Here is a 55341-nt window from a genome sequence, read left to right on the forward strand (position 1 = left end):
TGCCGCCGTAGCTGTTGCCGCCGCCGTAGCCGCCGTCGTTGCCCCAGCTGTCACGCTCGCGCGGGGCGCGCGACGGACGGCTCGGAGCGGCGGTCGAGGTGTCGACCGCGTGGATGGTGGCGACCTGCGGGCCCTTCGGGCCGCGCGACAGGTCGCAGGTGATGGTGGCGCCTTCGGGCAGGCTGTCGTGTCCGCAGAACTGCAGAACCGTGGAGTGCAGGAAAGCGTCGGGCGACCCATCGTCGGGGGTGACGAAGCCGAAGCCCTTGGTTGCGTTGAACCACTTGACGGTGGCGCGGATGTCGCGCTGGGTGATCTCAGGAGCGCGGAAGGAGGAGCGCTGCGGACGGTCGAACATCAGTTATCGTCTCATCTGTCGTGTTAAACCCCATCCCGGCAAGAACCAAAGAAGGGAGACCCGGAACAGGGCCAGCGAAGGATGATCGGTTCCGACCCATAATTCAATCGTCATTGCGCGATTCGACCCTGCGCGCACAACAAAAACACCGCCACCGCCCATTGGGTGGGCGGGGCGGGGCGATTTCGCCGAAAATGTGCAGGTGCAGCGTGACGATTCAGCCGCGACTCAGGGCTTAACCGTCAGGGGCCCAACCGTCAGGCGTGCAGGCTCAGGCGCCGTGGCACTTCTTGTACTTCTTGCCGCTGCCGCAGGGGCAGGGGTCGTTGCGGCCGACCTTGGGGCCGCTGCGCGGGCGGGCGCCCAGCTGGCCGTCCACATAGTACCAGCGGCCGTCCTGGTGGGTGAAACGGCTGGTCTCGTGGTGGGTCATCGGCTTGCCGTTCATGCTGAACCGGGCGACGAACTCCACGATCCCGTCGCTGTCGCCGGGCTGGCCGGCCTCGGTCGAGCGGATCTCCACGCCGGTCCACACGCTGTTGTTGGCCCAGGTCTCGATCTCTTCACGGTTGAAGTCGTCGCGGGTGCTGGGCAGCAGCGTGTCGTGCAGATAGTCGATGTTGCCGGTGGCGAAGGCCGAATAGCGCGAGCGCATCAGCGCCTCGGCCGTCGGAGCGGGCATGCCGGCCAGATAAGGTCCGCAGCAGGCGTCCAGCGGCTTGCCGGAACGGCAGGGGCATTCGGCGGCGGTCTGGGTGGTGTCGGTCATGGCCTGCTTCTCGGGTGATGGCGTGGCGGGTGATCGCGTGGTCCGGCTGATCGGGGCGCATCCATAGCGCAGCCGCGCTCCGCTTCTCAAGAGCTTGCTTGAGGCAAATCGGCGCGGCCTTGCGCCCGGACTCCGCCGCCGCTATCAAGCGGCCCCATCCCGTCCCCCATCCGGAAGGCCGTTCGCCGATGCCTGCCAAAGCGCCCCGCAAAGCAGCCGCCCCCCGGCAGCGGCCCGACCTGTCGCTGGAGGCGGGCTTCGGGCCCGGCCGCCGCGTCTGCGGCATCGACGAGGTCGGACGCGGCCCGCTCTGCGGCCCGGTGGTCGCCGCCGCCGTGGTCTTGGCCCCCGAAGGGCTGCCGCCGGAGATCGCCGCCCAGATCGACGACAGCAAGGCGGTCAACCGCCGCCTGCGCGAGGAGATCGAGCCGGCGATCCGGGCGCACGCACTCGCCTTCGCCATCGCCGAGGCGTCGGCCGCCGAGATCGACGAGCTGAACATCCACAAGGCGACGCTGCTGGCGATGAAACGGGCCTATCTGGCGCTGCCCGGCGCTCCGCCCGACGCGGCGCTGGTCGACGGAAAATTCACCCCCGACATCCCGTGCGAACGGGTGGCGGTGGTCAAGGGCGACAGCCGCAGCCAGTCCATCGCCGCCGCCTCTATTCTCGCCAAAGTGGCGCGCGACAGCGAGATGTTGCGGTTGTCGGTACTGTATCCACACTATGGATGGGACCGAAACGCCGGCTATCCGACGCCCGAGCATCTGGATGCGCTGACCCGCCATGGTGTCACGCCGCATCACCGAGTCAGTTTTGCACCAGTGAAACGCCAAAAGGCACTAAGCGGCTGACCCGCCGTCACTTGGCAAAGAAAGCTGTTGACGGCGACTCGGCCGCGACTCATTGTCCGGCCGAGTCCCAGTTCTTTGCCGGTCGTAAAATGCTCCCTGAAAACCGTATCCTGGTCGGCGATTGCATCGCTCTCATGAACGATCTGCCGCCCGCTTCGGTCGATCTCGTCTTCGCCGATCCGCCCTACAACTTGCAGTTGGGTGGCGAATTGCTGCGGCCGAACCACACCCGCGTCGCCGGGGTGGATGACGAATGGGACAAGTTCGACGATTTCGAAGCCTATGACCGCTTCACCCAGGACTGGATGACGGCCGCCCGCCGCATCCTGAAGCCGGAAGGCTCGCTGTGGGTGATCGGCAGCTATCACAACATCTTCCGCGTCGGCGCCACGCTGCAGAATCTGGGCTTCTGGATTCTGAACGACATCGTCTGGCGCAAGACCAACCCGATGCCGAACTTCCGCGGCACCCGCTTCGCCAACGCCCACGAGACGATGATCTGGGCGGCCCGCGACAAGGACGCGCGCTATCGCTTCAATTACGAGGCGATGAAGAACCTCAACGAGGATCTTCAGATGCGCAGCGACTGGCTGCTGCCGATCTGCAGCGGCGGCGAAAGGCTGCGCGACGAGGAGGGCAAGAAGACCCACCCGACGCAGAAGCCGGAATCGCTGCTGTACCGGGTGATCCTGTCCTCCTCCCGTCCGGGCGACGTGGTGCTGGATCCCTTCTTCGGCACCGGCACCACCGGCGCGGTCGCCAAGCGGCTCGGCCGCAAATGGATCGGGCTGGAGCGCGACGACACCTATGTCAAGGCGGCCCAGGCCCGCATCGACGCGGTGGAGGAGGCGCCGGAGGCTGCCATCCTCGACACCCCGCCCAAGCGCAGCGCGCCGCGCATCCCCTTCGGCTGGGTGGTGGAACGCGGGCTGCTGCGCCCCGGCTCGACCCTGTTCGACCATCGCCGCCGCGTCGCCGCCCGCGTGCGCGCCGACGGCACGCTGATCGGCACCGGCCCGCGCGGCGACCATCGCGGTTCCATCCATCAGGTCGGCGCGGCGATGGCCGGTCTGCCCGCCTGCAACGGCTGGACCTTCTGGCACTATGAGGAGGGCGAGGATCTGCGCCCGATCGACGTGCTGCGCGAGCGCATCCGCTCGGAGATGCACTGAGTCCGCCCCTGACCTGTCCGTCCGGCATAGGGATTGGCGGGGACGGCGGCTTGGCAGCAGTGGCGCCGCCGTGTTAGGGCTGTCGCCCATGAACAAGCTCTTCGCCACCGTCACCGCCCCGGTGCCGCGTTCGGCCCCGGCGGCGCTGTCCACCCGTTGCTTCGTCCGCGATCTGGTGATGGACGCGCTGATCGGCGTCTATGCCCATGAACGGGCAAAGCCCCAGCGCATCCGCCTGAACCTCGACCTCGAGGTGATCGCCCCCGGCGTCACCGGCGAGGATATGGCGACCATCGTCAAGGGTGTGGTCACCCAGGGCCATGTCACGCTGGTGGAGACGCTGGCCGAACGCATCGCCGAGCGCTGCCTCGCCGACGCGCGGGTGACGATGGCCAAGGTGCGGGTGGAGAAGCTGGACGTCTTCCCCGACGCCGCCAGCGTCGGCGTGGAGATCGAGCGCGCCCGCGCCTGACCCATTTCCCACTCGACAGAAGAGGAAGCCGCTCCCCGTGTCCTTGCTCGCCGTTCTCACCGCCGAACAGACCGCCGCCCGTCTTCCTTTCCCCGCTCTGTGCGACGCGGTGGCCGCCGCCGCCCGCGACTATACCGCCGGCCGCATCACCAGCCCGGAACGGCAGGTGCTGCCGCTGCCCGACGGCGGCGTGCTGCTGTCGATGCCGGCCACGGCGGCGGACATCGCCATCCACAAGCTGGTCAACGTCAATCCCGGCAACGGCGCCAAGGGCTTGCCGACCATCCATGGCGTGGTCAGCGCCTTCGACGCCCTGACCGGCGCGCCGCAGGTGATCCTGGATGGTCCCACCGTCACCGCGCGCCGCACCGCCGCCGTGTCGATGCTGGCGATCCGGACGCTGGCACCGGCGCCACGCCATGTCGCGCTGCTCGGCGCCGGTACCCAGTCGTCCGGCCATGTGGCGGCGCTGGCAGCGCTCTATCCCGGCATCCGCATCGACATCCACAGCCGCAGCCTGGACAGCGCCAAGGCGTTCTGCGCCAGGCAGGACGGGCAGGGGGTGGAGTTGCGGCCGATGAGCGGCGCGGTCGATCCGGCGGCCGAGGTGGTGATCGCGCTGACCACCAGCCTGTCGCCGATCTATGACGAGACTCCGCGCCCCGACCGCCTGCTGGTCGGTGTCGGCGCCTTCAAGCCGGAAATGGCGGAGTTCGGCCCGACCGTCGTCCATGGCAGCGAGCTGTTCGTCGACGATCCCGCCGGTGCCCGCCACGAGGCCGGCGACTTCATCCAGGCCGGAGTGGAGTGGGGCACCGTCAAGTCGCTGGTCGATGCGCTGGACGGCGGCGCCACGCCGGGCCGCCCGCGCCTGTTCAAGAGCGTCGGCTGCGCCGCGTGGGATTTGGCGGCGGCGCGCTGCGCGCTGGGGCAGGGCGCCTGACCGCGCCCCTCACCGCCCCCATCATCACCGACGCAGCGGCACCGCCCGCTTGACCAGCCGGCGGTCCATGTCGGCACTCGCCACCGTCGGTTCGCCCAGGCTGCGCATGACGAAGGCGAAGGTGTCCATCACCCGGTCCAGCACGATCTCGTTGTCGTCCGGGCGGCGGCTGACCGACACCACGGCATAGCCGGCGGCGCGGGCCACCGCCGGTTCGCCGCGCAGGCCGCGCACGCCCCAGCCGGCCAGCGCCTCCTTGCAGCGGAACAGCTCGGCGGCGAAGCCGCCGGCCGACTGGGTGCGGCCGACCACATAGGCGGCGGCGACCGCCAGCGGCGCCAGCAGCCCGTCCCAGTCCAGGCAATCCTCCCGACCGACCCACACCCCGCCGACCGAGCAGGCGGCGGCGCCGATGGCCTCGCCCAGCCCGGCGCGGAAGGCACGCAGCGACTCCACCGCCTCGGCCGCCGGCATCGGCTCCACCCGGCGTCCCTCCGGCATCAGCATCAGCCGGCCCGCCCATTCCGACGAGGGCGGCAGCTGTTCGGTCAGGCGCGCGAGCAGCGCCTCGCGGGCGGCGGCGAAGGGAACGACCTCGGACATCGGGGCCTGCGGCAATGGTGTGGAGGGGAGGGCGAGAAGAAGCCCGAGAAACCCGGAATTGTCAAGAGCAAGCCTGTGGGGCGGCAACCCAGGGCTGCGTCCGGCCGGCAATGTCACAGACCGGCAGCGCATAACCGGTCCTTCCCGGAAAAAATGCGCCGCTTTGCGTTTTTCCGCTTGCCAGGATTCGTCATCGGCCATATAAGGCGGGCCTCCGTTCCCGGTTAGCTCAGTTGGTAGAGCAGCGGACTGTTAATCCGCTTGTCGCTGGTTCGAGTCCAGCACCGGGAGCCATCGCGCGGGTGTAGCTCAGTTGGTTAGAGCGCCGGCCTGTCACGCCGGAGGCCGCGGGTTCAAGTCCCGTCACTCGCGCCATTCTCTCCTATATCTCCTCAATTCGATGTAGCGGATGATGGCGACTGCCCCACCGGGCGGCTTCGCGCTATCATGCGTTCTTCGCCGCGTTCACGATGCGGCCGATGGCGCCGGTTCCCTGTTGTACGGAGTCCGCGCGCCGAACGGCCGCGCAACAGCCGGGGAGGAACCGCTCATGCGTTTGTCTGACAAGGTCGCCGTCGTCACCGGTGGGGGATCGGGCTTCGGCGAGGGCATCGCCCGCCGCTTCGCCGCCGAAGGGGCCCGCGTCATCGTCGCCGACCTGGACGAGGCGGCCGCCGGCCGCGTCGCCGACAGCCTGGGCGAGACGGCGCTTGCCGTCCGCGCCGACGTCGCGGTGGGAGAGGATTACGAGGCCATCGTCTCGGCCGCGCTCGGCGAATTCGGCCGGCTCGACATCCTGGTCAACAATGCCGGCTACACCCACCGCTACGGCTCGATGCTGGACGTGGACGAGGCCACCTTCGACCGCATCTATGCCGTCAACGTGAAGTCGATCTATCACAGCGCCATCCACGCCGTGCCGGTGTTCCGCGCCCAGGGCGGCGGCGTGATCCTGAACATCGCCTCGACCGCCGGGCTGCGGCCCCGGCCGAACCTGACCTGGTACAACGGCTCCAAGGGCGCGGTCATCACCCTGACCAAGTCGATGGCGGCGGAGCTGGCCGCCGACAATGTCCGCGTCTGCGCCATCGCGCCCGTGGCGGGCGAGACCGGCATGCTCCACCGCTTCATGGGCCAGGACACGCCGGAACGCCGCGAACAGTTCCGCAGCAGCATCCCGCTCGGCCGCCTGTCGACACCGGGCGACATCGCCAACGCGGCGCTCTATCTGTGCTCCGACGAGGGGAACTTCCTGACCGGCGTGTGCCTGGAGGTGGATGGCGGGCGGTGTATTTGAGCGCTCCTTGGGGAAGTTAGACCCCCACCTAACCTCCCCCGCTGGGCGGGGGAGGGACTGCCGCCACTTCTTCGGACAAGCACTTGTCTCCTCCCCCGCCCAGCGGGGGAGGGTCGGGGTGGGGGCAAGTGGCTCCGTCAGCCTGCATTTCTGCCACCACCACCACCTCCTCAACCACCTCCTCCTCCCGCTTCTCATCCGGCAGCACGGCGTCCAGCAGGCGGGCGATGTCGTCGGTCGGCAGCAAGGCGCCATAGCCCGGCGCGTTGTAATCCCAATCATACTCGGCGAAGCCGCGGAATCCGGCGATGACCGGATCGCTCGCCCAGGCCTTGCGCAGGGCCTGACGGCGCAGCTCCGCCGGCACGTCGGGGCGGAGGAAGCCGGTGTAGTCGCTGGCGGAATCCAGACTGTCCAGCGAGGGCAGCTCCGGCGCCTCGTCCTCGACACCCCCGGCCCCGACCCCGGCCGCTTCCGCCGGCAGCATGGCGGGCTCCTCCGGCACCACCGGCTCGACTGCCGGCGCCTCGCGCCGCGCCTCGCGTTTCAGCCGCGACCAGCGGCCGAGGAAGCCGCTCTCCTCCTCCCGCTCAGTCATGCCGCGCCTCCCCGGTGCGGCGGCGAAGCGCCAGGGCCTCCGGGTCGGCGCGGTCGCGCTTGCGCTTGTGGAAGGGGCGTTCGACGAAGTGTCGGGCGACGAAGCCGTCCATCCACAGCACCAGCGGGATCGGCAGCGGCAGCGCCTCGATCACGTCGTCGCCGGCTTCGGCATGGGTGTCGATCTCGCCGGGGTCGGCGGTGACGGCCAGCAGCCGGATCCCGGGCGCCGGGCCGCCCGGCCGCAGGATGACGTAGGCGCTGGGGCTGCCGCCGTCGAGGTTGTGCTTGTAGTTCTCGGCCTCGGTCGGGAACAGGGCGATCTCGGCGGTGCCGGCGTAATGGCGGGTCCAGTCCGGCCCTTCGGCCAGCACGCTCCAGTCCGGCAGGGTTGGGTCGGCCGGGACCAGCATCACCGGCTGCCAGCGCGCTTCGATCCAGGGATTGTCGACGCGTCGCCGCTCCACCACCACGCCGACGCTGCGCCGCTCGGCGCGGTCGGGCGGCGAGGCCGGGGCTGCGGCGATGGAGGTGGGGGAAGACGGGAACTCGCTGGGCATTGTCGGTGTTCCTGATGGGCCGGGACCGGAGAGCCGAAGCTGCACTCCGTCCCCTGTACAACGCGCCAAAGGTTGATTGGTGCCGCCGCACGCCATGCTCCGACGGATGCGCCCGACGATCTCCCAAAGGCCAAAGGAAGGATGCGCCATGCGCAAGATTGCCGCCGCCCTGCTTCTGTCGGGGTTCTTGTCCGGCCTGCCCCTGCTCTGTGCCACCGCACAGCAGGCGGATCAGCAACAGCCGCCGCCGCAATCCCAATCGGGGCAGGCCCAAACCGGAAAGAACACAGCGGCCCCGTTGGACTCGGGATCGAAGGAATCCGCCGGCGATGCGCTCGCACGCGATCCAGAGGTTCAGAAGAGTCAGCCCCCGCAACCGACACCGCAGGGCACCCGGCCGCCCAGCGCGGCCAATTCCCCCGCCACCGAGGGCAGCGACCTTCAGCAGGCGCTCGCCGCCGTGCGCAAGGCGCCGCCCGACCTGAACGGCAACCCGGTGCCGCGCCCCAACCAGTGGGCGAGCGAACCCGATCAGCCCAACGAGCCGACGCGGTCGCAGAACCCGTCGGACCTGACCAGCCAGGAAGTGAAGTAGACGGAGGTCAGCCGGACACCCGGCGGCTGCGGACGCGGATCAGGCCGCTGCCCTCCGGGTCCGCACGATCCGGCTTCAACATGGCGTCCAGCAGGCGGGCGTCGCTGGTCCAATAGGGCACGTACCATGTCCGGTCGGGGTCCATCACCAGCGCGCGCTTCGTCGCGGCGTCATAGGCGCCCAGCGGCGCGACGTGGCCGACGCCGACATCGCCGGTCAGCGTACCCTGGTCGAAGGCCAGCAGGATGATGTCGTCGGCGCTGCGCTCGTTCCCGGCCAGGATGCGGCGCAACTCGGCCAGCGTGGCGGGAGAGGCATCGCGCGGGCGCCAGACCTCCACCTCTGCGTCGATGTTGTAGGCGGCGAGGCTGCGGCGGACATAGTCGATCAGCTCGCCGAACGAGACGCCTTCGCCGTCGTCGGCAGTGGCGGCGCGCCAGTGGTCGTCGTCGAGCCGGTCGAGCAGTTGCCTGCCCGTCACCAGCCGTTCCGAGGCCAAGGCGGGCAGCCCGCGCAGCGCGTTCAGCATCATGGTCACGCTGGCCAGCGAGCAGGAGGCGCCGGTCGTCTGCGGCACGTAATAGGGGCTGAGCGCCCAATAGTCCGGCGCTGCGGCGGTGCGGACATACTCGCTGGACCGGGTGATCGGCACCGCGTCAGGGCCGAACTTCGGCTTCAGCTCCTCCAGCGCCCAGGCGGGCGTTGCTATGGGCGTTGCCGTGCAGGCGGTCCACAGCAGAAGGCCGCTTCCCAGGATTCTCGCCAAAGCCCCTGCGGTCCACGTCGCTTGCGTCATCGGATAACGGTCTCGGCCCGTCTGGTCGGAAAAAGGTATGCGCCCCGGTCCGCCGCCTGGGCGCGGCCTGCATATGGTGCGCTGCGGTGCGGGAGCCAAGCAGCGGAAAGTCCGAAGCGGGTTCCTCCAAAATGCAGAGGGGCGGAGCCCGCGCCGTCCGATCATCGAACGAAACAGGCTCCGCCCATGGAAAAGGTCGGCACATCGGAGGCGTACCCCCGATGCGCTTATCCGGAGTGTGCGGTCAGACGCCGTCCCAGAAATGCTCCAGACCGACATGGGCGACGCCGTCGGCGCCCATCTTCGCCCAGGCGAGGTCATGGATGCCCATGGCGAAGGCCGGCGAGGACGCCTGCAGCGAATAGTCGCCCCAATAGGCGTTGGTGAACATCGGCTTGCCGATCACGTCGTGGTCGCCGTATTTCGGCACGTTGTAGACGAGGTTGTTGTCGATGACGAAGTCGTTGGCGCTCAGCAGCTCGGTATAGTCGTCGAGCGGCAGGGTGCCCATGACCACGTTCTTGGTGATCGTGTTGTTGTGCGGATCGCCGGCGGTGCCGTGCACCGGCTGCCATTCGATGCGGATGAAATCTTCCTTGTTGTTGGCGATGACCGCGAAGTTGTTGGTCACCACGTTGTTGTCGCCGCCATGGATCTGCACCGAGGCCCAGTCGGCGTCCTTGATGAAGTTGTCCTTGACGGTGATGCCGCCGGCCATGTCGTCCAGATAGATGCCGAAACCCTTCTGGCCGTACATCCAGGCGTCCTGCGCGCTGGTGGCAAGACCGTTGGCGTGCTCGATCCAGTTGCCCTGGATGACCATGCCGGTGTTGGCGCTGGACCGTCCCAGGATCTCGATGGCGCCGTCGTCGGCGGTCTCCAGCCCGGTGTAGGAGATGTGGTTGTACTGGATGATGTTGTTGTGGTTCACCGTGTTGGTGGTGCCGCCGTAATCCTTGAACGAGATGCCGTAGCGCGCGCTGTGGTCGATGTCGTTGTTGGAGATCAGGTTGTTGTCCACCCCGGTGCCGATGATGCCGGCCACCGCCTTGCGCACTTCGCCGATGTTGCTGATCGTGTTGGCATAGATGCTGTTGCCGTTGCTGCGGCCATCCATCTCGATGCCGTTCTCGGCCATGTGGTTCAGCGTGTTGTGGGCGATCTGGTTGTTGGACGAGCCGGCGGTCAGCTTGATCGCCGTGCCGACGTTCAGGAAGCTGTTGTCGCTGATGTGGTTGCCGTCGGCATTGTTCAGCAGCAGGGCATCGCCGCCGGTGGTGGTGTTCTTGAAGGTCAGCCCGTCGATGGTCACGTCGCTGGCGCCGTTCAGCTTGACCAGCGTGCCCAGGCGCGGCACCTCGACCCCGGTGGAGACGAAGCCGGAGCTGGCCGCCTTGTAGAGAAGCTTGCCGTCCGTGTTGCGCCACGCGAACTCGCCGGCCTGATCGACGTAGGACGCGTTGTTCAGCAGCTTGTAGGTGGTGCCTTCGGCAAACGGCAGGGAGGCGCCGTTCTTCAGCTTGATGGTGTGGGTGGAGGCGTTGTAGCTGGAAATGCCGGTCAGCGTGTCGCCCAGCCGCTCGGCGTCCATCACCTGGATCAGCGTGTTCGGCTGGAGGTCGGCGCTGGTCACGTCGGAGCCGTGGGAGCGGATGTACCAGCCGCTCGGGCCGCCTGAGGCCGCATCGGCGAACTTCCAGCCGCTGGTGACGTCGGCGGCGTCATAGGCGAACTTCTCGGCCAGATGCTGGCGGACGTCGCCGACGATCAGGTCGAGGTTGCTGGCGCTGGCCAGCTTGGCCGAATAGAGGCCGTTGCCCTCGCTGGTGAAGCTCTTCACCACCTCGCCGCCGCTCAGGACCGGCTTCTCGCCTGGATAGTTCTGGAAGCTGTGGCCGTTGTCGAGCGAGGTCAGCTCCAGCGTCTTGGTCAGGTGATAGGTGCCCTCGCGGACATAGGTGGTGTCGATGGTCGAGCTGGCCCGCATGGCGGCCTGGGCCTTCTCCAGGCTGGCGAAGGGGCCGTCGGTGCCGTCGGCGTTCGGGGCCGCCAGCTTGCCGGACCACGTATCCTTGCCGTTGGCGGCGACGTAGAAGGCCGGCTTGGTCGGGGCGGTCGGAACCGGGGTCTGGTTGATCGGCGCGTCGCCGAACAGGTCGGCGCCGGCCTTGACGTTCAGGGCGCCGCCCCAATACAGGCCTTCCTGGCCCTTGACCACGTCCTTGCCGTCGACGGCACCCTTGTCATAGGTGACGATGCTGTCGGTGGCGGCGACGGTGTGGCCGTTGATGGCGACCGACTTGACGAACAGGTTGCGGTCGACCCCGTTCACGGTGGAATCGTTGTCGTACCAGACCTGGACGGTGTGCGCCTTGGTCGGGTCGATGTTGGCGGTGAACTTGTAGGCGGAGGTGGTGGCGGCGGCCTTGGCGTCGCCGATCACCTGACCGTCGACCAGCAGCTTGAAATGCGCCGCCTGTCCGCCGGCCGAGGTGCCGTAGGCGTTGACGACGATGTCGACCGCCTTGGTCGGGGTCGGCGGCGGCGGCGGAACATAGGCGCCGCCGAAATATTGCTCCGGCACGCCGAAGCTCAGCGCACCGCCCCAATAGAGGGCCTCCTGGCCGGCGACGACATATTTGCCGTCCACCGGGCCCTTGTCGTAGGAAGCCATGTCGGAGGTCGAGGAAATGGTCTGGCCGTCGATGTTGATCGACTTGACGAACAGGTTGCGGTCGACGCCGTTCACGGTGGCATCGTTGTCGTACCAGACCTGGATCTTGTGGGCCTCGTTCGGGTCGACCTTGGCGGTGAAGGTGTAGTCGGTGGCCGAGGTGGCGTTGACCCAGGCGTCACCCACCACCTGATCGTCGACCAGCAGCTTGAAGTGCGGGGCCTGCCCGCCGGCGCTGATGCCATAGGCCTTGACCTTGATGGTCGTGGTCATGCTGGCCGCGGTCTCCGCGTCCGGGGAGGTGGCGGCGGACGAGAACATCGTGGCGGGCAGCGGCACGTTCAGCGCGCCCGGCCAGTACATCTCCGTCTGTCCGCCGATGACGTTCAGGCCGTCGATCTTGCCGGTGTCGTATTTGACCGACGGGTCGATCGACAGGATGGTCTGGTCGTTCACCTCGAACGACTTGACGAACAGGTTGCGGTCCACGCCGTTAACCGTGTCGTCGTTGTCATAGACCAGCTGCAGCGCGTGCGCCTTGTCGGCCGGCACGTTGGCGGTGAAGACGTAACGCGACTGGGTGGCGGAGGAGACGGTGGCCTCGCCGATGCGGGTACCGTCCAGAAGCAGTTGAAAATGCGGCCATTTTCCGCCGGCCGCCGTGCCCCAGGCATTGACCGCGAAGGTGACCTGGATCGTGCCGTCGGTGTTGGTGGTAGCCATTTTGGAACTCCGCTTTATGGGTATCGCCTCGTTCCGCAGGCTCGTCCGTTAGCCTTAATCGCGTACTAACACTTATGGTTAGGAAATTATGAATGAGGGGGTTTCCCGTGGCAGAACTGAGACAAAAATGGGATATCGCCGATCGGGCATGATTTAGCCAAAAATGAAACTTTGACGATGCGATGAAGGATTGGGCATGCATCCGGCAGTTTTTTCCCACTCGACTTGAGCTTGGCCGTTCCGGCTAACGGGAGATGCTGCGAAACAAGCTCAAATGTCGAAATTTTGCGATGCTTCGACTTGGCATTTTCACTGCTGATCGGCGAAAGCGCTTGCCGGGCGAATGACGGGGCGAATGGAACCGAACGGCCCCGCGCCGCGTCTAGAACGTGCATCCCGACGATGCGGAGCGAAGCGGCGGAGGCGGCGGGCGTGGACGGCGGAACCGATGGCGGGCGGTGGGATGATGGCCGGGAACCGGGACGAGGAAGGGGTGGGGCACGCGTCGACCGCGTCAACCTCGCCCTCTGGCTGCTGGGCGTGCTGGCCGCGGCGGCCTCTCTGTGGGTGCTGCAGGCGGCGGCGTCCATCCTGATCCCGCTGGTGTCCGCCTTCTTCGTCGCGATCGCGGTGGCCCCGGTCGGCCGGTGGGTGCGCGGGCGGGTGCCGCGGCGCCTGTCCTGGCTCGGGCTGACCGCGTCGATGCTGCTGATCCTGGTCATCCTCGCCGCCTTCTTCGGGTCCATGGCCCTGGTGGCGCAGCGGGTGGCGGAGGATTTCCCGCAATATGCCGAAGCGCTGGGCAAGCTGTGGGCGAAAGCGAACCACTGGATCCAGGGCGCCAAGGCCGACCTGACGGCGGCGCAAGGCGGCCAGGGAGCCGGACCTGGGGCTGGACAAGGGGCAGGGCAGGGTGGCGCGGTACCGGTCGACCCGATCACCGGCTTCGCCAAGACCGCCCTGTCGTCTGCCGGACAGACGGTCTCGACCCTGGTGCTGACCGTCTTCCTGTCGCTGCTGATGCAGTTGGAGGCGCCGGTCTGGCGCGAGAAGATCGTCATGACCCTGGGCCGCGAGCGCTGCCGCATGGCGGTGGAGGCGGTGACCGCCATCGCCCAACAGTTCCGCCGCTATCTGGTGGTCAGCAGCGTGCTGGGGCTGATCACCGGCGCGCTCTATATCGGCTGGCTGTCGCTGTTCGGCGTGGATCTGGTTCTGCTGTGGGGCTTCCTGGCCTTCCTGCTGAACTATGTGCCGGTGGTGGGGTCGGTGGTGGCCGGCGCGCTGCCCGTGCTGCTGGTCGTGGCGACGCAGGATGCCGGCACCGCGATGGCCGTCGCCGCCGGCCTGCTGGTGATCGAGCAGGTGATGGGCAACTTCGTGGCCCCGCACATGCAGGGCAAGCAGCTGGCCATCTCGCCGCTGGTGGTGATGATCGCGCTTCTGCTGTGGAGCTGGCTGTGGGGAGCGGCCGGCGCGCTGCTGGCGGCGCCGATGGCGGTGCTGATCGCCATCACCCTGAACCACGCCGACGCCCTGCGGCCCTTTGCCATCTTCATGAGCGACAAGAGCGACCGCGAACGCTTCGACGCCCATACGCATCCGGAGTGACGGCGTCGGAGTGAAAGGCGAACCGCCATGTTGCGGCGCACAAAAGACACATAACTATAATTATGAAAAATACGTGCGGCTCGGAACCGGTGGCCCAGCCAAACGCCTCACCATTCGTCTTTGACTTTGCGTGCGCAGAATACCAGTTCGTCTCCGTCGAGTGGGCCGATCTGCGTCATGATCGGTTCTGCGGGAAGTGTCATTTCCGAGATCGGCGAAGAAGCGATACTCCGCGGAGAAGCAGAGAAGCTTCGATCAAGGAAAAGCGGATCGATGAAATTCGGATGAACTTCTCCCCAAAGAGAACTCCACGTGTCGCTTGCCGCTCTGTGTTCAAAGCTCCCGTTGGGGGTGAAGCTTAAAAACAATCCTCCCGCTTTCAGCAACTTGTTGGCGTAATGAAATACCTTCGATGGAGATGGCACATGCTCCAGAACATGAGATGAAAAAAAGCAGTCGTATTGGCCAACATTCCCGGCCTGCGTCACAAACTCATCCATGTCGTCAACAGTTGTAATTCTCAGATTTTCCCTGGCAAAGGCGCTTCTGTTGCGATCGATTTCAAATGATGTTACAGAGTAACCGCTTTCCTTGATCTGCCAGCTTCCATAACCCCACGAACATCCATAATCGAAGATCATGCTCTCTTTGGACGGCAATATCTTTAGAATGATATCTACGATATGCGCATAGCTTTTTTCCGTTCCAGCGAATTTTAAATCCACCAACTCTCTTAAACGGTCGGGATCCGGCAGCTCCGTGGTGAATCCTTGACTGTATGAGGTCTCGTAGAATGACTGGTTGTTTGCAGGGTCATCGGTCGGCGTCCGAAACAGCATTGCGCACGACCCGCACCGGCGAAGTTGGGTCACAAAATACTTTCTTTCTATCAGCGAATTTTCCGCGCATCCGCAATTTGGGCAAAGATAACGCTCAGGTCTGGTCTGTGCGCCAAGGCAGCGAAACAGATAGGAAAGGCGCCCCATAACTCTCCCTTCCGTTGCTGAAAATAAATTTTTGCATCCAATCGGAATGCCTCCCGTATACTGCCAAAGCACAGGGCGGGAAAGACTTAACGACTTTGGTGGCGAGTTGCTGGCAAGCAACCCTTTTGGACCCGGTCGGAAAATACGAACGCCGCCCGGCCTTGCGACCGGACGGCGTTGAGTATCTGTCTGCAAAAGCGCCTGAAGGATCAGGCGGCGTTCTCGCTCAGCACACCGCGGCGGATCTGGTCGAGTTCGATGGATTCGAACAGAGCCTTGAAGTTGCCCTCGCCAAAGCCCTCGTTGCCGATGCGCTGGATGATCTCGAAGAAGATCGGGCCGATGACGTTCTGGGTGAAGATCTGCAGGAGCAGGCCCTGGCCCTCCGTCGGGGCGCCGTCGAGCAGGATGCGGTTGGCCTGCAGGCGCTTCAGGTCCTGGCCATGGCCGGGGACGCGGGCATCGACGCGCTCGTAATAGGTGTCGGGCGTGTCCTGGAACGGCGTGCCCATGCCGCGCATCGTCTCCACCGTGTGGACGATGTCGTTGGTGCCGAGCGCCACGTGCTGGATGCCCTCGCCCTTGTAGTCGCGCAGATACTCGACGATCTGCGACTTGTTGTCGGCGGACTCGTTGATCGGGATGCGGATCTTGCCGCAGGGGCTGGTCATCGCCTTCGAGCGCAGGCCGGTCAGCTTGCCCTCGATGTCGAAATAGCGGATCTCGCGGAAGCCGAACAGGCGGGTGTAGAAATCGGCCCACTCCTCCATGCGCCCGGTGTGGACATTGTGGGTCAGGTGGTCGATGTAGGTCAGGCCGGCGCCCTCGGGATGCTGGTCCACCCCCGGCAGCGGCACGAAATCGACCTCGTAGATGCTGCCGCGCTCGCCATAGCGGTCGACGAGGTAGATCAGCGAATCGCCGATGCCCTTGATGGCGGGGATGTTCAGCTCCATCGCGCCCACGCGGTTCTCGACACCCCAGGCGCCGAGATCGACGGCCCGGCGGTAGGCGAAGGCGGCGTCGGCGACGCGGAAGGCGATGGCGCAGATCGACGGCCCGTGCTGGGCGGCGAAGTTGCGCGGGAAGCCCGACGGCTCGGCATTGACGATGAAGTTCACGTCGCCCTGGCGGTAGAGCGTGACGTCCTTCGACCGGTGGCGGGCGATGGCGGTGAAGCCCAGCTGCTCGAACAGGCGGCCCAGCGCCACCGTGTCCGGCGCGGTGAATTCGATGAACTCGAATCCATCGGTCTTCATCGGGTTTTCCCACATGTCGGCCATGATCGCCTCTCCCTTGGTTCGTTCTGCGATCAGTATGCCGGACAGTCCGTGGAAATAGCTTTCAAAGTGAGGCGGGTACACCTATGATTTTGGCAGGATTTCCCGTCCTGCCCTTCCTTACCGGGGAATTTTGCCGTTGCCCGCCGCTCTATCGGAAATCGACATCAAAATTCTGGTCGCCCTGCAGGAGGATTCCCGCCTGACCGTGCAGGAGTTGGCCGACCGCGTCGGCACCTCGCCGTCGTCCTGCTGGCGCCGTCTGAAGTCGCTGGAGGAGACCGGGGTGATCCGCCGCTACACCGCGCTGGTCGATCCCAAGGCGGCGTCGGTCGGCGAGTGTGTTTTCGCCCATGTAACGCTGGACCGCCATTCGGCCGAGACCGCCGCCGTCTTCATCGACGCGGTGCGCAAGCGGCCGGAAGTGCTGGAATGCTATGCGGTATCGGGGGATGCGGACTATCTGCTGCGGGTCGCCGTGCGGGCCATCGCCGATTACAACCGCTTCCTGGAGGAGTTCGTCTTCCAGCTGCCTTTCCAGGTGCGCATCCGCTCCAACTTCGCCCTGAAGGAAATCAAGTTCGAGACGGCACTGCCGCTGGGGAATGGGGCGTAGCGCCCCGTCCTGCCTTCCTCCCCTACCCTGCCACGCGGCGCTTGGCCTGCACGGCCGCCGCGGCGGCAGCCGGATGCGGGCCGGCGATGCGGTCGAGCAGCAGGTCCAGGCCGGTGCGGCTGGTCTCGTAGGCCACCCGGGCACGGGTCAGCGTCTGAGCCGAGGCGGCGGCGAGCGCCTCACGGTCGTCGGCCCAGGCCGCCAGGATCGGCAGGGCCGCCTTCACGAAGTCGGCGTTCTGCGGCACCAGCCCGTCGGCCGGAATGTCGGAGCCGATGCAGCCGCGCTCATAGGCCAGCACCGGCACGCCGGCGGCCATCGCCTCGAACAGCACCAGCGGCTGCGCCTCGTTGCGGTACTGGGTGGGGAAGACGAAGACGTCGATGTCGCGATAGAAGGCCTCCTTGGCCTCGCCATGCACCGGGCCATGATACTCCACCGCCCCGTCGAAGGCCATCAGCCCGGCGGCGATCATCGCGTTGTCCCTCGGCTTCAGCCCCGGCCCGGCCAGCACCAGCTTGGCGTCCACCCCCTCCAGCTGCAGGGCGCGCAGCAGGGCGAACAGCGTGTCCAGCCCCTTCTCGCCGCACAGGTTCGACAGGTGGCCGATGCGCAGGGGGCCGTCGCGCCGGGGGCGCGGGGTCGCGCCGGGCGTGGAGAAGATGGCGTTCGACATGGTCATGCAGGTGCGCGCCGCCGGATAGATCGACTGGAAGCGCATCTGCATCGCCGGGCACAGCAGCACATGGGTGCAGTCGGCGCCCGCCACCCGGGTCAGCAGCCGCATCCGCCAGGTAGGCTTGGCTATGGTGGCGAAGGAGTGATGGTGCAGCACCTGCTCGTAGCCGAACAGCCGCGCGGTCCCGGCGAGCGCGGCGGTATAGAGCGTGCCCCAGCCCGAGTCCACCGGCATGTAGAAACGGCGGTCGGGCTTGCGCAACCCGGCGGCGAGCCGGCCCATGGTGCCGAACACCCGCGTCATCTTGCGCAGATGGTAGGCGACGCCGCCGCCGTTCCAGCCGGGCGACAGGTCGGCGACCTCCACGCGGCCGCGCCCCCGCATGCGGTCCTGCAGACGCTCCAGCACCAGGGCCGTCACCCGGCTCATCCCATCCACCGGAGGCGGCAGGCGCCCGGAGACGACCACGTGGGTGCGCGCGTTCCGTTCCATCGTCAACTCCCGGTCAGTGCCGCTCCGGTCGACCGGCCATGCTGGCCACCCTCCGGATCGGCGGAATAGTCGGACACATAGTCCGTGTCCGCGCTGCGCTCCGCCCTGGGGCCGCCCAGCGCCACCACGGCCTTCTCCACCGACTGGGCGAAGAAGCTGGCGTCGGCCAACGCCTGGAACGGCCGCCCGTTCAGGCTCAGGCGGCGCCACTCGTCCTCGTCGCCCGCGACCGACAGCATGTAGCGCGCCAGCCCCTCGGGGTTGTCCGGCTCCACGATGTGGCCGTTCAGCCCGCTGCGGATCAGCACGTCGCGCGCACCGCACTGGTCGGACAGGATGGTCGGCACCCCCATGGCCAAAGCCTCGTTCACCACCAGACCGAACTGCTCCTCCAGCGACGGCAGAAGCAGGCAGAGCGTCGATCCCAGCGTCTCGGCGATTCCCTTTTCCTGCAGGAAGCCGCGGAAGATGATCGAACCGTCCAGCCCGCGCCGCGTCACCTCGGCCCGCAATTCCGCCTCCAGCGGACCGGATCCGCAGAGGTGGAGCGGACGGGCGGCCGGACCGGCCAACTGCCGGTAAATGTCGTAGGCTTCGACCGCCCGGAACAAGTTCTTCTTCGGGACGAAGCGCGCGATGATGGTGAAGTGGCGGTCGGCGAAGGGTACTCCGCCAGGGGCCGGCTCCATCCCGGACAGTCGGCGGATGCGGTCCAACGACAGCGTGTCGTACCCGATATAGAGCCGATCCTTCGGAAGTCCCAACAGACGGAAGTAATCCACCGTGCGGTGACTTCCGCCGATCCCCGCCTGATAGGGGGAGTAGAAGACGCTCTTCACCATTTCGCGCCACAGGATGCGCGGCTTGTCGTCGTATTTGGAGGCGTTCATGTTGATGACCTTGCGCCCCATCAGCCGCATGGTCAGGGCGAGCGCGAAGACGTCCGGATCCTCGTAATGGCACAGGAAGACGAACCGGGCGTCGACGCGCCGGCATTCGCGCAGCAGGGCGCGGTACACCGTGGCCGTCGACAGGTCGGCCTTCGACTGGCCGGGAAACAGGGTGATCTTGCGGAAATTCTGCCCGGACCCGGTCGAATCCCAGGCGTAGGTGTGCGACTTCGACCCGACCTCCAGTCCGATCACGTCATAGACATGACCCAGCCGGCGGCCGACAGCCTCCAACCGGTCCATATGGTAGGGGCCGAACATCTCCCAGCTGAAGACCAGCGCGGGCTTCTTCATGCTGCCTCTCCCAACAGAAGACGGGCGTAGCGGTCGAGCGCCACGGCGCGGGTGGCGTTCGCTTCCACCCAGGCACGGCCGCGGCGGCCCATGGCGGTGGCGCGGGCGGGGTCCGACAGCAGGGCCGCCACCGCCTCGGCCATCGCGCGCGGCTCTTCCGGCGGGGTGCACAGGAAGGCGCCGACCTGCGCCTCCAGCGTGGCGAGCGCCGATCCGGGCAGGCAGGTGCTGACGAAGGGCCGGCCGGCGGCGAGGATGGTCACCGCCTTGCCGGGCATGGCGAAGGCCGCCCCTTCCGGCCGCTGGGGCACGAGATGGACGTCGCCCTCCGCCATAGCCTCGTTCAGTTGGTCCTTCGGCGCCAACGGCTGGAAGATCACGTTGCGCAGCCCCATGGCGCGGGCGCGCGACTTCAGCTCCTCCTCCAGCCCGCCCTGCCCGCGCAGCTTGATGCGCGCGGTCGGCATCAGCTCGGCCAGATGTCCTGCCATGTCCAGCACCTGCTCCAGCCCCTGCTTGCGGGCGAAGGCGCCGCTGTACAGCGCAGTCGGCGGCTGGTCGGGGCGGGGCAGCGGGTGGACCGCGTCGGCATCGACGTGGGGCGGGATCACATGGATCGGCCGGGTGACGCCCAGCTCCTCCAGCACGCCACGCATCGGCTCCGACAGGACGACGATGGCGTCGGCGCGGTTCAGCGCCCGGCGCTCCATGGCGCGGATCGCCTTGACCGCCGCCTTGCCGCCCATGCCCAGCGCGCCGGCAAGGCCGGACTGGATGTCGTGGACGATGGCGACGTGACGCCCGCCCGGCGCCTTGAAGCGGTCGGCGATGCCCACCGACAGGATCGACGGGCAGAGCGACAGCACGGCGGCGTGCCGCCCGACCCGGCCGCGGACGCGGGCGGCGGCGAAGCCGGCATGCAGCACGCCTTCATGGATCAGCCGGGCCTTCATGCCGCCGCCGGCCGGCGGGATGGTGTGCAGCCGCTCGACCAGCACCCCGTCCACCGTCTTGCTGTCCTGCGACCCGTCGGCATAGCCCTCATAGACCGTGTTGCCGGGATAGTTGGGACGCGCGGTCAGCACCGTGGTCTCGGCCCCGGCCGCCGCGAAGGCGGTGGCGAGGTCGGTCATCATCGGCGCACTGCCGGCCGGTTCCGGCCAATAGCTCTGCGCCACCAGCAGCAGTTCCTCCGGCACCGGCACGTCCGCCAGGGAAAGAGAGCTGGACGGCCGGTCGAAGACCGGCTGCCGCAGATTGAGGGAATCGTCCGGCATCGGCGGTTACTCCGCAGCCTGCTTCGGAGCCTGCTGGCGTTCCGGAGCGGCGTTCTCCAGGAACCAGGCGTAGGTGCGGCGCAACCCCTCCTCCAGCGACACCTTCGGGCGCCAGCCGGTGGCGAACAGGCGCGACACGTCCATCAGCTTGCGCGGGTGGCCGTCGGGCTTGCTCAGGTCATGGGTCAGCGTGCCGGTGTAGCCGACGGTGTCGCGGATCATGGCGGCGAGGTCGGCGATGGCGATGTCGTCGCCGGGGCCGACATTGATGATCTCCTCGCTGTCGTAATGATCCATCAGATGCAGGCAGGCGTCCGCCATGTCGTCGACATAGAGGAACTCGCGCCGCGGCTTGCCGGTGCCCCACAGGGTGACGGTCGGATCGCCCGCCAGCTTGGCGTCGTGGAAACGGCGGATCATGCCCGGCAACGCGTGCGAGGTCTCCGGGTCGAAATGGTCGCCGGGGCCGTACAGGTTGGACGGCATGGCGCAGATGGCGTTGAAGCCGTACTGGCGCCGGTAGGCCTGGCACATGGTGATGCCGGCGATCTTGGCGACCGCGTAGGGCTTGTTGCTCGGCTCCATCGGGCCGGACAGCAGCGCCTCCTCTTTGATCGGCTGTTCCGCATGCTTCGGGTAGAGGCAGGAGGACCCGAGGAAGAGGAGCTTGCTAACGCCGGCGCGCCAGGCGGCGTCGATGACGTTGTTCTGGATCAGCAGGTTGTCGCGGATGAAGTCGCCGCCGAAGCGGTCGTTGGCGAGGATGCCGCCCACCTTCGCCGCGGCCAGGATCACATGCTCGATCCCCTCGCGGTCGAAGAAGGCGCGCACCGCCGCCTGATCGGTCAGGTCGAGCTGCGACCGGTCGCGGATCACGAGGTCGGTGTGCCCGGCCTCGGTCAGCCGCCGCAGAATGGCGGACCCGACGAGTCCCCGGTGGCCGGCGACGAAGATACGGCTGTTGCGGTCCATGCGGGCCGTCTCCTTAAGATCTTGTGCGAGCACTTGCCGCCGATTGCCCCCACCCCGACCCTCCCCCGCTGGGCAGGGGAGGGAGATTGGAGCCTTGTCGGCGTTCAGCGGCAGTCCCTCCCCCGCCCAGCGGGGGAGGTTAGGTGGGGGTCTAACGCCCCAATCGACGCCCTACTCCGCCGCCTGCCCCATGCGCCCCAGATCCGCCCGTGCGCGCTCCGCGTACCACTCGACCACGCCGGGCAGGCCGGCGGAGAGCGGGATGCGCGGGGTGAAGCCCAGCGCGGTCAGCTTGGCGATGTCGGGGCTGCGGCGGTCGGTGCCGCCGGGGGCGGCCGGACCCGGCATCACCTGGGCATCGCGGCCGAGGCAGCCGACGGTCTGCCGGGCGAGGTCGGCGATGGTGACCTCCTCCGGGTTGCCGACATGGTAGATGCCGAGATGCTCGCCCTTGTCGACCACCGTCACGATGCCGTCGATGGCGTCGTCGATGTGGACGAAGGCGCGGGTCTGGCGGCCGTCGCCCTGGATCTTGAAGGGCACCGCCCCGCTCGGGTGACTGGCGATCGCCTCCACCGCGCGGCGGGAGAATTCCGGCACCACGTGCTCCCAGCCCATGTCGGGGCCGTAGACGTTGTGCGGGCGGAAGATCGCCACCCGGTCGAAGCCGCTGCGGCCCCAGTTGATCGCCAGCAGTTCGGAGATCAGCTTGGAGCCGCCGTAGCTGTAGCGGGCGTTCAGCACGTCCGGCACGACCAGCGGCACCTCCTCCGGCGTCGGCACCAGCGGCGGGGTCTGGTAGGCCTCCGAGGAGGAGGCGACGACGAGGTCGCCCACGCCGTCGGCACGGCAGGCGTCCAGCACGTTCAGCATGCCGCGCACGCCGACGTCCAGCACCACCTCGGGCTTCTCGTAGAAATGCTTGGTGCCGTTGACGGCGGCCAGATGCAGCACGCCGTCGACGCCGCGCACCGCTTCCCGCACCGCGGCCGGATCGCGGATGTCGCCCTGGACGAATTCGACATCGTCCAGCACGCCGGCCAGCCGCCCGGTGTGCCCGCGCGAGTTGTCGTCCAGAACGCGGACGCGGTGGCCGTCACGGACCAGCCGGTGGACCAGGGCGGCGCCGATGAAGCCGCTGCCGCCGGTGACGAGATAGTGTTTCATGTCGGTCAAATTCCTCTTCCAGCCCGATGACGTCAGGCCACATGCGCGTAGCGGGCGGCGCCATGGCTGCCGAGAGCCACGTAGGCCGTGCCTTCCGGCAGGTCGACATCGCGGCTGTTGAAGTTGTTCCAGAAGTCGTAGATCACGCCCGGCCGGTCCATCCGCTGGGCCAGATCCGGCAGCGGCATCGAGGTGAAGACCGGGTGGTTGTTCAGGATCACCGCCAGATTGGCGCCGGACACCGCCTCGGCCATGTTGGCCGCCGGCTCCAGACCGAAGGAACGGATGTCGTCCGGCCGCACCACCGCGTCGAAGCCGCGCAGCCGGGCGGTGGGGAAGCGCTGGCGCAGTTCCTCCAGCACCGGCTTGGCCATGGTACCGCGCAGGTCGTCGGTCGCCGGCCGGCCCTTGAAGGCGAGGCCCATCAGGCTGATGGTCGGCGCCTGCGGGAAGCCCTGCATCGAATTGGCGAGCTTGCCGAGGAAGTCGGCGACCTCGATCGGCTGGCTTTCGTTGACCAAGCGGCCGGCGGCGGTGATCGCCATCTCGACGCCGACCTCGCGCGCCGCCTCGATCAGGATGTGGGGGTCCTTCTCAAGGCAGGGGCCGCCGACCGGGCCGGGCAGCGGCAGGTTGGTGCGCGGATAGCCCAGCTTGCCGGCGCGCGCCACCTCGACCGCCGAGATCTCCATGGCGTTGCACAGCTTGGCGATCTCGTTGGAGAAGGCGAAGGTGACGTCGCGGTAGGTGTTGTCGACCAGCTTGATCAGCTCCGCCGTCTCCAGGGTGGAGACCTTGACGGTGGTCGGCGTCAGGAAGCCGAAGATCTGCGCCGCGCGGGTGGCGACGTCCATGCTCTCCGCCCCGACGATCTGCGGCAGCTGGTTCAGCTCCAGCAGCGCCTGGCCTTCCAGCGTGCGTTCCGGGCAGAAGGCGATGTCGAACTGCTTGCCGGTGGCGCGCAGGATCGGCGCCACGACGTTGCGGGTGGTGCCCAGCTTCACGGTGGAGCGCAGGATGACCAGATCGCCGTCATGCAGGCAGCTGGCGACCTGACGGGTCGCCGCCTCGATCATGTCGGTGCGGACCCGGCCGTCCTTGCTCAGCGGCGTGCCGACCGTGATGATGAAGACGCTGGCGTTGCTGCAATCCTGCTGGTTGCGGCTGAAGGTGAAGCGGCCGCGTGCGATGACGTGGCGCAGCTTTTCCGTCAGGCCCGGCTCGTGGAAGTGCGGGTTGCCCTGGCCGAGCTTGTCGAGCACGTCCTGCCGCACCTCGACCCCATGCACCTGGAAGCCGGCGTCCGCCATCGCGACCGCCAGCGTCAGGCCGACATAGCCGAGCCCGAGGACGCAGACGTTACGATCGGAAAAAGTCTTGGGAAGCATCGTCGCTCCTGCCGTTTGCTGAGGCCCCGCCACCGGCGGCGGGTTGCCGAGAGTTTGGAGACGCCCCGACTGCCCTGCCCTGTTGCCAAGGATGCAGACGGAGAAACCTCGAAATTCGAAATTGTTTTCTTGTTGTGACTTCGCCGTGACGATGAAGTACCCCGTTTCCGGCGTTGTGCAGCGCGAAGTGTTTCAGAAATCACCGCCAGATGAAAAGACTATGATTGCCGTTCACCGACGTATTAAGAGTATTAACCCTCGCCACGGTCGAATGAATGCTTGGAGTGACCAACAGAGACGTTCGAAAGTGGTGCAATAGGCGCAAGTCGTTTCAGCTGCCGCCACGGAGCCACCCGGCATTGCGGAATTGAGGGTTGCATCCGACCGCCCTGCCACGACCCGCCCCCCTCAGGCCGTGGCGCTGGTCAGACGGCGCAACCGTTTCAGCTGCACCAGTCCCGTCAGCACCGCCATGGCCGCATAGACCGCGACCATCGCCACGCTGCCGATGACGAAATGCACCAGTGCCGGCGTCCGGTCGAACAGCGGGGCGGCGAAACGGTCGAGCGCGACCGCTGCGGCGACGGCGGCGACGGCGCACAGCAGCGCCTTGGCGGCGATGCCTCCATACAGCTCGCCCACCGTCTGCCGGTGGATCCAGGCGATGGCGACCGTGGCGGCCAGTTCCGCGGTGAAGGTCGCCATCGCGGCCCCCTCGATGCCGTAGCGGGGGATCCACCAGATGTTCAGTGCGGCGTTGAGCGCGCCGCCCGACAGCATGGCGATCATGTAGCCGGTCTGCCGGTGCCAGACGAGCAGCGGATTGCCCAGGATCATGTTCGCGTAGACCACCGCCGAGGCCAGCATCAGCAGCCGCAAGGCCAGCGTCGCCGGGGCGTAGGCATCGCCGAACAGCGTGCCCAGGATGGACGGCGCCAATGCCAGGCCGCCGGCGATGACCAGTCCGCCGACCGCCAGCATGACGGAGGCATAGGCCCGCATGCGGTCGCGCATCGGCCCCAGTTCGCCATAGGCGGCCGCCAGCTGCGGCAGGAAGGCGTTCATCACGATGTTGCCGACCAGATTCGCCAGCGTCTGGATCTTCACGGCCGCGCTGTACCAGCCGACCTCGGTGTGCGGGGCCAGGAAGCCCAGCATCACCACATCCAGATGGGTGAAGATCGCCCAGGCGAAGACGCCGACCGCCATCGGCGTCGCCGCCGTCAGGATCTCACGCCATACCTTCAGGTCGACCCGTGGGCGCAGCGTGCCGAAGTCGCGGCGGAAGCGGCCGATCATCACCAGCGCGTTCACGGTGATCGATCCGCCGGTGATGGCGGCTGCGGTGATGGCGTCCTCAGGCCCACGCACCAGCAGGAAGACGAGAAGCATCGAACCGATGGAGGTGCCGATCTCGCGCGTGGCGATCACCCCCATCTTCTCGGTCGCCTGATAAACAAAGTCGAGCACCAGGGCGTTCCCGAGCAGCTGGACCGCCTGCACCAGAAGAACCGCCTTCACCTCCATCGGTTTGTCCAGGGACAGGATGAAGGCGGCATAGAGGGCGCCCACCACCAGCGCCAGAACGGTGCGCAGGGTCAGCACATGCTCGGACAGCTCGGCCGCCTGCTCCCTGTCACGGGCGATCTCGCGGATGGCGTAGGTGGAGAGGCCCATGTTCACGAACAGCGCCGCATAGGCCATCAGCGAGGTGCCGAAGCCCAGCACGCCGAAACTGTCCGGTCCCAGCACCCGCGCGGTCCAGGCCGCGGTGACCAGCCCGCTCGCCATCGTCGCCGTCTTGGCGGCGGCAAGGGCGCGGATGTTCCGGAAGATGCGGTGTCCAGCCGACATTCATGGGCTCTTCAGTGGTTCAAAACGTCACGTTGCATGGCGCAAAACGCCCTCTCCCGCCCTTTCGGGGCGGGAGAGAAGGGTCTTTCTCAGTTCGCGTAGTAGCGGCGGTAGCCGTGGTAGCGTCCGCTGTCCGGGAACTCGTATTGGGCATGGCGGCGGGTATCGACCTGACTGAACAGGACGCCCACCACCTCGCCGCCGGCCTCGATCACCTCCTTCAGGCCGGCCATGGCGGTGCCCCGCTTGGTCATGCCCCAGCGGACGATGAAGACGGTCTGGTCGGCGAGCGCCGCCAGCAGCTTGCCTTCCGACACCGCCAGCACCGGCGGCGAATCAAGCACGATGCGGTCGTAGTTGACCGACAGGCGCGACAGCAGCTGGTGCATGGCCGACGACCCCAGGGCATCCTGCGGCAGCGACGGACCATGGCCGGCGACGATGACGTGCAGGCCGGTGCGCGGATCGACCTGGATCGCGTCCTCCAGCGCCGCGGTGCCGGCCAGCACCTCCGACAGGCCGCGGTTGTTGGACAGACCCAGCATCTCGTGCAGGCTCTTCCGCCGCAGGTCGCAATCGACCAGGATCGTCCGCTGGCCGGCATTGGCGCAGGTGCGGGCGAAGGCCGCGGCGACGGAGCTTTTGCCCTCGCCCGGAACCGAGGAGCTGAACAGGATCACCCGGTGCCGCCCGTCGGGATTGGCGAGCAGAAGCGAGGTGCGCAGGTTCTGCATCGATTCCGCGAAGGCGGAGATCGGCTTGTCGACCACATAGGCGGCCGGCGAACCGCCGAAGCGCGGGATGCGCGGCACGATGCCCAGGCTGCGCACGCCGGTCGCCAGTTCGAACTGGTGCGGGCTGCGGAAACCGCCGTCGGCCCGTTCGCGCAGCATGGCCAGCAGCACGCCCAGCGTGCCGGACGCCACCAGCGCCAGCAGCAGGATCAGCTTGCGGTTGGGCTGCGACGGGTCGAGCGGGATCGCCGCCTCCGACACCACGCGGGCGTCGGGCTGGCGCATGTCGGTCTGCGCCGCGATCTGCTGCGAGCGGGTCAGCAGGGATTCATACATCGCCTGGGCGGTGCTGGCGTCGCGTTCCAGCGTGCGCAGGCCGACGGTCGCCTGCTGCTGCTGGTTCTGCTTGACCTCGGCCTGATCCAGGCTGGCCTTCAGCGCCTGCTCGCGGCCCTTCGCCAGTTCGACCTCGTTGCTGAGGTTGGAGACGATCTTGCCGACGTCGGCCTTGATCTGGCCTTGCAGGTCGCGCAGCTGGCTCTGCAGGGCCTGCAGCATCGGGTGCTTGGCGCCGTAGCGGTTGGTGGCGTCGGCGATCTGGCGCTGCAGATCGACCTCACGCTCGCGCAGCGCCTGGATCAGCGGGGAGCCCAGCACGTCGCCGACCGCCGAGGCGCCGCGCGGCGAATTCGCCATCGCGGTGACGTCGCGCAGCTTGGTTTCCGCCTCCTGCCGCTTGGTGCGGGCCAGGATATAGTCGGTGTTGAGCTGGCTCAGCTGCTGGCCGACAACCGTGCTCTCGTTGTTGGACGAGGTGGTCAGGCCATGCTCTGTCCGGTATTTCTCCACCGCGTCGCCGGTTGTCTGCGCCTCCTTGCGCAGGTCGGCCAGCCGTTCCTCCAGCCACTGGGTGGCCCGCTTGGACGCCTTGAACTTCTCGTCCAGCTGGTCGACCAGATAGAGGTCGGCCATGGTGTTGGCGATCAGCGACGCCTTGCGCGGGTCCTCGCTGTCGAAGCTGACGGCGATGACGTAGGAGCGTCCCTGCGGCCGGACCGAGGTGTTGTCGAGCACCGCATTGACCACCGAGGTCATCTGGTTGCGCTCGACCTCCTCCGGCGACAGCGGCACGCCGCTGCTCTGCTTCCAGCTGTCGGGGATCCAGTTGCGCGGATTCAGCGCGGCGAGCCATCCGGGCGGCGGCGGACGCAGCGCCGAATTGAACTCCGGATCGTTCATCAGCTTCAGCTTGGTCACCACCTTTTCGGCGAAGGCCGGCGACTTCAGGATCGCGACCTCGCTCTGCAGCGCGCTGATGTCGGGAGTCATGTCGGACACCACGCCCTCGAAATTCAGGACGGTGTTCTTGCGGTGCTCGACCATGATCAGGGTTTCGGCGGTGTAGAGCGGCGTCATCCGGAAGGCGATCAGGGCCGCCAGCCCGGTGCCGAGCACGATCACCGTGCCGATCAGCAGCTTGTGCCGGCGCAGCAGGCCTGTTGTCCGGCGCACGGCACTGGCGGCGCTGGCCGACAGATCGTAAGAGATTCCGGGGGAGGCGGAACCGGAGCCCCGCCGAGACTCAGGGGTATTGCGTCGGGGTTGTTCCTGAAGTTCCTGGGTGGCCAAAGGGTCCTCCTCGCGTAACGACCAGAAGCGCGGCCATAGGACCGTCCGTTGGTCCGATCCTCCATTCCGGGCAGCGGCTGCTGTCCGGCGGGCAGGCTCGGCGGTTCGTCCGATTGGCTGAAACGCAGTGTTAGTCCAGCCGTTGCATCGGCCATCCAGTGCATGAGGCGAGCAATGGGCGCGCAGTGGGTAGCCTTCCTGACCCTGTTGCAGTGCAGTATGGACCGTCGAAGCAGGACCGGTGATAATGGGGGTTACTCGGAAGGACAGGTTCCATGACGTTCGATCGCACCGGCTGGACCGCGGAAATCCCGGCGCTTTTCCCGACATTGGCGAAGCTTGACCCGGATCAGGCCGCCCATCTCGCCAACGCCGGCCGGCGGGTGAACGTTCCGCGCGGAACCGTCCTGTTCCGCGCCGGCGACCGTTGTCACACCTTCCTGATGGTGCTGGACGGCGCGGTGCGGGTGCAGATGGCGTCGGAGACCGGACGCGAGATCGTGCTGTACCGCGTCGGCCGCGGCGAGACCTGCATCGTCACCACCGCCTGCCTGCTGACCGACAAGCCCTACAGCGCCGAGGCGGTGGCGGAGACCGACATCGACGCGGTGGCGCTGGCGGCCGGCCCCTTCCACGATCTGGTGGCGCGCTCCGCCGCCTTCCGCGACTTCGTCTTCGCCTCCTTCGGCAACCGGCTGACCGGCATGATGATGCTGATCGAGGAGGTCGCATTCGGCCGCGTCGACCTGCGCCTCGCCCGCTTCCTGGCCGACCGCCGCGACGGCACGGGCGGCCTCGACACCACACATCAGGCGCTGGCGGTGGAACTGGGCACCGCGCGCGAGGTGGTGAGCCGCCAATTGAAGGAGTTCGAGCGCCGCGGCTTCGTGGCGCTGTCCCGCGGCCGCATCCAGGTGCTCGACCCGGCGGCCTTGCTGGACATCGGGTGATCCGGAAAATATGCCTTTTAGCCTATACGTACTTTACCGTAGGCATAGACCCTGATATTGTTAATCAGCTAGATTGTATAGGGTACGTTCATACTTTGGACGGAGAAGTCATCATGCCGCACCGTCAGGATACCCCCACCGTCTGCGCGATCCGGCAAATCCGCACTCTTAGCCGTGAGAGCCATGATTTGCACACGCGCGAAGCGCTGCTGCGGGTTGAGCGCCGGATGATCGAATTGCTGGAAGACCACATGCCTCCAGTTCAATTGGAATCCCATCCGCATAGCTGAGCATGGCCCGGATTCCATACCGCCTGCAGTGTGACTCCGTCACAGACCGGTTGCGGTCAAAGGCGTAGACCGGTGTCATCATCGTCAGAAACGACAGGTGCCGCCATGTTTTGCGTCAATATGGGCCCGGTGGATCGCGCGTTGCGCGCCATCGTCGGGCTGATCCTGATTTCACTGACCGTCGTCGGGCCGCAAACCCTGTGGGGACTGGTCGGGCTGGTGCCGCTGCTGACCGCCGTCGTCGGCTTTTGCCCGGCCTATCTGCCGCTCGGCATCAAGACCTGCCGGACGGAAGACCGCACCGCCTGAGCGGTGCCCCGGCCAGACATGCGAACGGCCCGCTCCCTTCGGGGGGCGGGCCGTTCGCGTTTCTCGCCGAAGCCGCGGATCGTCAGGCGCGCGGGGCGTGCTTGTTCAGGATGCGCTGCAGGGTGCGGCGGTGCATCTTCAGGCGGCGCGCGGTCTCGGAGACGTTGCGGTCGCACTGTTCGAAGACGCGCTGGATGTGCTCCCAGCGGACGCGGTCGGCCGACATCGGGTTTTCCGGCGGCTGCGGCAGCGGCCGGCCGTCGGCCAGCAGCGCCGACTCCACCGCGTCGGCATCGGCCGGCTTCGGCAGGTAATCGACGGCGCCGGCCTTCACCGCGGCGACGGCGGTGGCGATGTTGCCGTAGCCGGTCAGCATGACGACGCGGGCGTCGGGGCGGGCGTCGCGCAGGGCCGCCACCACGTCCAGCCCGTTGCCGTCGCCCAGCCGCAGATCGACCACCGCGAAGGCAGGGGCGGATTCCTGCGCTACCTCGATGCCGAGTTGGACGCAGTCGACCGCGACGACGTTGAAGCCGCGCTTCTCCATGGCGCGGGCCAGCCGCGTGCGGAAGGGGGCGTCGTCGTCGACGATCAGGAGGCTGCGGGTGACGTCGCCAGTGAATGTCAGTTTGACGGCATCGCCCGACAGCAGGTCATCGGTTGTTTTGAGGGTGTCCACCGTGAAACCTCATTTCTTGGCGTTGATGGTCTTCCAGCGCACGGAAATCCGTGCACCCGTTCCGCCCTGGTTGGGATGCCCGCCGGCGGTCTGGTCAGCGGGCGGAGCGCTGTCCGGCGGATTGTTGCTGTAGCGCACGGTCGCGCCGGTCTTTTCCAGCAGCGTCTGCGCGATGAAGATGCCCAGCCCCATATGGCCGCCGCCCGTCTGCCCCTTCGGGCCGGAGCGTTCGCCGCGCACCGACAGGTACGGCTCGCCGATGCGGCCCAGCAGATGGGACGGGAAGCCCGGACCGTCGTCCATCACCGTGATGGTGACGCCGCGCCCGTCCCAGGCGGCGGCGACCGTCACCTTGTGGCGGGCGAACTGGTGGGCGTTCTGGATGAAGTTGCCGATGCCGTGGATGATCTCCGGGCTGCGGCGCAGGAAGGGCTCCTCCGCCTCGCCGACCGGGTGGGGTTCCACGACGAAGTCGATGTGTCCAAGACGATGGGGCGCCGCGGCGGCCTCGATCAGCGTGGTCAGCGGCAGCCGTTCGAACGGGTCGCCGCCGTCGGCTTCGGGCTTGCGCGCCAGATCGGCCAGGATCTCGCGGCAGCGCATCACCTGGCTCTGCAGAAGCTCGACATCCTCGCCATAGGGGCTGTCGGGCGGCAGGTCGCGCGCCAGCTCCTTCGCCACCACGGCGATGGTGCCGAGCGGCGAGCCCAGCTCGTGCGCGGCGGCGGCGGCGAGCGCCCCCAGCGCCCCCAACCGCTGTTCGCGGGCGAGCGCCACCTGCGAGGCGGCGAGCGCGTCGGCGAAGCGCCGCGCCTCGGCGGCGACGCGGAAGACGTAGCCGGCGATGAAGACCGACGACACCGACAGCGACAGCCAGACACCGAAGGCGTAGAGCGGCGCCATCGAGCGCACCGGCTCCTCCCACGGCAGCGGGAAGTGCCAGAGGGCGAGCGCGGTCAGGCAGATCAGGTTCAGCCCGGTCAGCAGCACCGTGCTGTAGCGCGACAGGATGGCCGCACCGACGGTCATCGGCGCCAGCAGCAGGATGGCGAAGGGGTTGCTCAACCCGCCGGTCAGATAGAGCAGCAGCGTCAGCTGCAGCATGTCGTAGCTGAGATACAGCGCCGCGTCGCGGTCGGCCAGCCGCAGCCGGCCGCCGCGCTGGGCCATCGCCACCACGTTCAGCAGGGCCGACGCGCTGATGGCGGCCAGCACCGGCCCCAGCGGCAGCGGGAAGCCCAGCCCGAGATTGACGAAGGCGACCGCGGCCAGTTGCCCCAGCACCGCGACCCAGCGGATCAGGATCAGCGTGCGCAGCGTGATGCGGCCGTCGGGCTGCGCCCATTGCGGCGGCGGCGGAGCGACCGGGAACGGCGCGGTCAGCGTGCTGGCCATCGTCACCATGATCCTTGTCCCCGGCCTGCATGCATCTGGATCGTATGCCCCTGGCGGTTGCGGCGGACGCCGCCATATTCTGTGCCCATGCCCGAGCAGATCATGACCGAGCCAACCATGACGTCCCGCCCCTCGACCGCCTTATCGTCCGCCATCCGGGCCGACGGGCTGACCAAGCGCTTCCCGACTCCGGACGGGCGGGAGGTGACGGCGGTCGACGCCATCGCCTTCACCGTGCCGCGCGGCAGCGTCACCGGCCTTCTCGGCGGCAACGGGGCGGGCAAGACGACGACCATCTCGATGCTGCTGGGGCTTTTGCTGCCGACGGCCGGGACGGTGGAGATCCTGGGCGTCGACATGGCGCGCCACCGGCATGCCGTGCTTCCGCGCATGAACTTCTCCTCCCCCTACGTCGAGCTGCCCCATCGGCTGACGGTGCGGGAGAACCTTACCGTCTATGCCCACCTCTACGGTTTGACATGCGTCAAAAAGCGCGTCCAAGAATTGGCCGAGCATCTTGACCTGTCGCGTTTTCTCGATCGCCCGTCCGGCGGGCTGTCTGCGGGGCAGAAAACCCGCGTTGCCCTTGCGAAGGCTTTGCTCAACGATCCGGAAGTTTTGCTGCTGGACGAGCCGACGGCCTCGCTCGACCCCGACACCGCCGACTGGATCCGCACATATCTTGAGCGGTACCGCCTGCGCACCGGCGCCACCATCCTGCTTGCCTCCCACAACATGCTGGAGGTGGAGCGGCTGTGCGACGGCGTGCTGATGATGCGGCAGGGCCGGATCGTCGACCGCGGCGCCCCCTCCGCCCTGGTCGCCCGCTATGGCCGCCAGACGCTGGAGGAGGTGTTCCTCGATATCGCCCGCGCATCCGGCGGCGTTGAACCCGATGGGCGCACCCTCACCGGGGAGACCGCCGATGCAGCCGAATGAGGTGGCGATCCCCCGTGCCGACTTCTCGCTGCGCCGGGTCGGCGCCATGGTGCTGCGATACTGGTACCTGCTGCGTGGGTCCTGGCCGCGCATCCTGGAACTGGCCTATTGGCCGACCATGCAGATGATCCTGTGGGGCTACATCAACCAGTTCATGGCCTCGACCAGCGGCGGCGGCAGCGGCTGGGTGGCGCAGGGCGCCGGCGTGCTGGTCAGCGCGGTGCTGCTGTGGGACGTGCTGTTCCGCGGCCAGCTCGGCGTCTCCATCTCCTTCCTGGAAGAGATGTGGTCGCGCAACCTCGGCCATCTGTTCGTCAGCCCCTTGCGGCCCGGCGAATGGGTGACGGCGCTGATGACCATGAGCCTGCTGCGCACCCTGATCGGCGTGCTGCCGGCGGCGGCGCTGGCGATTCCCTTCTTCGGCTATTCGGTCTTCGCGCTGGGCCTGCCGCTGGCCGCCTTCTTCGCCAACCTGATCGTGCTGGGCTGGTCGCTGGGTCTGCTGATCGTGGCGCTGATCCTGCGCTACGGCATGGGGGCGGAGGGGTTGGCCTGGATCGTCGTCTTCATGCTGGCTCCGGTCAGCGCCGTCTATTACCCGGTTTCGGTGCTGCCGGCCTGGCTGCAGCCGGTGGCGCTGGCCCTGCCGTCGGCTCATGTGTTCGAGGGCATGCGGGCGCTGGTGTTCGACGGCGTCCTGCGCTGGGACCATCTGGCCTGGGCGGTCGGGCTGAACCTGGTCTACATGGCGGGCGGCATCGCGGTGTTCCTCTACGCCTTCCATCGGGCGCGCGTGCGCGGGGCCTTGCTGCAAACTGGTGAATAGCGGGCCGGCGAATAGCGGGTAGAGTGTCCTCCGCCCAATTCCGTCAGCGACACCGGAGACCGCAGCCATGACCGCCCACACCCGCAGCCCCGACCTGTTCGACCGGCTCGTCGCCGAGGCGCGGCCGGACTGGTCGGCCTATGTCGACCACGCCTTCGTGCGCGGGATGGGCGACGGGACGCTGCCGCAGGCGTGCTTCCGGCATTATCTGGTGCAGGATTACCTGTTCCTGATCCATTTCGCCCGCGCCTATGCGCTCGCCATCTACAAGGGCCGCGACCTGCGCGAGATGCGGGCGTCTCTGCACGGCCTGAAGGCGATCCTCGACGTGGAGATGGACCTGCATGTCGGCCTGTGCGCCGGCTGGGGCCTGCCGGCCGCCGAGCTGGAACAGGCGGCGGAGGCCAAGGCGACGATGGCCTACACCCGCTATGTGCTGGAAACCGGCCTGCGCGGCGACCTGCTGGACCTGCATGTGGCGCTCAGCCCCTGCGTCATCGGCTATGCCGAGATCGGCCGCCGGCTGGCCGCGCTGCCCGGCGCGCTGGACGAGACCAATCCCTATCGCGTCTGGATCGCCGAATATGCAGGCGAGGCCTATCAGGAGGTGGCGCAGGCGGCGCGGGAGAATCTCGACCGGCTGGCGGCGGACGGGATGACGGAGGCGCGCTTCCCCCGTCTGCTGACCGTCTTCCGTCAGGCCTGCCGACTGGAAGCCGATTTCTGGGAAATGGGCATGACGCTGGCAGGCTGAAGGTTCACCCCTGCTTGCCGGCCGCCGCCTTCTCGCGATCCACCACCTCAAGAATCCGCTGCAGCGCCTCGGTGGTCAGCGGAGAGTCCATGGTCAGGCCGTCGCCGAACTTGCGGAGGGCGCCGATGGCGCGGCGGCGGGCGATGAATTCGTCGTCGCCGGCCTCGAACGGTTCGACCACCGGACCCTTGTAATAGCTGCCGCGGAACCCCCACTGGCGCCGCCCGTCGGCGCGCCATTCGCTGCCGTCGGACAGGATCATGCAGCGCCCGCCCTCCTTGTAGCGTTCCACCGTCGCGATGGATTGCGGAATGGACTGGCCGCTGCGGATCGTCACGCGGTCGCCGACGCGGAAGCTGGCGGCAGTGAACATGCTGTCTCCCTGAATGGCGCACGCCCCCCGATGGGGCCGGAGCGCCGCAAAAATCGCGAAGGCGCTGTTTTCCACCAGAAGCCCCGGCAAATCCAGCGCCTAATCCAGCACCAATTCCAATTCCCGATTCAGCCGGCCTTCTCGGCAGACGGGGGCGGGCCAGCAGGAGCGGCCGCCTTCTTCGTCAGTTGGGCGATGTAGATCCGGGCCAGCGATTTCAGGATCGGCGGCATCGCCATCACCGCGTCCTCGAAGCTGCGCTTGTCGATGACCTCGCAGATGCCGCCGGCGACCGCCACGGCGGTGACGTCGGGCTGGCGCCCGGTCAGCAGATAGATCTCGCCGAACAGGCGGCCGGGCCCGAGCGTCGCGATGTCGTCGCCCAGCGTGCCGCGGCCGGGGCGAAGCGCGACGCGGCCGGACTGGATCAGGTAGGCGGCGTTCACCGGCTCGTTGGGGCCGAAGAAGACATGCCCCTCGCGGATCATCCGGCGGTCGACCACCTTCTGGAACGAGTTGGTGGAGCGGAAATCCACCGCATTGCCGTACCGCTCGACCGCCGGCAGGCCATAGTCGCGGCGGATGGCGGCGATCAGGCTCTGCAGCAGGAAGGACGCCAGCGGCGGACTGCGCTTCAGCAACCCCTGGAAGGCGTCCCGCGTCACCTCGACGCAGGACACTTCGGTCAGCGACCGCACGGTGGCGCTGCGCTCGCCATCGTCGATCAGCGCCATCTCGCCGACCACCGCCCCCTTGCCGACGACGCTCAGCCGCCGGGTGCCGCCGTCCGGCAGGGTCAGCAGCACCTCCAGTTCGCCGGATTCGATCAGCCACGCCCGGTCGGCGCGCTCCCCCTGCCGCATCATCACGATGCCGGGGCCGATGGTGTAGCGCTTGGGACCGGCAGAGGCGGGTTGCGTCATGGATTGGCTCGGGACAGGCGGACGGTCATCGCCACACTCTACCCCAAGGCCACGGAATCGTCAGCCGCCGGTCTTCATCACCCCGCCACGGTCGCGCGCCGGGCCGCCGCCCCCATTGCCGCCATGACCGAGAAACTGGCGCAGGAAGGCGACGACCTCCGGCGAATCCCACTCCACCGCCCCTTCGACGCGGCCAAGCTCACGCCCCTCCGGATCGACCAGGATGGTGGTGGGCAGGCCGCGCAGCGTCAGCGTCTTCATCGATTGGGATCCAGGATCGAGGAATACCGCCAGATGCTCCACCCCCGTCTTCTTGTAGAAGGGCTCCACCGCCGTCCGGCCGCCGCGGTCCAGCGACAGCGCCACCACCTGGAAGGCGTCGCCGCCCAGCTGGCCCTGCAGGCGGTCGAGCGACGGCATTTCCTTCACGCAAGGCCCGCACCAGGTCGCCCACAGGTTCAGCAGGATCACCCGGTCCTTGAAATCGGCCAGATCGACCCGCCGCCCCACGGCATCGACGAAGGACAGCGCCGGCATCGGCTTGGGCTCCGCCCCCTTGAACTTCTCCAGCTTGTCGGCGCCGGTGGAGGCGACCGGCGTAGCGGCATCCGCCGCGCCCAGCCGCACCACCTCGGGAGCGGCAGGCGCCGCACCGGCGCTCCACCACAGGCCGGCCCCGGCCATGCACACACAAACCGTTGCGACCGCCGCCAAAGTCCGCATACTCACGCTTCCTCGCTCCCCTTCACCCGAATGCCCCGGTATACGTCCCCATGAGCGCCGATCAGACCCCGCCGAATTCCGCCGCCGCACCCGCCGCCAGCCAGATGTGGGGCGGGCGATTCGCACGCGGTCCCGCCGCCATCATGGAGAAGATCAACGCCTCCATCGGCTTCGACAAGCGGCTCGCCGACCAGGACATCGCCGGGTCGAAGGCCCATGCCGCGATGCTGGCCAAGCAGGGCATCATAACCCAGGCCGACGCCGACGCCATCATCGACGGCCTTGACCGCGTAAAGGCAGAGATTGACGCCGGCACCTTCACCTTCAAGGTGGAGCTGGAGGACATCCACATGAATGTGGAGGCCCGGCTGGCCGAACTGATCGGCGAACCGGCCAAGCGCCTGCACACCGGCCGCTCGCGCAACGACCAGGTCGCGACCGACTTCAAGCTGTGGGTGCGCGACGCCATCGACCGGACCATCGCCGGTCTGACCGCGCTGCAGACCGCGCTTATCGATCTGGCGGAGCAGCACACCGAAACGGTGATGCCCGGCTTCACCCACCTGCAGGCGGCGCAACCGATCAGCTTCGCCCACCACCTGCTGGCCTATGTCGAGATGTTCGGGCGCGACCGCAGCCGCTTCCGCGACGCCCGCTGCCGGCTGAACGAATGCCCGCTGGGCTCGGCGGCGCTGGCCGGCACCCCCTACCCCATCGACCGCTTCATGACGGCGGAGGCGCTGGGCTTCAACCGGCCGACCGCCAACTCGCTGGACGCGGTGTCCGACCGCGACTTCGCGCTGGAATACCTGTCGGCGGCGTCGATCTGCGCCATGCACCTGTCGCGCTTCGCCGAGGAGATCGTGATCTGGTGCTCGGCCCAGTTCCGCTTCATCAAGCTGACCGACGCCTTCACCACCGGCTCCTCCATCATGCCGCAGAAGAAGAACCCCGACGCGGCGGAGCTGGTGCGCGCCAAGGCCGGCCGCGTGATCGGCAGCCTGAACAGCCTGCTTATCGCCATGAAGGGCCTGCCGCTGGCCTATTCCAAGGACATGCAGGAGGACAAGGAACCGGTGTTCGAGGCCGACGACACGCTGGCGCTCTGCATCGCCGCCATGGAAGGCATGGTGCGTGACATGCAGCCGAACATCCCGGCGATGCGCGAGGCGGCCGACCGCGGCTTCCTGAACGCCACCGACCTCGCCGACTGGCTGGTGCGGGAACTGGACATGCCCTTCCGCGAGGCGCATCACGTCACCGGCCGCGCCGTGAAGGCGGCGGAGGACCGGCGCGTCGGCCTGACCGACCTGACGCTGGAGGAGTTGCAGGCCATCGAGCCGCGCATCACGCAAGCCGTCTATCCGGCGCTGAGCATCGAGGCGTCGCTGAACAGCCGCACCAGCTTCGGCGGCCCGGCCCCCGTCCGCGTGCAGGAGGCGGTGAAGGCCGCCCGGGAGCGTTTCCTGTGAACCGCAGTCTGACCCTGACCATCCTCGCCCTGACCGGCGCCCTGGCGCTGGCCGGCTGCGGCAAGAAGCCGAAATTCGTCGACAGCCCGGTTCCGGAAGGTCAGGTCGATCCCTTCCCGCGCACCTACCCCAACCCCTCTATGGACCCGAAGCCCGGCAAGCCGGCCGGTTCCGGAGTCCAGTTCCCATGACCGCCCGCACCGGATCGCCGAATGGTTCCCCGATGAGCGTCTTCGCCTACCGCAACGGCGTTCTGCACGCCGAATCCGTGTCGCTGGAGGATGTGGCGCGGGAGGTGGGCACCCCCTTCTACCTCTATTCCACCGCGGCGCTGGAATCGCACTACAACGCCTATGCCGGCGCCTTCGCCGGCCAGGACGCCGGCGTCTGCTACGCGCTGAAGGCCAACTCCAACCTTGCCGTCATCCGCACCCTGTCCAGGCTCGGGGCCGGCGGCGACGTGGTGTCGGTGGGCGAGATGAAGCGGGCGCTGGCCGGCGGCATCCCGGCGGAGCGCATCGTCTTCTCCGGCGTCGGCAAGACCCGCGACGACCTGCGCGCTGCCCTTGAAGCCGGCATCCACCAGATCAACGTCGAATCGGTGCCGGAGTTGGAGGCGCTGAGCGAAGTCGCCTCGTCCATGGGCGTGGAGGCTCCCATCGCCTTCCGCGTCAACCCGGACGTCGACGCCAAGACCCACGCCAAGATCGCCACCGGCAAGAAAGAGAACAAGTTCGGCATCGACTATGACCACGCGCGCGAGATCTACCGCCGCGCCGCGGCCCTGCCGGGCATCAAGCCGGTCGCCATCGCCGTCCATATCGGCTCGCAGCTGACCGACCTCGCCCCCTTCCGGGCGGCTTACGAGCGGGTCGCGGCCCTGCTGCACCAGCTGCGCGAGGACGGGCACGACATCCAGCGCCTCGACCTCGGCGGCGGGCTCGGCATCACCTACAAGAACGAGGCGCCGCCCGATCTGGCCGATTATGCCGCGATGGTGCGCTCGATCACCGGCAATCTCGGCTGCCGCATCACGCTGGAGCCGGGCCGCTCGCTGGTCGGCAACGCCGGCATCCTGGTCAGCCGCGTCATCTATGTGAAGCAGGGGCTGCACCGCCGCTTCGCCATCGTCGACGCGGCAATGAACGACCTGATCCGCCCGTCGCTGTACGACGCCTATCACGGCATCGTCCCGGTGGCGGAGCCGGCCGACGGCGCAGCACAGGAGCCCTACGACGTGGTTGGCCCGGTGTGCGAGAGCGGCGACACCTTCGCCGTGCAGCGCCCGCTGCCGCCGCTGGCCGACGACGACCTCGTCGCCTTCCTGTCGGCCGGCGCCTATGGCGCGGTGATGGCCTCGACCTACAACAGCCGGCCGCTGGTGCCGGAGGTGCTGGTCAACGGCGACCGCTTCTCCGTCATCCGCCCCCGCCCGACGGTGGAGGAGATGCTGGCGGCCGAGCGCGTGCCCGACTGGCTGTAAAGTCAACGGCACGAAGGCGGCGCGAAGGGAGTATGCGGCTGGCCGCCGCGCCCGATGGCCCTAGGTCAGGCTCGACCGGTCCCCGCGATGGCGGCGGGCCGGTCCGTCCATGACAAGCAAGGGGAAACATGACCATGGCGATGCGGCAATCGGACGCCGAATGGCGCGGCGACCTGAAATCGGGCAGCGGCAAGATGCGGCTGGGCAGCGGCGCCTTCGAAGGCAGCTACTCCTTCCCGTCGCGGTTCGAGAACGGCCAGGGCACCAACCCTGAGGAGCTGATCGCGGCGGCGCATGCCGGCTGCTTCTCCATGGCGCTGTCGGCCGGGCTCTCGCAGGCCGGGCATGCGCCGACCCGTGTCCACACCACCGCCAAGGTGCATCTGGAGAAGGCCGGCGCCGGCTTCGCCATCAGCCGGATCGAGCTGGAGTGCGAGGCGGAAATCCCCGGCATCGACGACGCCACCTTCCAGGAGCAGGCGAACGGCGCCAAGGCCAACTGCCCGGTGTCGAAGGCGCTGGCCGGCACCCAGATCAGCCTGACCGCCAAGCTGGTCTGAGCAAGCTGGTCCGATCCACCCGACAGGCATGCGCCGCGCACCGCGGGGCGGCGCATGCCATGCGTAATTTTGCCTCCAACGATAATAATGAGGGCTGCCGACAGGCAATTCGCGGCAACGTCACAGATGTTACGCCTGCGTTGCTCGGCCGAAGGGCAGATTGACCCCGCCAGCCCCCACCACCCATAGTGCCGCGTTACGCGCGCGGGAGCCAAATCTTCCGTCCGCCGACCCCATCGAACGACGGCCAATGTTTTCCGCAGCCCTCCGCCTGCTCCATCCGATCCTGATTCTGCTTGCCCTCGCGCTTTCGCTTGTGGCAGTGCCGGCCGCTGCCGCCGCAACATCGGCCCCGGAACCGGTGGTGCTGGCGCTGGACGGCGAGTTCGGGCTGACCAACAGCACCTCGGCCGAATCCATCGAGCGCGGGATCCTGACCGCCATCGACGACATCAACCGCGCCGGCGGTGTTCTGGGCGGGCGTCCGCTGACGCTGATCAAGCGCGAACACCGCTCGATCTCCGCCCGCGGCATCAGGAACATCCGGGAACTGGCCACCATCCCCGATCTGGTCGCCGTCTTCGGCGGCCGGTTCAGCCCGGTGGTGATCGAGGAACTGCCGGTGCTGGAACAGACCCGCACCCTGTTCCTGGCCCCCTGGTCGTCGGCCGACGCCATCGTCGACAACGGAATGGAGCCCAACTACATCTTCCGCCTGTCGCTGCGCGACGGTCTGGCGATGCCCTTCCTGCTGAAGCGCGCCGCCGACCGCGGCCTGACCCGCGTCGGGCTCTTGCTGACCAACACCGCCTGGGGCCGCTCCAACCTGGAGGCGGCCAACCGCTACCTCGCCGGGCACAGGACGCCGGATCTGGTCGGCACCGCCTGGTACAACTGGCGTGACCGCAGCCTGATCGCCAAGTACCAGGCGCTGGCCGACGCCGGCGCCCAGGCGATCCTGCTGGTCGCCAACGACGACGAGGCCGCCGTGCTGGTGCGCGAGGTTGCCGCCCTGCCGCCGCAGCGGCGGCTGCCGATCCTCAGCCATTGGGGCGTCACCGGCGGGGATTTCGTCGGACAGGCCGGGCCGGCCCTGCAGGAGGTGGATTTCAGCGTGATCCAGACCTTCAGCCCCTTCCGCATCCCCAAGGAAAGGCTGGCTCCGGTGCTGGAGACCGCCGGGCGCCTGTTCGACATCCAGCGGCCGGAGGACATCGTGTCGCCGGTGGGCTTCCTGCACGCCTATGACCTGACCCGCATCCTGGCGCTCGCCATCGACCGCGCCGGCACCACCGACCGCGCCGCCGTGCGCGACGCGCTGGAACAGGTCGGCCCCTATCACGGGGTGACCCGCGACTACGACCGCCCCTTCGCCCCCGGCCGGCACGAGGCGCTGGGGCCGGGCGACCTGCTGATGGCCCGCTTCCGCACCGACGGCGTGCTGGTTCCGGTGGATTGAGAACACGGATGACCGATCCAAACCACACCGGTTCCCCCCACAATGGCACCATACCCCGCACCGCCCAGCGGATGCTGACGTCCGGACGGCTGGCCCGCCGCTTCGCGTTGGTGTCGCTGGCGCTGGGCGTGCTGATCGCCATCCTGATCGGCGCCAGCCTGTATCTGGTGTCGAGCCGCCATCTGGCACGCCAGCATCACGCCAATGTGGAGGCGAACGCCAGCCTCGCCGCCCGCCAGACCGAAGGGCTGCTGTCCACGCTGGTGACGACGGTGCGCGAACTGGCGGACAACAGCGTGCTCGCCACGGCACTGGTCGATTCGGCGGGGAAGGAAACCTACCTGATCCCCTTCCTGCGCAGCTTCAACCACATCGCCAGCGTGCCGGTGGCGCTGGTCTTCACCGACTTCGAAGGGGAGCCGATCGCCGACAACGGGCGGCATGCCGCCCCGCTGGCCATCGCGCCGGCCGACATGGCCTGGCTGCGCGCCGCAATCGCCGCCGGCAAGCCCGCCGCCCGGGTGGTGCAGCAGGGCGATACCCAGTTCCTGCTGGCGGCGGAGATGCTGATCTATTCCCGCACCGCCTCGCCGGAGGGCGCGCTGCTCTACAAGGTGCCGCTCGACTCCCTGGTCCTGCATCCGGAGGCGGAGCTTCTCCACGGCACTGCGCCGCCCCCGCCGGTGCCGTCCGACAGGATGGCGGTAACGGTGCCGCTGACGGTGCCCGACCGGCTGGCGAAGCTGGGGTTGAAGCTGCGGCTGGAGGCGCCGGAAACGCCGACCACCGCGCTTCTGTCCTGGATGCTGCCCGCCTATGGTCTGGTGGCCGTGCTTGCCCTGCTGGCGATCTATATCGGCAGCCGCGCCGTCGGCAACCACATGACCCGCTCATTGCGCGAGCTGGAACGGCTGGCCGGCGCCATCGCCACCGACGGTTTCACCGGGCAGCGCGCCCGGGTGCGCGGCAACGACGAGGTTTCGGCCCTGGCGCGCGGCTTCAACGCCATGCTCGACCACATCGCGGCGATCCAGCGCGAGCGCGAGATGCGCGCGGCGGAGGAGATTACCATCCAACGCACCCTCGCCGAGCGCGCCGAACAGGCCCGCGCCGAGGCCGAAAGCGCCCGCAACGAGGAGGAGCGCTCGCGCCAGGAGGCGGTGATGGCGCTGATGGTGGCGGAGCGCGCCAACGCCGCCAAGACGCATTTCCTGGCGGCGGCCAGCCACGACCTGCGCCAGCCGGTGCAATCGCTGGTCCTGCTGACCTCCGCCCTGGCGATCCGGCTGGGCGACCATCCGGCGGCATCGCTGGTCGGCAGCATCGAGGCGTCGATGGACGCGCTGTGCCGCCTGCTCGACGCCATCCTGGACATCTCCAAGCTGGATGCCGGCACGGTGTCCCCCAACATCCAGGCGGTGTCGCTCGGCACCATCTTTGCCCGGCTGGAAGGCGAATACCGGCTGCGCGCCGCGGAGAAGGGCGTCGCCTTCCGCAGCGTCCCCACCAACGTGACGCTGAACGCCGACCCGGCGCTGCTGGAGCGGATCATCCGCAATCTGGTGGAGAACGCGCTGCGCTACACCGACCACGGCCGCATCCTGCTGGGCTGCCGCCATCGTCCGGGCGCCCTGCGCATCCAGGTCTACGACACCGGCATCGGCATCCCGCCCGAGCATCTGGAGCGGATCTTCCACGAATTCTACCAGATCTCCAATCCCACCCGCGACCGCGGCAAGGGGCTGGGGCTGGGTCTGGCCATCGTCGACCGGCTGGCGCGGCTGCTGGGCTATCGGGTGCATGTCGCGTCCTGGCCGAACAAGGGGTCCTGCTTCACGCTGGACATTCCCACCTCCGCCCTGCCGGCGGTCGAGGCGGTGTCCGGGGCGCCCGATGCGGAACAGGCGCCGGAGCCCGGACGCGGCACCGCCCTGGTCATCGACGACGACCCGCTGGTGCGCGAGGGGCTGACCCTGCTGATCGAGGATTTCGGCTGGCGCGCGACCGCGGCGGACAGCGCCGCCGATGCGCTCCGCCTGCTGCGGGACCAGCCGCGCCCGCCCGATCTGGTGATCGCCGATTACCGGCTGGAAGCGGGCGCCACCGGGCTGGAGGCCATCCAGGCGGTCGAAGCCGCCCTGCGGGAACGGGGGTTCCCGGCCCCGGCCAGCGTCGTGCTGACCGGCGACACCGCGCCCGAGCGCATCGCCGATGCGGAGGCCAGCGGCTACCGCATCCTGCACAAGCCGATCGCCGCCAAGGAGGTCGCGCAGCTGTTGAGCGATTCCCTGCTCGACCCGCCGGCCGAACGACGAGAGACCGGCGACCGGCGCGATTCGACCATCCTGCAGGACTGATCGCGCTGGTCCGCCGGCGGGTTTCAGCCGCGGCTGTATTGACCGGCCGCGTCCACCTGCTGGGCCAGCCGTTCGATGATGCGCACCGCCATCTGATGCCGGCTGCCGGGTGGGGGCACTTCCTGCCGCTGATGTGCCGCCGCCGCATCCTCGAGCACGCCCCGCGCCTCATCGGCCGTGAACAGGCCTTTTTCCACCATCGCAATCACCAACGATTCACAAACCGAAAGAGCGGCCAGCCCTGCCGCCTCTTCCTCCGCCGTCATCATGCCCCCCGCTTCGTTTGTTCGCCATTTCACCGGGCCAAAACCGCCGGTAGGTCCAATTGCATAGGGAACAACACGCGGGTCGGCTGCGCGTCACAGACCGTTCGAGAAAAATATTCGGCCGATTAACCTATGTTGTGGCCGCCTTTGCTGAAAACCCTAAACGTTCGAGACCTCGCGGAACCGGTTCAACGGCGCGCCCGTTTATCGAAACGCCAATATTAGGACAAAGAAGGCAAAGAGACGACCATGACTCGCGCCCTGGCGAGCCGCGCCCTCGAACCCACTCCATTGTGGCTCAAATTGAGCAGCTACCTCGTCCTGTCGGATGAGGAAAAGATGTATCTTGCCGATCTGGAAAGGACGATCGACCGCGTGTCGCCACGCACCGATCTTCTCCAGCAGGGCGAAAGATATCGCGACGTCCGCATCATGCGGGAGGGGTGGGCGATCCGCCACAAAGCCTTGCCCGACGGGCGGCGACAGGTCGTCAACTTCGTGTTGCCGGGCGATCTCATCGGCATGTACTGCACCCTGTTCGAATCGGCCGACCACAGCGTCACCACCCTGACCCCGGTCGAGGTGGCGAGCTTCCCGCCGGAGCGGATCGGCGAGCTGTTCCGGTCCTTCCCGCGCCTCGCCGCCGCGCTGGCCTGGTCCGGCGCGCGGGAGGAGGCCATCGTCGCCGAACGGCTGCTCAGCCTGGGCCGGCGCACCGCACTGGAGCGCACCGCCCATCTGATCGTCGAGCTTCTGCGCCGCCTCAGCGTCGTCAACATGGTGACCGACGGGCATTTCGTGCTGCCGGTGACGCAGGAGATCCTGGCCGACGCGCTGGGTCTCAGCATCGTCCACATCAACCGCACCCTGCGTCGGCTGCGCGACAGCGGCCTGATCGAGCTGAACGGACAGCGGATCACCGTCAACGACGTGCGCCAGCTCGCCTCCGTCGGCCAGTTCGACGAACTCTACCTCCACCTGATCCGCGCGCCCCGCCGCCTGGAGCGCGCCTTCTCCGGCGCCCACCACCACAACGGCGCCCGGATGGACGGCGAAATCCGCTCGAAGGCGTGACGGAAATTCGTGCGGGGTAAAGTGGGGGGCACCGCCTTCCACCCCCCGAAATTCCCCCCGCCCCCCCCTGGCCCTGCCTGCGTCCCCGCGGCATCATCCCAATCGACCGACAGCCATGGGAAGGCCCGACGCGATGAAACAGGTGATGTTCGTGGAACTCGGCATGGGGGTGGATCTGCACGGCCAGGACGTGACAAAGGCCGCCGTCCGCGCCGTTCGCAACGCCATAGAGCGCAACTCCATGCCCGGCATGCGCGCCCTGGTCGACGGCGACACCAGCCGGATGCAGGTACGCGTCCATCTCGCCGTGCCGGCCGATGCCGACCGGCTGGACCACGAGGCGGTGAAGGCCGTCTTCCCCTATGGCGCCGTCAGCATCCACGTCACCAGCGGCGGAATGCTGGCGCCGAGCGGCATTTTCCTGGCCGACAAGAACGACCGCAACGAGCAGATCTACGTCGTCAACGCGGCGGTGGAGGTCGGGATCTGAGCCCGATCAGATCCCCCGCATCTTCGCCGGTGAGGCGCCGAACCAGCGGCGGAAGGCGCGGCTGAAGGCGCTGACCTCCGAATAGCCGAGCAGGGCGCCGATGTCGGCGATTGGGACGTTGCGCTGGCGGATGTAGACCGCCGCCAGATCGCGCCGCACCCCCTCCACCAGATCGGAGAAGCTCAGCCCCTCGTCGGCCAGCCGGCGTTGCAGGGTCCAGCGGGCGATGCCCAGCCGGTCGGCGATGTCCTCGACATAGGGCGGGCCTTCCGGCAGCCGCGCCCGCACCTCCGCCTTCACCCGGTCGAGCAGCGGCGGCGTGCCGGTGCCGCGGGCGATGTCGATCAGCGTGCCGCACAGCCCGGACAGCCGCGCCATGTCGCCGCCGGGCATGCGGCGGTCGAGATGGCGGTCGCGCAGCAGGATGGCGTTGGTGCGCTGGCCGAAATGGGCGGGCGCATCGAACAGCGCCTGATGCTGGCGCCACCCCTCCGGCTTGGGATGTTCGAAATGCACCTCCTCCGGCATCCAGTCCGGGCCGAGGCAGGCGCGCACCACATTGGCGAACATGCCCATGGTCAGTTCGGCATCCTGGCGCCGCTCGACGATGCGGCCGTCGAGGATGCGGTATTCCAGCCGCAGCAGTTCGCCCTCGCGGACGAAGCGCGTCTCGGTCGCCTGCTGGTGGAAGGGAAACAGCCGGGCGAGATGGTCGAGCGCGGCCCCCAGCGTCGGCGCCGCCAGCGCGATGGAGCCGATCAGCCCCAGCATCTCCGGCTGGAACTGCCGGCCGTACAGCAGGCCGAAATTGTCGTTGCCGGTCTCCGCCGCTGCCACCTCCATCATCGCCACATAGGCGCGGAGGTCGAGCGCCACCGTCGGCTGGCCCAGCGCCCGCTCCTCCACGCCGGCGCGGTGGAACACTCGGTCGGGGCAGCCGCCCTGCGCGGCGATGAAGCCGGACACCCCGGACGCGGCGGCGGCCAGGATGTTGTGTTGCACGGATCCTGTGCAGCGGCCGCCGGATCGGTCGCCGGTGTGCCCAATAGTCGGTCGGTGCGGCGTCATGACACAGCCCCTCGCAGCCGTTTTGCCGCAGCGCAGCAAACATCGTGCCGGAGTTCAGGCTGCCAGAATTTGTTCGCCTAGGAAATTATACGATCGCCTTACGATCGCACAGGAGAGCGACGGGCCCGTCAGCCCGGCGCCTGCCGGATCGCCTCGTATGCAGCGTTCAGGCGCTGCAGGACAGACTCCTCGCCCGACGGGCCGCCTGCCCCGCCATTCAGGTGACGTGTGCGCAATTCGCCCATCAGCGCGTCCCACAGGGGCGGGCCGCCCTCTTCGAGAAGCTGCGCGCGGATCGACAACTCTCTGGAGGCGGGCGCATGCCGCCGTCCCCAGGCGCCCATCTGGGCCAGCAACGGTACAAGCTGGATCGCCGGTTCGGTCAGGCTGTAGATCGCGCTCTGCCGGTGACGCGGATCGTCGGCCTTGGTCAGCAGGCCCGCTGCGACCAGCCGCTTGAGCCGGTCCGCCAGAACATTGGACGCGATGCCTTCCTCCGAACGGGTGAGGAGTTCGCGATAGCGGCGCCGGTCGCCGAAAATGATGTCGCGGATGACGATCAGGCTCCAGCGGTCGCCCAGGACCTCCAGCGTCAGGTTGATCGGGCACCCCGACCGATGTGCGTCCTGCAAGACCGGTCTCCTTCCGCTTGCAAAGTAGGATCGGTCGCGGTAGCTTTCAACTGCTTGCAAATCGCAAGCGGTTGGAGGCGCCCCGATGTCGCTGACGCTCTATGCACATCCCTTCTCGTCCTATTCCCAGAAGGTGCTGATCGCGCTCTGGGAGAACGACATTCCCTTCACCTATCGGAATCTGGAGGATCCGGGCGCCGCGGCGGAGCGGGCGGCGCTCTGGCCGCTCGGCCGCTTTCCCGTTCTGGTGGATGACGGCCACACGGTCGTGGAATCCAGCATCATCATCGAGCATCTGGATCTCCACCATGCCGGGCCGATCCGGTTGCTGCCCGAGGATGGCGACGCCGCGCTGGAGGTCCGGCTGATGGACCGCTACTTCGACAACTACATCATGACGCCGATGCAGGCGCCGGTGTTCGAATCGCTGCGGAAGGACGCGACGCGGCTGGAGGAGGTGCAGGAGAAAACCCGCCGGGATCTCGATACGGCCTATGCTTGGCTGGAGGAGAGGCTGTCGGCCCGGCGCTGGGCGGCAGGCGAAAGCTTCACCATGGCGGACTGCGCCGCGGCCCCGTCGCTCTTCTATGCCGACTGGGTTCACCGGATCGGCCCTGAGTTCCCGCGGCTGCGGGACTATCGCGCCCGCCTGCTGGCTCGGCCGTCCATCGCGCGCGCCGTCGACGAAGGGCGTCCTTACCGGTCCTACTTCCCGCTCGGTGCACCCGACCGCGACTGACCGGCGGCGAGCACATGCCGGGGAGTACTTGGCGGCGACCTCTGGGCAGGCGATCGGTGGATAATGAAGAGATCACTGCTCAGAGCGCTCCCTCAGACCGCCGGCTTCATCCCGTCGCCGCCCGAAACGTCGTTCTCCCGATGGCAGTGCCGCAGCCGGAAGGCGGTCACCAGCGCCAGCACGCCGAAGGCGATCAGGTACGCCGCCACACCCCAGGCGAGCGCCAGCAGCCCCAGCGCCGGCAGCACCCACATGCTGAGCCCGAACAGGATCGACAGCACGCCGGCCACGCCCCAGGCCCATTTGCCATGGGTGCGGTCCATCCGCCACGCCCCCATCACCTCGGCGAAGCCGGTGATGACCGACCACGCCGCGATCAGGAACACCAGCGCGAACAGGCTGGCGGCCGGCCACAGCGCGGCGACGATGCCGGCGATCAGGCTGACCACCCCCTCCAGAATGAAGGGCAGCGAGCGTTCATGGTGGCGGGAGGCGCGGATGCCGGCCAGGATGGCGAAGACGCCGTCCAGCAGCAGATAGGCGGCGAAGGTCAGCGCCAGCGTCGCCACCGTCACGCCCGGCATCAGCAGGGCCAGCACCCCCAGCAGGATCGCCGCCGCCCCGCGCAGGGCCAGCGCCCACCAGTTGCGCGCCAGCGCCCTGTTCATGCCGTGCAGACGGCCAGCGGGCTCGACCGTCGCCCGGCCGGTCCCGGTCCGATGTGCCTGATCGGTGGACATGGAACGCCTCCTGTTGCCAGTCATGCGAAATGACAACAGAAGGCGAAGGGTTTTGTTGCCCGCTCTCCTATGGACCGGTCAGTTGTTGCGGCCGAAATCCGATCCGCGCTGCGGTTCCTTGAAATAGAACATGTCGCGGTCGAAGGTGACGTCGGTGCGCGGGTTCAGCAGGGCCACCTCGGTGGTCATGCCCTGGGCGTCCAGCACCCGCCATTTGCGCAGCTGGAAGGGGTGATCCTCGAACACCAGGGTCAGGGTGCCCTTGCCGGGGTCCTTGCTTTCCAGCAGGCTGACCTCGATCACGCCGGGGGCCGTGAACACGTCGGTGACGGTCACGTCGCCCGACAGCCGGATGTTCTTGCGCAGGATGAAGTCGGCCAGCGTCGAGCCGATGGGCGCGCTCGACTGCTGGCGCATCTCGCCGTCCCAATAGAAGACGAAGCTGCCGTCGGCGACGATGAAGTCCTTCAGCGGCTTGTCATATTCCAGCCGCATCCGGCCGGGCCGCCACAGATAGAAGGTGCCGGTCGCCTGCCGCCCGTTGGGCGCCACCTGCAGGAACTTCGACTGCAGGGTGGTGATGCCGTTCAGATACTCCTCCACCTTGGCGACGACCGCCTGATCCTGCGCCGACAGCGAGACCGGGGTGGCCGGCGCGGCGATTGCGGCGGAGGGAAGCAATGCTGGCAGCGGAGCGAGGAGAGCAGCGGACAGCAGGGCGCCGGTCAGCAGAGAACGGGAAAGACGGCGAAGCACGATCTTCATCCTTGGTCGGAGTGGCCCGGGATCCCTTGACCGGGCGGTAAGGCGGACATAAGGCGTCCGCCCCCCGCTGCCAAGGAGCACCAATGGCGAGACCACCGAAGTAAGGTCAGGCGGAAACCGTCAAAGCGGCTGTCCCTTGATCATCCGCGGCAGGTCGCCGACCACGCCCATCGCGTGCTTCATGAAGAAGCGCTTGACCGGCGGCAGCCGGTTGATGACCGCCATGCCCAGGTCGCGCGCCAGCTTCACCGGCGGGATGTTGTTGGAGAACAGATGGACCAGCCCGTCGCACACCGCCGCCAGCAGCACGGTGTCGAACCGGCGCCAGCGCTGGAAGCGGGCCAGCACCTCCGGCCCGCCGACGTCGAGGCCCAGGCGATAGGCGTCGACCACCACCTCCGCCAGCGCGGCGACGTCGCGCATGCCGAGATTCAGCCCCTGCCCGGCGATCGGGTGGATGGCGTGCGCCGCCTCCCCCACCAGCGCCAGCCGGTCGGCGATGAAGCGGTCGGCCAGCAGTACCGACAGCGGCCACGCCTCGCGCTTGGTCAGCAGCGTGATCTCGCCGAGATAGCCGCCGGAGCGGCGCTGCAGCTCGTCGACGAACTGGTCGTCGGGCAGCTTCAGATAGGTGTCGACCAGCGAGGTCTTCTCGCTCCACACGATGGAGCAGCGGTTGTCCGTCATCGGCAGGACGGCGAAGGGGCCGTTAGGCAAGAAATGCTCCACCGCGACGCCCTTGTTCGGCTCGGTGTGGCGGATGGTGCAGATGATGGCGCTCTGGTCGTAGGACCAGCGCCGCACCTTGATCCCGGCACTGTCGCGCGCCATCGACCGCCGCCCGTCGGCGCCGACCAGCAGCCGGCCGCGCACCGTGCGCCCGTCGGCCAGACGAACCGAGACGCCCGAGCGCTTGCGCTCAACCGTCACCGCCTTGGCCGGCGCCAGATGGACCAGGCCCGGCAGTTCGGCGGCGCGGGCGAACAGGGCGCGGCGGATGTCCTTGTTGTCCAGGATCCAGCCGAAGGGCTGGTGCTTGCCCTCCATCGCCAGTTCGGTGTGGTCGTAATGAATGAACAGGGGCGAGAACTGGTCGGCGATGCGGATGTCCAGCATCGGGCCGGCCTGATCGGCCATGTGATGCCACACTCCTGCCGCCTCCAGCACCATCTTGGAGGCATAGGAGATCGCGGTGGTGCGGATGTCAAACTCCTGACCGCCCATGCGTTCGGGGCTGTCCTGGTCGATGCAGACCACCGGCACGCCGGCGCTGGCCAGCGCCGCCGCCATGGTCAGGCCGGCCAGACCGCCGCCCAGCACCACGACCTCCGTGGTGATGTCGCCGCCCTGCGGCGGGACGGTCGCGTTGCCCGATTCGGTGCCCGGTACGGCCATGATGCTCGTTGCCCTCTCGCCTTCGATGCCTGTGGCGCGGTCGCCGGCCGCGCAAGAGCCTTGCCGGCGCCGCTAGCCGTGACCAAACAATTGTCGTACGGGCGCGTCCTGTCCAGTGTCCTGTCCCTGGCCGGTCACAGCGAACCACCGGACAGATTGTCGCTGAACGGTTTTTGGGCAGATGCCGCCTTTTTAAGCGCCCATTCGGCAGGCATAATCCCATCCTTTCAGGGCAATTCAACCGGCACGATTCTTGTAATCGTTGATTTTTGCGGTCGACGCGAACAGGCTTGGGCCATCGGCGGAAGGACGGTACGGTGACAGGCCGGACTGGAACCGCAACGGGGCGGCCACAGCCTTACACGCGGCCGGAACAACGCTTTAAGGGGAAGCCACATGAAACTGGTTATGGCCATCATCAAGCCGTTCAAGCTCGACGAAGTGCGCGAGGCGCTGACGTCGCTCGGGATCCAGGGCCTGACCGTCAGCGAGGTCAAGGGCTTCGGCCGCCAGAAGGGTCAGACGGAAATCTACCGCGGCGCCGAATATTCCGTGAGCTTCCTGCCCAAGGTGAAGGTCGAGGTCGCCGTGTCCGACGACCAGTACGAGCAGGTGGTGGAGGCGATCCAGAAGGCCGCCAACACCGGCCGCATCGGCGACGGCAAGATCTTCGTGCTGGAGATCGCCCAGGCCGTGCGCATCCGCACCGGCGAGACCAACTCCGAGGCGCTGTAAGGCTTCTAGCCCCAGATTGCCGGCCATTACGGGTCCGCTCCTTCCGGCGGGAACGGACCCGATGGGCGCGCAGGTCGCGCGCCTTCTCGCTTCTTTTTCAGCCGGCAAACGCATCCGCCGCCAGCGCGCGGGCATAATCGCGCGGGTCGGCCGGCCAGTCCGCCGTCAGCGCGTCGAACCGCGCGCGGTCCGCGGCATAGAGCGCCCGCACCGCCTCCTCGTATCCCGGCCGGTCGCCGGCCAGTTCCAGCATGACGCGATAGGCGGCCTCCTGCGCCCGGCGCACGCGGTCCTTCGCCTCGCCCCCTTTGCGCGCCTCGTCCACCAGCTTGCGCAGCGCCACCGACGCCCCGCCCGGCTGGGCGTTCAGCCATTCCCAATGGCGCGGCAGCAGCGTGACCTCGCGCGCCACCACCCCCAGCTTCGGCCGCCCCGGCCCCCGCGGCGAGGGAGGCGGCGGCGGGGAAAGACGCCACGCGACCTCCGCGTCGCTTCCCCGCAGATCGAGGTCGACCGTCTTGCCGGTGGCATCCTCGAACACCAGCACCGGCGGCCCGTCCGGTTCCGCGTCCAGCGCCGCCCGCAACGCCCGCGCCACGCTCAGCGCGTCCCCGGCGGCAATGCGGCGCTCACCCCGGAAGGCAGTGCAGAGGGTCTCGGCGGTGACGGACATGATCGGAACTCCGGCTGTGAGGACGAATTTATACCCGGATGAAATGGGCGCGTCAATATCACCCGGGTGAAACGGGGACGCCCCCTCTGCCGCCCCCCTGTGACCGTTCGGCCACCTGCCACGCTCAGCCGCAATCAAGGGCTTTGTGCGCTTGTGCCCCCCGTGCCGCGCCGATAGGATCGGCCCTTCACGAGACATGGCCGCCTCCCCGCGCCGGGGTGCGGCATCCGGGGTGCGAAGAGGGTTGCGGTCGCCATGGTCCTCACCGATTTCAGCGTCAACAGCGGTGCCGTCTTCACCGAGGCGATCGGCAGCGACCGGCTCGACCTGCTGACCGACTATCCCTTCACCCGGCTGGCCAACCTGCTGGCGCCGATCAGCCCGCGCGCCAATGTCTCCCCCATGGTGCTGACGGTGGGGGAGCCGCAGCACACCCCGCCCGCCATCCTCGAAGAGACGCTGCGCGCCACGGCGTCCGGCTGGAACAAGTACCCGCCGGTCGGCGGCACGCCGGAGTTCCGCGCCGCCGTCGGCGACTGGCTGACCCGCCGCTACGACCTGCCGGCCGGGCTGCTGCATGCCGACAGTTCCGTCCTGCCGCTGTCCGGCACGCGGGAGGCGCTGTTCATGCTGGCGCTGCTGGCGGTGCCGACGCGGAAGGCGGGGCGGCAGCCGGCGGTGCTGATGCCGAACCCCTTCTACGCGCCCTATGAAGGGGCGGCGGTGATGGCGGGGGCAGAGCCGGTGTTCCTGTCGGCGACGCGCGAGACCGGCTTCCTGCCCGACCTCGACGCCCTGACACCGGAGCTGCTGGAACGCACCGCCCTCTTCTACCTCTGCACCCCCGCCAACCCGCAGGGCGCGGCGGCCACCCCGGCCTATCTCGCCAAGGCCATCGGGCTGGCGCGCCAGTATGGGTTCGTGCTGGCGGTCGACGAGTGCTATGCCGAGATCTGGCTGGACGCACCGCCGGTCGGCGCGCTCCAGGTTGCCGCTTCCCTGCCCCACGCGGACGGCAAGCCCTGGGCCAACCTGCTGGTCTTCCATTCCCTGTCCAAGCGGTCGAGCGCCGCCGGCCTGCGTTCCGGCTTCGTCGCCGGCGACCCGGCGCTGATCGGCCGCTTCTCCCGCCTGCGCAGCTACGGCTGCGCCGGCATGCCGCTGCCGGTCCTGGCGGCCAGCACCGCGCTGTGGCGCGACGAGGCCCATGTGGAGGAGAACCGCGCCGCCTACCGCGCCAAGTTCGCGGCGGCGGAGGCGGAGCTGGGCGGCCGCTACGGCTATTACCGGCCGGCCGGCGGCTTCTTCCTGTGGCTGGAGGTCGGCGACGGCGAGGAGGCGGCGAAGCGGCTGTGGGCGGAGGGTGCCGTCCGCGTGCTGCCCGGCGCCTATCTGTCGCGCAACAACCCCGGCGAGCCGAACCCCGGCGACGCCTTCATCCGCGTGGCCCTGGTGCAGGACACCGACACCGTCGCCCAGGCCTGCGCGTCCATCGTCCGCATTCTCGGCTGACCGGTTCCGATCAGCCCGTTTTTCGGTTTCTACAGCACGAGGTTCCCGTCCCATGGCCCGACCCGCCGGCCCCTCCTCCGCGCGCCCCCGGCCCAGCCTGGGACGGCCCGCCCCCAGCCCCCGCAAGGGTTCGCCCCGCGACGGCGTGAAGGAACCGGCGAAGGACCGCATCCGCGCCGGCCGCGGCCGGCAGGAGAAGCCGCCCTTCTTCTCGCCCGCCATGCGCGCCTTCGTCGTCGCCCGCGCGCGCGAGGCGATGGGGTTCGTGCTCGGCCTGTTCGGCCTGCTGCTGATGGTGCTGCTGGGCAGCTACGACCCGCATGATCCCTCGCTGAACTCGGTCCCCGCCAATGCGGAGAGCGCGCGCAACCTGTTCGGCACGCCCGGCGCCTATGCCGCCGACCTGCTGATCCAGTCGCTGGGCTGGGCCGCCTTCGTCATCGCGCTGGTGCCGATGTTCTGGGGCTGGCGCCTCGGCGCGCAGCGCAAGCTCGGCAACCCGCTGTTCCGCACGGTGTTGGCCCTGTGGGGTGTGTTCCTGGTGTCGATGGCGCTGGCCGGCCTGACCGACGCCTCGACCGATCCGCTCGCCCCGCTTCCCGGCGGCAGCGTCGGTCAGGTGCTGCTGCGTGGAGTCGGCAACCTGTTCGGGGCCGAGCCGATGGTGGCGACCGCCGCCGCCGTCGGCGGCGGGCTGGTGCTGTTCCTGGCCGCCGGTCTGACCATCGGCGAATGGATCGCCAGCGTCCGCTCGCTCGGCCGCGGCACGGTGAACGGCCTGCGCATGATCCGCCAGGGCGCCCGCAATGGCGTCGACACCCTGCGCCGCCACGGCCGCACGGCCGCCCAGGCCGCCTCGGTCGCGGTGGACGACGCGCTGCGCGGCGACGATGCGCCGAAACGCAATCGCCCGCGCTTCGATGAGGCGGTTCAGGTGACCCCGCTGCCCCCGGCCGGTCTCGACGCCGGTCCGGTTCCCCTGTCCGCCGGCCCGGCTGCCGCCCCGAACGCAGCCGACAGGCCGATCCGCGCCGTCCCGATCATCGCGCCGCCGAAACCCGATGTGTCGGATCGCAAGGGCGCGAAGGATGACCCGCGCCAGAGCCGCCTGCCACTGAGCGAGGAGGACGGCCCGCCGGGCTACGAGCTACCGCCGCTCGACCTGCTGCAGATGCCGCCCACCGGCATCCGCGGCGAACAGCTGGACGAGGCGGCGCTTCAGCGCAACGCCGGCCAACTGGAAGGCGTGCTGGGCGATTTCGGCGTGCGTGGCGAGATCCAGAAGGTCCATCCGGGCCCGGTCGTCACCCTGTACGAACTGGAACCGGCCCCCGGCACCAAGTCGTCCCGCGTCATCGGCCTTGCCGACGACATCGCCCGCTCGATGAGCGCGGTGTCGGTGCGCGTCGCCGTGGTGC

At 68.1% G+C, this 55341-nt stretch carries 55 protein-coding genes and 2 tRNA genes (2 of these 57 only partly in view); 28 read left to right on the forward strand and 29 right to left on the reverse strand.

Annotation, left to right across the window (positions count from 1 at the left end):
* Together PWS46_RS24340 and PWS46_RS24345 are read right to left on the reverse strand one after the other, a co-directional pair.
* Positions 1-358: the 5' portion of a cold-shock protein gene (locus PWS46_RS24340; RefSeq protein ID WP_434624192.1), read on the reverse strand. It extends 248 nt beyond the left edge of the window; the window shows 358 of its 606 coding nt (coding positions 1-358); it begins with the start codon at positions 356-358; the stop codon falls past the left edge of the window.
* A 271-nt stretch (positions 359-629) separates the two neighbouring features.
* On the reverse strand, positions 630-1127 hold the full coding sequence (locus tag PWS46_RS24345; protein ID WP_434624194.1) for a YchJ family protein: 498 nt from the start codon (positions 1125-1127) through the stop codon (positions 630-632).
* 188 nt (positions 1128-1315) lie between these two features.
* Between PWS46_RS24345 and PWS46_RS24350 the strand changes: the two genes are divergently transcribed.
* The 4 genes from PWS46_RS24350 to lhpI all read left to right on the forward strand — a co-directional run bounded on the left by PWS46_RS24350 (position 1316) and on the right by lhpI (position 4568).
* On the forward strand, positions 1316-1981 hold the full coding sequence (locus tag PWS46_RS24350) for a ribonuclease HII (protein ID WP_434624196.1): 666 nt from the start codon (positions 1316-1318) through the stop codon (positions 1979-1981).
* 89 nt (positions 1982-2070) lie between these two features.
* Positions 2071-3153 (forward strand): site-specific DNA-methyltransferase, encoded by a 1083-nt coding sequence (locus PWS46_RS24355; protein ID WP_434624198.1) that lies wholly within the window; start codon positions 2071-2073, stop codon positions 3151-3153.
* An 88-nt stretch (positions 3154-3241) separates the two neighbouring features.
* Positions 3242-3625 carry a dihydroneopterin aldolase gene (locus tag PWS46_RS24360; protein ID WP_014189570.1) on the forward strand — a complete coding sequence of 128 codons (384 nt, stop codon included), beginning with the start codon at positions 3242-3244 and terminating at the stop codon, positions 3623-3625.
* A 37-nt stretch (positions 3626-3662) separates the two neighbouring features.
* Positions 3663-4568, forward strand: a complete 906-nt coding sequence (gene lhpI, locus PWS46_RS24365; RefSeq protein WP_434624200.1) for a bifunctional Delta(1)-pyrroline-2-carboxylate/Delta(1)-piperideine-2-carboxylate reductase — start codon at positions 3663-3665, stop codon at positions 4566-4568.
* A gap of 24 nt (positions 4569-4592) precedes the next feature.
* Here the strand turns inward: lhpI and PWS46_RS24370 are convergent, their stop codons facing one another.
* Complete coding sequence (locus tag PWS46_RS24370) at positions 4593-5171, reverse strand: hypothetical protein (protein ID WP_434624202.1); 579 nt, start codon at positions 5169-5171, stop codon at positions 4593-4595.
* A 218-nt stretch (positions 5172-5389) separates the two neighbouring features.
* Here PWS46_RS24370 and PWS46_RS24375 point away from each other — a divergent pair.
* From PWS46_RS24375 to PWS46_RS24385, 3 genes are all read left to right on the forward strand, one after another.
* Positions 5390-5465: transfer RNA gene (locus tag PWS46_RS24375), tRNA-Asn, on the forward strand.
* Positions 5466-5469: 4 nt separating this feature from the next.
* Positions 5470-5546 (forward strand) — tRNA-Asp (locus PWS46_RS24380).
* Positions 5547-5721: 175 nt separating this feature from the next.
* Positions 5722-6468 carry a glucose 1-dehydrogenase gene (locus PWS46_RS24385; RefSeq protein ID WP_085092175.1) on the forward strand — a complete coding sequence of 249 codons (747 nt, stop codon included), beginning with the start codon at positions 5722-5724 and terminating at the stop codon, positions 6466-6468.
* A gap of 28 nt (positions 6469-6496) precedes the next feature.
* On the opposite strand, the gene PWS46_RS24390 is transcribed toward PWS46_RS24385, so the two are convergent.
* Positions 6497-7066: a DUF3306 domain-containing protein gene (locus tag PWS46_RS24390; protein ID WP_434624205.1), complete on the reverse strand. Its 570-nt coding sequence runs from the start codon at positions 7064-7066 to the stop codon at positions 6497-6499.
* Positions 7059-7625, reverse strand: coding sequence for a DUF3305 domain-containing protein (locus tag PWS46_RS24395; RefSeq protein ID WP_434624206.1), 567 nt, complete (start codon positions 7623-7625; stop codon positions 7059-7061). Before PWS46_RS24395 ends, PWS46_RS24390 begins: the two co-directional genes overlap by 8 nt.
* A 148-nt stretch (positions 7626-7773) precedes the next feature.
* Here PWS46_RS24395 and PWS46_RS24400 point away from each other — a divergent pair, with 148 nt between their 5' ends.
* Positions 7774-8220, forward strand: a complete 447-nt coding sequence (locus PWS46_RS24400) for a hypothetical protein (RefSeq protein ID WP_434624208.1) — start codon at positions 7774-7776, stop codon at positions 8218-8220.
* A gap of 7 nt (positions 8221-8227) precedes the next feature.
* Here PWS46_RS24400 and PWS46_RS24405 read toward each other — a convergent pair whose 3' ends face one another.
* Positions 8228-9016, reverse strand: a complete 789-nt coding sequence (locus tag PWS46_RS24405) for a phytochelatin synthase family protein (protein ID WP_434624210.1) — start codon at positions 9014-9016, stop codon at positions 8228-8230.
* Between the two features lie 244 nt (positions 9017-9260).
* On the reverse strand, positions 9261-12413 hold the full coding sequence (locus tag PWS46_RS24410; protein WP_434624212.1) for a carbohydrate-binding domain-containing protein: 3153 nt from the start codon (positions 12411-12413) through the stop codon (positions 9261-9263).
* Positions 12414-12815: 402 nt separating this feature from the next.
* Between PWS46_RS24410 and PWS46_RS24415 the strand changes: the two genes are divergently transcribed.
* Complete coding sequence (locus tag PWS46_RS24415) at positions 12816-14024, forward strand: AI-2E family transporter (RefSeq protein WP_434624214.1); 1209 nt, start codon at positions 12816-12818, stop codon at positions 14022-14024.
* 107 nt (positions 14025-14131) lie between these two features.
* Here PWS46_RS24415 and PWS46_RS24420 read toward each other — a convergent pair whose 3' ends face one another.
* Positions 14132-15130 carry a class I SAM-dependent methyltransferase gene (locus PWS46_RS24420; protein ID WP_434624216.1) on the reverse strand — a complete coding sequence of 333 codons (999 nt, stop codon included), beginning with the start codon at positions 15128-15130 and terminating at the stop codon, positions 14132-14134.
* 89 nt (positions 15131-15219) lie between these two features.
* The gene (hppD, locus tag PWS46_RS24425) at positions 15220-16293 is read right to left on the reverse strand and encodes a 4-hydroxyphenylpyruvate dioxygenase (protein WP_434624218.1); all 1074 of its coding nucleotides are present in this window, start codon (positions 16291-16293) and stop codon (positions 15220-15222) included.
* A gap of 136 nt (positions 16294-16429) precedes the next feature.
* On the opposite strand from hppD, the gene PWS46_RS24430 reads away from it, so the two are divergent.
* Positions 16430-16906, forward strand: a complete 477-nt coding sequence (locus PWS46_RS24430) for an Lrp/AsnC family transcriptional regulator (protein ID WP_434624220.1) — start codon at positions 16430-16432, stop codon at positions 16904-16906.
* A 22-nt stretch (positions 16907-16928) separates the two neighbouring features.
* Here the strand turns inward: PWS46_RS24430 and PWS46_RS24435 are convergent, their stop codons facing one another.
* The 8 genes from PWS46_RS24435 to PWS46_RS24470 form a co-directional block, all read right to left on the reverse strand.
* Positions 16929-18077 (reverse strand): glycosyltransferase family 4 protein, encoded by a 1149-nt coding sequence (locus tag PWS46_RS24435; protein ID WP_434624222.1) that lies wholly within the window; start codon positions 18075-18077, stop codon positions 16929-16931.
* A gap of 2 nt (positions 18078-18079) precedes the next feature.
* On the reverse strand, positions 18080-19321 hold the full coding sequence (locus PWS46_RS24440) for a glycosyltransferase family 4 protein (RefSeq protein WP_434624224.1): 1242 nt from the start codon (positions 19319-19321) through the stop codon (positions 18080-18082).
* Entirely contained in the window at positions 19318-20598 is a 1281-nt protein-coding gene (locus PWS46_RS24445) for a glycosyltransferase family 4 protein (RefSeq protein ID WP_434624226.1), read from the reverse strand. Before PWS46_RS24445 ends, PWS46_RS24440 begins: the two co-directional genes overlap by 4 nt.
* Before the next feature lie 6 nt (positions 20599-20604).
* Positions 20605-21570: a GDP-L-fucose synthase family protein gene (locus PWS46_RS24450; RefSeq protein WP_434624228.1), complete on the reverse strand. Its 966-nt coding sequence runs from the start codon at positions 21568-21570 to the stop codon at positions 20605-20607.
* Positions 21571-21741: 171 nt separating this feature from the next.
* On the reverse strand, positions 21742-22737 hold the full coding sequence (locus tag PWS46_RS24455) for an NAD-dependent epimerase/dehydratase family protein (protein WP_434624230.1): 996 nt from the start codon (positions 22735-22737) through the stop codon (positions 21742-21744).
* Between the two features lie 32 nt (positions 22738-22769).
* Positions 22770-24125, reverse strand: coding sequence for a nucleotide sugar dehydrogenase (locus tag PWS46_RS24460; RefSeq protein ID WP_434624233.1), 1356 nt, complete (start codon positions 24123-24125; stop codon positions 22770-22772).
* A gap of 408 nt (positions 24126-24533) precedes the next feature.
* A complete protein-coding gene (locus tag PWS46_RS24465) occupies positions 24534-25979 on the reverse strand; it encodes a flippase (protein WP_434624235.1) in 1446 nt (481 codons plus the stop codon).
* A gap of 89 nt (positions 25980-26068) precedes the next feature.
* Complete coding sequence (locus PWS46_RS24470) at positions 26069-28225, reverse strand: GumC family protein (RefSeq protein WP_434624237.1); 2157 nt, start codon at positions 28223-28225, stop codon at positions 26069-26071.
* Positions 28226-28617: 392 nt separating this feature from the next.
* Here PWS46_RS24470 and PWS46_RS24475 point away from each other — a divergent pair, with 392 nt between their 5' ends.
* The 3 genes from PWS46_RS24475 (at position 28618) to PWS46_RS24485 (ending at position 29891) form a co-directional block, all read left to right on the forward strand.
* Positions 28618-29292, forward strand: a complete 675-nt coding sequence (locus PWS46_RS24475; RefSeq protein ID WP_434624239.1) for a Crp/Fnr family transcriptional regulator — start codon at positions 28618-28620, stop codon at positions 29290-29292.
* Positions 29293-29405: 113 nt separating this feature from the next.
* Positions 29406-29582 (forward strand): hypothetical protein, encoded by a 177-nt coding sequence (locus PWS46_RS24480; protein ID WP_434624241.1) that lies wholly within the window; start codon positions 29406-29408, stop codon positions 29580-29582.
* A 105-nt stretch (positions 29583-29687) separates the two neighbouring features.
* Positions 29688-29891: a YgaP family membrane protein gene (locus PWS46_RS24485; protein ID WP_434624243.1), complete on the forward strand. Its 204-nt coding sequence runs from the start codon at positions 29688-29690 to the stop codon at positions 29889-29891.
* Between the two features lie 82 nt (positions 29892-29973).
* On the opposite strand, the gene PWS46_RS24490 is transcribed toward PWS46_RS24485, so the two are convergent.
* Positions 29974-30570: an ActR/PrrA/RegA family redox response regulator transcription factor gene (locus PWS46_RS24490; RefSeq protein WP_432264223.1), complete on the reverse strand. Its 597-nt coding sequence runs from the start codon at positions 30568-30570 to the stop codon at positions 29974-29976.
* A gap of 9 nt (positions 30571-30579) precedes the next feature.
* A complete protein-coding gene (locus tag PWS46_RS24495; RefSeq protein WP_434624245.1) occupies positions 30580-31974 on the reverse strand; it encodes an ActS/PrrB/RegB family redox-sensitive histidine kinase in 1395 nt (464 codons plus the stop codon).
* Positions 31975-32082: 108 nt separating this feature from the next.
* On the opposite strand from PWS46_RS24495, the gene PWS46_RS24500 reads away from it, so the two are divergent.
* From PWS46_RS24500 to tenA, 3 genes are all read left to right on the forward strand, one after another.
* Positions 32083-32904: an ABC transporter ATP-binding protein gene (locus PWS46_RS24500; protein WP_434624247.1), complete on the forward strand. Its 822-nt coding sequence runs from the start codon at positions 32083-32085 to the stop codon at positions 32902-32904.
* Positions 32891-33730, forward strand: a complete 840-nt coding sequence (locus tag PWS46_RS24505; protein WP_434624249.1) for an ABC transporter permease — start codon at positions 32891-32893, stop codon at positions 33728-33730. Before PWS46_RS24500 ends, PWS46_RS24505 begins: the two co-directional genes overlap by 14 nt.
* Before the next feature lie 67 nt (positions 33731-33797).
* Positions 33798-34484 carry a thiaminase II gene (gene tenA, locus PWS46_RS24510; protein WP_434624251.1) on the forward strand — a complete coding sequence of 229 codons (687 nt, stop codon included), beginning with the start codon at positions 33798-33800 and terminating at the stop codon, positions 34482-34484.
* A 4-nt stretch (positions 34485-34488) separates the two neighbouring features.
* Here the strand turns inward: tenA and PWS46_RS24515 are convergent, their stop codons facing one another.
* The 3 genes from PWS46_RS24515 to PWS46_RS24525 form a co-directional block, all read right to left on the reverse strand.
* Positions 34489-34857: a hypothetical protein gene (locus PWS46_RS24515; protein WP_434624253.1), complete on the reverse strand. Its 369-nt coding sequence runs from the start codon at positions 34855-34857 to the stop codon at positions 34489-34491.
* A gap of 128 nt (positions 34858-34985) precedes the next feature.
* Positions 34986-35780 carry a cyclic nucleotide-binding domain-containing protein gene (locus tag PWS46_RS24520; protein WP_434624255.1) on the reverse strand — a complete coding sequence of 265 codons (795 nt, stop codon included), beginning with the start codon at positions 35778-35780 and terminating at the stop codon, positions 34986-34988.
* A gap of 60 nt (positions 35781-35840) precedes the next feature.
* Complete coding sequence (locus PWS46_RS24525; protein WP_434624257.1) at positions 35841-36464, reverse strand: TlpA family protein disulfide reductase; 624 nt, start codon at positions 36462-36464, stop codon at positions 35841-35843.
* A gap of 89 nt (positions 36465-36553) precedes the next feature.
* Here PWS46_RS24525 and argH point away from each other — a divergent pair, with 89 nt between their 5' ends.
* The 6 genes from argH to PWS46_RS24555 all read left to right on the forward strand — a co-directional run bounded on the left by argH (position 36554) and on the right by PWS46_RS24555 (position 43834).
* A complete protein-coding gene (gene argH / locus PWS46_RS24530) occupies positions 36554-37975 on the forward strand; it encodes an argininosuccinate lyase (RefSeq protein ID WP_434624259.1) in 1422 nt (473 codons plus the stop codon).
* Positions 37972-38166 carry a hypothetical protein gene (locus PWS46_RS24535; protein ID WP_434624261.1) on the forward strand — a complete coding sequence of 65 codons (195 nt, stop codon included), beginning with the start codon at positions 37972-37974 and terminating at the stop codon, positions 38164-38166. Before argH ends, PWS46_RS24535 begins: the two co-directional genes overlap by 4 nt.
* A 32-nt stretch (positions 38167-38198) precedes the next feature.
* Positions 38199-39458, forward strand: a complete 1260-nt coding sequence (gene lysA / locus PWS46_RS24540; protein ID WP_434624411.1) for a diaminopimelate decarboxylase — start codon at positions 38199-38201, stop codon at positions 39456-39458.
* 134 nt (positions 39459-39592) lie between these two features.
* A complete protein-coding gene (locus PWS46_RS24545; RefSeq protein WP_434624263.1) occupies positions 39593-40018 on the forward strand; it encodes an OsmC family protein in 426 nt (141 codons plus the stop codon).
* 250 nt (positions 40019-40268) lie between these two features.
* Entirely contained in the window at positions 40269-41477 is a 1209-nt protein-coding gene (locus PWS46_RS24550; protein WP_434624265.1) for an ABC transporter substrate-binding protein, read from the forward strand.
* Between the two features lie 8 nt (positions 41478-41485).
* Positions 41486-43834, forward strand: coding sequence for an ATP-binding protein (locus PWS46_RS24555; protein ID WP_434624267.1), 2349 nt, complete (start codon positions 41486-41488; stop codon positions 43832-43834).
* Between the two features lie 23 nt (positions 43835-43857).
* Here the strand turns inward: PWS46_RS24555 and PWS46_RS24560 are convergent, their stop codons facing one another.
* Positions 43858-44103: a hypothetical protein gene (locus PWS46_RS24560; RefSeq protein ID WP_434624269.1), complete on the reverse strand. Its 246-nt coding sequence runs from the start codon at positions 44101-44103 to the stop codon at positions 43858-43860.
* 246 nt (positions 44104-44349) lie between these two features.
* Here PWS46_RS24560 and PWS46_RS24565 point away from each other — a divergent pair, with 246 nt between their 5' ends.
* Positions 44350-45174 (forward strand): Crp/Fnr family transcriptional regulator, encoded by an 825-nt coding sequence (locus tag PWS46_RS24565; protein WP_434624271.1) that lies wholly within the window; start codon positions 44350-44352, stop codon positions 45172-45174.
* 133 nt (positions 45175-45307) lie between these two features.
* Complete coding sequence (locus tag PWS46_RS24570) at positions 45308-45664, forward strand: Lin0512 family protein (protein WP_434624273.1); 357 nt, start codon at positions 45308-45310, stop codon at positions 45662-45664.
* A 6-nt stretch (positions 45665-45670) separates the two neighbouring features.
* On the opposite strand, the gene qhpR is transcribed toward PWS46_RS24570, so the two are convergent.
* Together qhpR and PWS46_RS24580 are read right to left on the reverse strand one after the other, a co-directional pair.
* On the reverse strand, positions 45671-46666 hold the full coding sequence (gene qhpR / locus PWS46_RS24575) for an AraC-like transcriptional regulator QhpR (RefSeq protein ID WP_434624276.1): 996 nt from the start codon (positions 46664-46666) through the stop codon (positions 45671-45673).
* 194 nt (positions 46667-46860) lie between these two features.
* Positions 46861-47364: a winged helix-turn-helix transcriptional regulator gene (locus PWS46_RS24580; protein ID WP_434624278.1), complete on the reverse strand. Its 504-nt coding sequence runs from the start codon at positions 47362-47364 to the stop codon at positions 46861-46863.
* 85 nt (positions 47365-47449) lie between these two features.
* Here PWS46_RS24580 and PWS46_RS24585 point away from each other — a divergent pair, with 85 nt between their 5' ends.
* On the forward strand, positions 47450-48103 hold the full coding sequence (locus PWS46_RS24585) for a glutathione S-transferase family protein (RefSeq protein ID WP_434624280.1): 654 nt from the start codon (positions 47450-47452) through the stop codon (positions 48101-48103).
* 92 nt (positions 48104-48195) lie between these two features.
* Here the strand turns inward: PWS46_RS24585 and PWS46_RS24590 are convergent, their stop codons facing one another.
* The 3 genes from PWS46_RS24590 to PWS46_RS24600 all read right to left on the reverse strand — a co-directional run bounded on the left by PWS46_RS24590 (position 48196) and on the right by PWS46_RS24600 (position 51003).
* Complete coding sequence (locus PWS46_RS24590; RefSeq protein ID WP_434624282.1) at positions 48196-48843, reverse strand: HdeD family acid-resistance protein; 648 nt, start codon at positions 48841-48843, stop codon at positions 48196-48198.
* Positions 48844-48921: 78 nt separating this feature from the next.
* Positions 48922-49608, reverse strand: a complete 687-nt coding sequence (locus PWS46_RS24595) for a LolA family protein (protein WP_434624284.1) — start codon at positions 49606-49608, stop codon at positions 48922-48924.
* A 120-nt stretch (positions 49609-49728) separates the two neighbouring features.
* Positions 49729-51003, reverse strand: coding sequence for a UbiH/UbiF/VisC/COQ6 family ubiquinone biosynthesis hydroxylase (locus PWS46_RS24600; protein WP_434624286.1), 1275 nt, complete (start codon positions 51001-51003; stop codon positions 49729-49731).
* A 396-nt stretch (positions 51004-51399) separates the two neighbouring features.
* Between PWS46_RS24600 and glnK the strand changes: the two genes are divergently transcribed.
* Positions 51400-51738: a P-II family nitrogen regulator gene (glnK, locus tag PWS46_RS24605; RefSeq protein ID WP_014189833.1), complete on the forward strand. Its 339-nt coding sequence runs from the start codon at positions 51400-51402 to the stop codon at positions 51736-51738.
* A 97-nt stretch (positions 51739-51835) separates the two neighbouring features.
* On the opposite strand, the gene PWS46_RS24610 is transcribed toward glnK, so the two are convergent.
* Entirely contained in the window at positions 51836-52411 is a 576-nt protein-coding gene (locus tag PWS46_RS24610) for a DUF2239 family protein (protein ID WP_434624288.1), read from the reverse strand.
* 255 nt (positions 52412-52666) lie between these two features.
* On the opposite strand from PWS46_RS24610, the gene PWS46_RS24615 reads away from it, so the two are divergent.
* Positions 52667-53923: an aminotransferase class I/II-fold pyridoxal phosphate-dependent enzyme gene (locus PWS46_RS24615; RefSeq protein WP_434624290.1), complete on the forward strand. Its 1257-nt coding sequence runs from the start codon at positions 52667-52669 to the stop codon at positions 53921-53923.
* A 52-nt stretch (positions 53924-53975) separates the two neighbouring features.
* On the forward strand, positions 53976-55341 hold the 5' portion of the coding sequence (locus tag PWS46_RS24620; RefSeq protein ID WP_434624292.1) for a DNA translocase FtsK. It continues 1232 nt past the right edge of the window; only the first 1366 of its 2598 coding nucleotides appear in the window; its start codon is at positions 53976-53978; its stop codon lies beyond the right edge, outside the window.

This window comes from Azospirillum sp. B2RO_4 (genome assembly GCF_051124815.1).
In the GTDB taxonomy this organism is placed as follows: domain Bacteria; phylum Pseudomonadota; class Alphaproteobacteria; order Azospirillales; family Azospirillaceae; genus Azospirillum.

Excerpts from the sequence above, each read along its gene's own strand:
- PWS46_RS24345 (WP_434624194.1), bottom strand. The coding sequence starts at position 1,127 with ATGACCGACACCACCCAGACCGCCGCCGAATGCCCCTGCCGTTCCGGC.
- PWS46_RS24350 (WP_434624196.1), top strand. The coding sequence starts at position 1,316 with ATGCCTGCCAAAGCGCCCCGCAAAGCAGCCGCCCCCCGGCAGCGGCCC.
- PWS46_RS24355 (WP_434624198.1), top strand. The coding sequence starts at position 2,071 with ATGCTCCCTGAAAACCGTATCCTGGTCGGCGATTGCATCGCTCTCATG.
- PWS46_RS24360 (WP_014189570.1), top strand. The coding sequence starts at position 3,242 with ATGAACAAGCTCTTCGCCACCGTCACCGCCCCGGTGCCGCGTTCGGCC.
- PWS46_RS24370 (WP_434624202.1), bottom strand. The coding sequence starts at position 5,171 with ATGTCCGAGGTCGTTCCCTTCGCCGCCGCCCGCGAGGCGCTGCTCGCG.
- PWS46_RS24385 (WP_085092175.1), top strand. The coding sequence starts at position 5,722 with ATGCGTTTGTCTGACAAGGTCGCCGTCGTCACCGGTGGGGGATCGGGC.
- PWS46_RS24390 (WP_434624205.1), bottom strand. The coding sequence starts at position 7,066 with ATGACTGAGCGGGAGGAGGAGAGCGGCTTCCTCGGCCGCTGGTCGCGG.
- PWS46_RS24395 (WP_434624206.1), bottom strand. The coding sequence starts at position 7,625 with ATGCCCAGCGAGTTCCCGTCTTCCCCCACCTCCATCGCCGCAGCCCCG.
- PWS46_RS24400 (WP_434624208.1), top strand. The coding sequence starts at position 7,774 with ATGCGCAAGATTGCCGCCGCCCTGCTTCTGTCGGGGTTCTTGTCCGGC.
- PWS46_RS24405 (WP_434624210.1), bottom strand. The coding sequence starts at position 9,016 with ATGACGCAAGCGACGTGGACCGCAGGGGCTTTGGCGAGAATCCTGGGA.
- PWS46_RS24410 (WP_434624212.1), bottom strand. The coding sequence starts at position 12,413 with ATGGCTACCACCAACACCGACGGCACGATCCAGGTCACCTTCGCGGTC.
- PWS46_RS24415 (WP_434624214.1), top strand. The coding sequence starts at position 12,816 with ATGCGGAGCGAAGCGGCGGAGGCGGCGGGCGTGGACGGCGGAACCGAT.
- hppD (WP_434624218.1), bottom strand. The coding sequence starts at position 16,293 with ATGGCCGACATGTGGGAAAACCCGATGAAGACCGATGGATTCGAGTTC.
- PWS46_RS24435 (WP_434624222.1), bottom strand. The coding sequence starts at position 18,077 with ATGGAACGGAACGCGCGCACCCACGTGGTCGTCTCCGGGCGCCTGCCG.
- PWS46_RS24440 (WP_434624224.1), bottom strand. The coding sequence starts at position 19,321 with ATGAAGAAGCCCGCGCTGGTCTTCAGCTGGGAGATGTTCGGCCCCTAC.
- PWS46_RS24445 (WP_434624226.1), bottom strand. The coding sequence starts at position 20,598 with ATGCCGGACGATTCCCTCAATCTGCGGCAGCCGGTCTTCGACCGGCCG.
- PWS46_RS24450 (WP_434624228.1), bottom strand. The coding sequence starts at position 21,570 with ATGGACCGCAACAGCCGTATCTTCGTCGCCGGCCACCGGGGACTCGTC.
- PWS46_RS24455 (WP_434624230.1), bottom strand. The coding sequence starts at position 22,737 with ATGAAACACTATCTCGTCACCGGCGGCAGCGGCTTCATCGGCGCCGCC.
- PWS46_RS24460 (WP_434624233.1), bottom strand. The coding sequence starts at position 24,125 with ATGCTTCCCAAGACTTTTTCCGATCGTAACGTCTGCGTCCTCGGGCTC.
- PWS46_RS24465 (WP_434624235.1), bottom strand. The coding sequence starts at position 25,979 with ATGTCGGCTGGACACCGCATCTTCCGGAACATCCGCGCCCTTGCCGCC.
- PWS46_RS24475 (WP_434624239.1), top strand. The coding sequence starts at position 28,618 with ATGACGTTCGATCGCACCGGCTGGACCGCGGAAATCCCGGCGCTTTTC.
- PWS46_RS24480 (WP_434624241.1), top strand. The coding sequence starts at position 29,406 with ATGCCGCACCGTCAGGATACCCCCACCGTCTGCGCGATCCGGCAAATC.
- PWS46_RS24485 (WP_434624243.1), top strand. The coding sequence starts at position 29,688 with ATGTTTTGCGTCAATATGGGCCCGGTGGATCGCGCGTTGCGCGCCATC.
- PWS46_RS24495 (WP_434624245.1), bottom strand. The coding sequence starts at position 31,974 with ATGGTGACGATGGCCAGCACGCTGACCGCGCCGTTCCCGGTCGCTCCG.
- PWS46_RS24500 (WP_434624247.1), top strand. The coding sequence starts at position 32,083 with ATGACGTCCCGCCCCTCGACCGCCTTATCGTCCGCCATCCGGGCCGAC.
- PWS46_RS24505 (WP_434624249.1), top strand. The coding sequence starts at position 32,891 with ATGCAGCCGAATGAGGTGGCGATCCCCCGTGCCGACTTCTCGCTGCGC.
- tenA (WP_434624251.1), top strand. The coding sequence starts at position 33,798 with ATGACCGCCCACACCCGCAGCCCCGACCTGTTCGACCGGCTCGTCGCC.
- PWS46_RS24515 (WP_434624253.1), bottom strand. The coding sequence starts at position 34,857 with ATGTTCACTGCCGCCAGCTTCCGCGTCGGCGACCGCGTGACGATCCGC.
- PWS46_RS24520 (WP_434624255.1), bottom strand. The coding sequence starts at position 35,780 with ATGACGCAACCCGCCTCTGCCGGTCCCAAGCGCTACACCATCGGCCCC.
- PWS46_RS24525 (WP_434624257.1), bottom strand. The coding sequence starts at position 36,464 with ATGGCCGGGGCCGGCCTGTGGTGGAGCGCCGGTGCGGCGCCTGCCGCT.
- argH (WP_434624259.1), top strand. The coding sequence starts at position 36,554 with ATGAGCGCCGATCAGACCCCGCCGAATTCCGCCGCCGCACCCGCCGCC.
- lysA (WP_434624411.1), top strand. The coding sequence starts at position 38,199 with ATGAGCGTCTTCGCCTACCGCAACGGCGTTCTGCACGCCGAATCCGTG.
- PWS46_RS24545 (WP_434624263.1), top strand. The coding sequence starts at position 39,593 with ATGGCGATGCGGCAATCGGACGCCGAATGGCGCGGCGACCTGAAATCG.
- PWS46_RS24550 (WP_434624265.1), top strand. The coding sequence starts at position 40,269 with ATGTTTTCCGCAGCCCTCCGCCTGCTCCATCCGATCCTGATTCTGCTT.
- PWS46_RS24555 (WP_434624267.1), top strand. The coding sequence starts at position 41,486 with ATGACCGATCCAAACCACACCGGTTCCCCCCACAATGGCACCATACCC.
- PWS46_RS24560 (WP_434624269.1), bottom strand. The coding sequence starts at position 44,103 with ATGATGACGGCGGAGGAAGAGGCGGCAGGGCTGGCCGCTCTTTCGGTT.
- PWS46_RS24565 (WP_434624271.1), top strand. The coding sequence starts at position 44,350 with ATGACTCGCGCCCTGGCGAGCCGCGCCCTCGAACCCACTCCATTGTGG.
- PWS46_RS24570 (WP_434624273.1), top strand. The coding sequence starts at position 45,308 with ATGAAACAGGTGATGTTCGTGGAACTCGGCATGGGGGTGGATCTGCAC.
- PWS46_RS24585 (WP_434624280.1), top strand. The coding sequence starts at position 47,450 with ATGTCGCTGACGCTCTATGCACATCCCTTCTCGTCCTATTCCCAGAAG.
- PWS46_RS24590 (WP_434624282.1), bottom strand. The coding sequence starts at position 48,843 with ATGTCCACCGATCAGGCACATCGGACCGGGACCGGCCGGGCGACGGTC.
- PWS46_RS24595 (WP_434624284.1), bottom strand. The coding sequence starts at position 49,608 with ATGAAGATCGTGCTTCGCCGTCTTTCCCGTTCTCTGCTGACCGGCGCC.
- PWS46_RS24600 (WP_434624286.1), bottom strand. The coding sequence starts at position 51,003 with ATGGCCGTACCGGGCACCGAATCGGGCAACGCGACCGTCCCGCCGCAG.
- glnK (WP_014189833.1), top strand. The coding sequence starts at position 51,400 with ATGAAACTGGTTATGGCCATCATCAAGCCGTTCAAGCTCGACGAAGTG.
- PWS46_RS24610 (WP_434624288.1), bottom strand. The coding sequence starts at position 52,411 with ATGTCCGTCACCGCCGAGACCCTCTGCACTGCCTTCCGGGGTGAGCGC.
- PWS46_RS24615 (WP_434624290.1), top strand. The coding sequence starts at position 52,667 with ATGGTCCTCACCGATTTCAGCGTCAACAGCGGTGCCGTCTTCACCGAG.